This is a genomic window from Thermaurantimonas sp., assembly GCF_046299575.1.
Taxonomy (GTDB): Bacteria; Bacteroidota; Bacteroidia; order Flavobacteriales; family Schleiferiaceae; genus Thermaurantimonas.
The window spans coordinates 519,045-576,715 of record NZ_JBKBHX010000001.1; the positions used below are offsets into that span (position 1 = coordinate 519,045).

Consider the following 57,671-nt stretch of genomic DNA (forward strand, 5'->3'; position numbering starts at 1 on the left):
TTTACGGGCGATTTTGTCGATCTCATCTATGAAGACAATGCCATTCTGAGCAGCCTCTACGTTGTAGTCAGCAGCTTGCAGCAGTCGGGAGAGAATACTTTCAACGTCTTCGCCTACGTAACCAGCCTCAGTTAGCACAGTGGCATCTACCATCGCAAAGGGCACATCAAGCAGCTTGGCTACTGTGCGGGCAAGCAGTGTTTTACCTGTTCCGGTTTCACCTACCAGTATAATATTTGATTTTTCGAGCTCTACATCATCATCTTGAGCAGAGATGTCTTGAAAGATGCGCTTGTAATGATTGTAAACTGCAACAGAAATCACTTTTTTAGCTTGATCCTGACCGATCACGTATTGATCGAGATAAGCTTTAATTTCAGCTGGTTTGTAAATTTTGCGCTGATTGGCTGCTTTTGCACCTTTTTTCTTTCGATTGGCATAATCGTGACCCAACTCTGCCCCTACTAATTCATAGGCTTGCATCACGCAATAGTCGCAAATATGCCCGCTTACGCCAGCAATGAGCATATTCACTTCCTTTTTTTCGCGACCACAGAACGAACACGATTGATAGTCGGGTCTTTTCATTTTGGATTAACCTCTATTTTTCTTTGAAATTAAAACTTCGTCGATCATGCCGTATTCTTTGGCTTCTTCGCTGCGCATCCAGTAGTCGCGGTCACTATCAGCAGCGATTTTCTCAAAGGTTTGACCAGTATGCTTTGAAAGGATGTTGTACAGTTCGTCGCGCACACGAAGTGTCTCTTTTAAGGCAATTTCCATATCAGCTACCTGGCCTTGGGTTCCACTCATGGGCTGGTGAATCATAATGCGGCTATGCTTTAGAGCGGTGCGCTTACCTGCTGTACCGGCACAAAGGAGTACAGCAGCCATTGAGGCTGCAATACCAGTACAAATAGTTGCCACATCAGGAGCTACCATTTGCATGGTATCATAAATTCCAAGACCTGCATACACCGATCCACCTGGCGAATTGATGTAAATCTGAATGTCCTTTTTAGCATCTGTACTTTCCAAAAAGAGCAATTGTGCCTGCACGATGTTTGCCACCTGGTCGTTGATAGCTGTGCCCATGAAGATGATTCGGTCCATCATCAAGCGGCTGAATACATCCATTTGAGCCACATTTAGTTGGCGTTCTTCAATGATGTAAGGTGTCAGTGAATTTTTAATATACGACTCGAGAGTAAGTGATGAAATGGACTGATGTTTAACAGCGTATTTTTTAAATTCTTTGCCGAAATCCATAAAGTTATTAATTAGTGTTTGACAAAATTTCTCTGAACTGAGTTAACGTAACGGTATATGGATTTGTTTTATGGCTTACTAATGCATTTTTAAGCATATATTCGTACGTGCGTTCAAACATTTGTTCAGCTCTTTTTTTGTCTTTTAACATACTTTCTACGTAATTTTTCATCAGGGGTTTCATCGTTTCGAGCTTATCTTCTGGTAGAGATTTTGTGTATTGTTCTGTATAAAAATCTATTACGTTATCCCATGAAACTTGAAGTTGAAGCAAGCGAGCTAACGTTTTATTTGTCAAAGAATTAGTTAATTCCCAAACCAAACTGCTTGCAATGGTTTCGAAGGGAGAATTATTTTTGTTTTTTTCATTAGAATTCCACCATTTCGCCAAAAAATTCATCGGGAGATTTGTGATTTTAGAACGCACAAAATCAAAGGCTTTTCTCAAAAAGATATCCTTGGCTAATTCGTTGAATTGCTCTTCAAAGTCTTTTTTCAAAAACTGCTTAAATTCTTCCGGGTTTTCAAAAGTTTTAGAAGGCAATAATTTTTTTGCTAAAGTGAGTTCATCGATCTCTTCAAATTTCACCATTCTGCCTAAATGGATGTGATGTGATGAACGGAGATTATCGAATTTTTTATCTTCAGGATTTTGAATATAATCTAATACATTTAAATGCTCTTCTTTTTGTTGAAATTTTTCGAAAAACACCTGAAGTTTATCGACCAAAATATCGCTTTTTGCAATAAAAGTTATTGAATGTTCTGGTTCATGATTTCCATCATGGGAATGGGCATGGGTGATGATTTCAAAAGCCTCAGTTTCATCAATGCCATTTACCTCTACTACATTTTTATTCTCACTCTTAAGGCGGGCAATTTCTTCATCAACCTCTTGTTCGGTAAGTTGCACAGCATACAGGGGTTCAGATGTAATTTCTGAGATTTCAATCTTAACTTCGGGTTCAGTTCCGAATTCAAAATTTACTATCACATTTTCGCCAGTAGAAAAGTTGGCTTCTGGCGAAAACTCTGCCACCGGATCTAAAAGCAGCTTGAATTGATTTTTTGTAACTTCTTCTTCAAAAGCTTTATATGCTTTCTCATACGTTTCATTTATTCCGAAGCTATCTCCGTACATTTTTACGATGAGTGGCTCAGGAGCCGTCCCTGGTCTGAATCCTGGAACGACGGCAGTTTTTTGATATTTTTTTAAAGCTTTCTTTCGCTCCGAAAGGAACTCTTCCTTTGAAACAGTAACTGTAATTTTTTTGTGATTTTCAGCAAGTTCAGTGAGTATTATTTCCATTCGTGTCCATTAAAATTTATCGGACAAAGCTACGATGACTCTTTTAATCGATTTTAGTTTATTAAAATAAATATGTGCTTCAGACAATTAAAAAGACATTTTTAACAAATTTATTAAGTAAAAACAAAAAAAAATATACATTTACCGCTTGAAAAAAATAAAAAATGAAAAATATGTTACGATTCGTAACTCTGCTCCTATCTACACTTACATCTATCACAAATCTGGGAGCTCAGGGACATTTTGTTGTAAATGCATCTCTGGGCGTTATGAAAAACATTTCACCTCTTAATTCATGGTCATTTCAGCGCTATAAAATAAATGCCAGCATGACTCCAGATATAGGATATCAGTTTAATGATAAAATTTTCGCTGGTGCTTTCTTGTCTGTAGGAATTTTGAACGGCGCTAGCCCTAATCTTTATTACGAAACCACTTACTTCTCCCCAGGATTGTTAGGCAGATTAAACATCATGCCTTTCCTAAATACCAATTCTAAAATCAGAATTGAGGCTGAAGGAGGTTTAGAAGTTTTTTCATTTTATGGCACACGATATAATAGAAATACAAATATTTCAATTGTTCAGGTGCCTTCTAACAGAAATTCACTGAGTTTCGGCCCGGGAGGGTTTGCAGGAGCAAGATTAACAATACCGATGAATAATTATTTAGGAATAAGTGGAGGTTACAGGTTTCACATTTTAAACAATCCCTGGACAGATGTATACAAAAAGACTCCAGATGAATTTCTCTCTCTGATACATGATTTCAATATCGGATTAAGATTGTCCCTTGAAAACATGCTGAAGAAAAATGAAGTTCGGGTAGACCGCAAAAAGTACCAGAACTTGAATGCCCAGCTTAACGACCTTCAGCAAAATCAGCAAAGAATAATTGCGTCTAATGAAGCCAAACTGAAAGAGAAAGACAATAGAATATTATCACTGACCAGAGAGAACGACAGTTTGAGAGCTTATATCGCAAGTCTTTCTTTAGAAGATGATGAAGATTCAAGAACTGTTCAGACAGTTACTACTACCAGTGACAGGGTAAGAGGTGGAAAGAAGCAAATTGATCCAATGGAAGCCGTTAAAAATAAAGCTTTCCGTATTATAGTGGGTAGTTTCCCAACACAACTGATGGCACAAACATATATGGAAAAATCGCCACTTAACAACCCAGACATGTTTGTGGTGTTTGTAGAAGACCTTAAAACATACAGAGTGGTCTACAAATCATATCAAACACGCGATGCGGCCATGAAAGATCTCGGCAAAGTGCGTGAAAGCGTTAAATCAGCTTGGATTATTTATTTCTAATACCTTACTAATTTTTTCTACAAACAGGTTGCCTATCATTGGCAACCTGTTTTTATTTGTAGCGACATGAATTTGTTATTGAAGAAAATAATGACAATACGACAGATCCATTGGCTTCTTGCGTTTATTTTCGTTTGGCTCCCGGGTACATCTCAGATTCAACAACCAGTAGGGGGAATTTCAGAAACTGATGAGTTAACAATTGTTTACATCAATGCTCTCGTTACCACAGAGCCGGGAGCTACTCCTCAGAAGCTCAACATCGCAGTGCGAAAGGGAAAAATCATCCGAGTATCAGCTCAACCTCCACAGCCCGGTGAAGTCGTAGTCGATTGTAATGGAATGTACATCTATCCCGGATTCATTGATTTAGTAAGTCAATACGGCATTGAAGCTGAAACAGCTTCAACAGATCCTTCCCGGAGAAGAACATCATCTCAGCCCATTCAATACGACAGACAGCGCACAGGAGCTCGACATTGGAATGATGCTATTCGCTCTGAATATCACTCGTATGAAGATTTTGAATACAACAAAAAGGAAGCTGAAGAATGGCAGAAAGCTGGTTTTACCGCAGTACTGACTCACAGAAACGACGGCATTGCCCGCGGTACAGGGTCTCTGGTGTTAACTGGTAATGGTAGAGAAAATTTATTGATGCTGCGTGAGCGGGCAAGCATGCATTATTCTTTTTCAAAGGGAAGCAGTAAACAACCCTACCCTACCTCACTGATGGGCGCTATTGCCCTGTTGCGACAGCTATACAGTGATGCCGATTGGTATCGTAAAGGTGGTCGAGACGGCGAAATCAATATGGCTATTGCTGCAGAAGCGGCCGCTTTAGGACTTCCAATGCTCTTCGAAACGCACGAACTGTACGACCTATGGCGCGCTTCAGAACTGGGTAAACCTTTTGGCAGAAGTTTTATCCTATACGGTACAGGTAAGGAATACCAACGCGCCAAAGAAATCAAGCAAATGAACGCAAAACTGATTTTGCCTATGACTTTGCCAAAAGTGCCCGATGTTTCATCGCCATTCGATCACCGACACCTCACCTGGGAAAAGTTAGCACACTGGGAGATGGCTCCATATAATCCTTTTGTTTTGAGAAAAGAGGGAGTTGAATTTGCTTTTACCACTAAGGGGCTTAAAAGCAAAACAGATCTATGGAGGGCACTTGCGGAGTTTCTCAAAGCTGGGCTCGACACATCCTATGCTTTAGCAGCTATGACGACCATTCCAGCGAATATGATAAATGCGGGCGATGTAGTAGGTAAAATTAAACCTGGTTATGCTGCGGCATTCATCGGTTTAGAGAAGCCCTTTGGAGATGCCAACAACAAAATATTGTTACACGTGAGCTATTCCACAAACATCTACGAGCCCATTATCAAACCATCAGCTGGTGTATATGAAGTAAAAATAGCTGATTCTACCGCAAAACTGCTCATATATTCTACACCGACCAAACCAAAAATCAAATGGGCAACAAAGGATACTACCGACGTAGAATACACCTTATCGCTATACAGTATCTCATTGCGGATTCCAATTAATAAAAAAGAAAAAAAATACAGGGTTCTCGAAGGGACTTTTACACCTAACACCATTACGGGTCAATACTTAGACGAAGGAGCGCGTTTACAAAATTGGTCAGCGATCCGAGTCAACGACTTACCTGATACTACCCAAAAGAAAAATGACTCCATTCAACCTCTGCCCGGCTACATGAAATATCCATTTACGGCATGGGGATTAGACAAACCTGCTGAACAAGAATTTTTGCACATAAAGGGAGCCACACTATGGACTGCTGAAAGAGAAGGAAAGCTGGAAAGTGCTGACATCATTATCCGAAATGGAAAAATTCAAGCTATTGGAACAAACCTCCGCACACCAGCTGGTGCTGCTGTATGGGAAGCTAAAGGCCTGCATGTGACGCCAGGTATCATAGATGAACACTCCCACATAGCCATCAGTCGAGGTGTGAATGAAGGATCACACTCAATTACCTCTGAAGTGCGCATTGGCGATGTGCTTAATCCTGACGATATCAACATCTATCGTCAATTAGCCGGTGGAGTTACAGCTGCTCAGTTGCTGCATGGTTCGGCAAACGCAATTGGTGGACAAAATGCGCTTATAAAATTGAGATGGGGTGCAATGCCCGATGAAATGAAAATTGCAGGTGCACCTGGCTTCATAAAATTTGCACTTGGAGAAAATGTAAAACAGAGCAATTGGGGCGATCAGGCAGTGACGCGATTCCCTCAGACGCGTATGGGTGTAGAGCAGATATTTGCCGATGCTTTTAACCGGGCAAAAGAATACGAAGCTCGAAAAAAAGCTGCAGCTAAAGCAAAAATTCCCTTCAGAACCGACTACCAACTGGAAGCTCTGGTCGAAATCTTAAATGGCACCAGGCACATTACCTGCCACTCCTACGTACAAAGTGAGATCAATATGCTGATGAAGCTGGCCGACTCGCTCGGATTTAAAGTCAATACCTTTACGCACATACTCGAAGGGTACAAAGTAGCCGATAAAATGAAAGCCCACGGTGCAAATGCCTCAAGTTTCAGCGACTGGTGGGCATACAAGTGGGAGGTAAAGGAGGCCATCCCCTACAATGCAGCCATACTTCACCGCGTAGGTGTGAATACAGCGATCAATTCTGACGATGCTGAAATGGGCCGCCGACTCAATCAAGAAGCTGCTAAAGTAGTAAAATACGGAGGACTCTCAGAAACCGAAGCTCTCGCAATGGTGACCATCAATCCCGCCCGTATGCTGCACATTGACCACTTAACCGGCAGCCTCAAAGTCGGAAAAGACGCTGACTTGGTCGTGTGGAACGGTCACCCATTGCTCAGCAGCTCTTATCCACTGGCTACCTTTGTTGATGGTAAACGACTTTATGACTACAGTGCCCAGAAAGCAAAAGAAGAAGCAATCCGGTTGGAGAAAAACCGATTGATTCAAAAAGCATTAGCTGCCATTGCATCAGGTAAAGAAAAAGAAACCATAAAGCCAGATGCAAACTTTATGTATCACTGTGAAACCATTGTCCAGTACGATGCCCATGAAATCGAATAAATTTCTCCTTCTTGCATTAGTCATTTTTCATCAATCTGTTTTAGCGCAAAAGGCACTTCACTGCCTGACCAATGCCCGCATTTATGCTGAAAGTGGAGTAATAGAAAACGGATTTATTACCTTCCAAAATGGAGTAATCCAGCGTATTGGTTCGATGGCAGAATGGAAGAACCCTGGAGGTGATGCAGTAGTGATCGATGTGAATGGCCAGAATGTATATCCAGGATTTATTGCCCTCGACTCCCGAGTGGGCCTTACAGAAATAGATGCTGTACGTGCCACGCGCGACTTCAACGAAGTTGGCCAATTCAATCCACATGTGCGCACGCTAATTGCGTACAATACGGATTCAAAAATCATTGAAACCATACGCACCAATGGCGTACTTATTGTGCAGCCGGCGCCCACAGGAGGTAGAATCTGCGGACAGTCAAGTGTATTTAAGCTCACCGGTTGGAATTGGGAAGATGCCGTAATCACTCCTGACGACGGCTATTACATCAAATGGCCAGCAGCTACCGAAACTACTGGTTGGTGGGCCGAGCCCGGCGAAGACCGCTCGAATGAACAATATCTTAACCAGATACGCGAACTAGAAGAATACCTTTCGAAAGCTAAAGCTTATTCACAAGCAAGTAATCCGCCGTACGACGTTCGGCTTTCTGGTTTAAAGTCCCTTTTCGCACAAAAAAAGCGCCTTTATATACGCGCTTACAGAGCGCGGGAAATACGCGACGCTATCCTGATGTGCAAGCGATTGGGGATTGAAAATCCTGTGATTTCAGGTGGATGGGAAGCCGATGTAGTAGCCAATTTTCTAAAAGAAAACAATGTGCCAGTAATACTCGATCGCCTTACGCGCTTACCCGACAGCCGTGATGCACATGTTCACAGCCCCTTTTCCCTTCCGGCTGTTCTTGATTCACTAGGTGTATTGTTTGCCTTTTCGTATGCTGGCGACATGGAAGCAATGGGAACGCGCAACTTGGCCTTTACTGCAGGTATGGCACGCGGATATGGATTGAAAGAAGTTTCCGCCCTTGCCGCAATAAGCTTGAATGCAGCTAAAATAGCCGGCATCGACTCCTTAGTAGGTTCACTTAAACCGGGAAAGCGCGCCTATCTATTTGTAAACAAAGGAGATGCACTTGAAATAATTTCCAACAATCCTACGCGCATATACATCGATGGCGAAGAAGTACCCACCACAAATTTTCAAACAGAGCTATATCAACTTTATCTGAAAAAATACAATCTCAATAACCCCTAAATCATTAAAAGGCCATGCCATTCTTTTCGGTAGTAATACCGGTGTACAATGCCTCTGAGCACATCACTGAATGCTTGCACTCCGTCATTGGTCAGACGTACAAAGACTTTGAAATCATCCTGGTAAATGATGGCTCAACGGATGACTCGATGAAAAAGGTCACCGAGTTTTTTGAAGCATTTCCCGAGTACGAACCCAAAATTGTGCACCACAATTACAACCGCGGTTTGGGCGCTGCGCGAAATTCAGGGGTATTTCGCGCTAATGGAAAATTCATTGCCTTTTTAGATGCCGACGATTATTGGGCTGTAACCAAGCTGGAAAAAATTGCTTCTTATCTTGAAATTTTTCCCATTTGGGACTTATTGTATCACCCCGTCATTGAGTTTTATAACGGACGACATCGAAAACGTTCGACGTACTTTGCAGGCGGATTAGACGACTTTATTTTAAAAGGCAATCCATTGGTACCCTCAGCCGTGGTGCTGAGCCGCAAAGTTGCCCTGGAACATCCTTTTAGTACTGACCGCAGTTTGCTCGGCGTTGAAGACCTCGACTTGTGGTTTCGTTTAATGCAAGCCAAGGTGCAAATGGCTATGATTCCGGAGGCACTAACTTTTTATCGTATCACCTCTGGCCTTACATCGCACATCATGCAGCACTTGAGCCGCTGTGAAAAGGTTTTTAAAACCTATTTGAAAGAAGAATTCATCACCACTGCCATGCAGCGCAAGTATTACGAAGCTGCCCGACACATGCAGAAAACCGGACGACACAAGAAAGCGGAAATTTTCTACCGATGGTCAAAAAACAAAGACCTTAAAACCCGGCTTTTACGACTGGCCAATCGACTGCACTTCGCTATATGAATCATTTCCTTACTACTTCCTTAACCTATCATTGCAAATAAAAACAGCCCGCACCGATGAAAGAATCTTTTAAAAAACTGCTCGACCTTAAAGACGAAGCATTAAAAGGCGGAGGTGAAGACCGCATCAAAGCACAACACGAAAAGGGCAAACTCACCGCCCGCGAGCGCATAGATCTTTTGCTCGATCCGGGCTCATTTCAGGAGATGGGTATGCTCGTAAAGCATCGGAGCAAAAACTTTGGCCTTGACAAGCAAGTGTTTCTTGGCGATGGAGTGGTAACCGGCTACGGTACTATCAATGGCCGACTGGTTTACGTTTTTGCACAGGATTTTACGGTGCTGGGAGGCTCACTGGCAGAGGCACATGCAGAGAAAATTTGCAAAATCATGGACCTTGCTATGAAAAATGGTGCTCCGGTAATCGGTCTTAACGACAGCGGTGGGGCCCGCATTCAAGAGGGGGTGGTATCGCTGGGCGGATATGCCGACATCTTTTACCGAAACACTTTGGCCAGCGGTGTAATCCCCCAAATATCGGTGATTATGGGTCCTTGTGCGGGTGGGGCTGTGTATTCTCCGGCGCTTACTGACTTTGTAATTATGGTAGAAGGCACATCGTATATGTTTGTTACCGGTCCAAATGTGGTTAAAACAGTGACGCATGAGGAAGTAACCTCTGAAGACCTCGGCGGAGCAAGCGTGCACAGTACCAAGAGCGGTGTAGCTCACCTCACCTACCCAAATGAAATTGCCTGTATCGAGGGAATCAAAAAATTAATGTCCTACATTCCGCAAAACTGTGAAGAGCCTGCGCAATCGCTACCATACCAGACTGGCGATGAATTAAGACCTGCCCTTGATGACATCGTGCCCGAGAATCCGAACTTGCCTTACGACATGAAAGAAGTGATCCACCAAGTGGTGGACGAAGGTACGTTTTTTGAAATCCACCGAGATTTTGCGGAAAATATCATTGTGGGCTTTGCTCGGTTGGCAGGCCGTTCGATTGGTATTGTGGCGAATAATCCTGCTAATTTGGCAGGAGTACTCGACATTAAAGCCTCGCAGAAGGGTGCTCGTTTCGTTCGCTTTTGTGATTCGTTTAATATTCCTCTTCTGGTTTTCGAAGATGTCCCCGGATTTTTACCGGGTACTGATCAGGAATGGAACGGCATCATAACCAATGGGGCAAAGCTGCTCTACGCTTTTTGCGAGGCTACAGTTCCACGTATTACAGTTATTACGCGCAAAGCTTACGGGGGTGCATACGATGTGATGAATTCGAAACACATCGGGGCTGATCTTAACTTCGCCTGGCCTTTTGCCGAAATCGCTGTAATGGGCGCTAAAGGGGCTGCTGAAATCATCTTCAAAAAAGAAATCGCTGCCGCAGAAGACAAGGCTGCCAAATTGCTGGAGATGGAGCAAGAATACGCCCGGCTATTTGCCAATCCATATCGCGCAGCCGCCCGAGGATATGTGGACGATGTAATTTTGCCAAGCCAGACCCGTGAAGTGCTGATTCGCGGCTTTGAAATGCTGAAAAATAAAGCTGTATCACTTCCTCGTAAAAAGCACGGAAATATTCCGTTATAGAAATAGTAGAACAAAATATTTGAATAGTATCTCGCTCTGTAAGGAGCTTTTTCAGTATGTTTTGGCTAATTTTTCTAAGGCTGCGTTTCAGCTTTTTTTCATTAAAAAGTCATGAACTATAAGCTCTTTAATCGCTAAAGACGTAGATTATTTGTGCCGTTTGATTCCAAATTTAGATAATCGAGTCATCAAAGGATTTTCAGAAAAATTCATAACACTTGTAAGGAAAGAGAAGTACAATACTTTTCTAATTTAATTTCAACTGAGAAGTAAAAGCTCTGACATGAGCTGCTGCGAGTGGTTTTTATGCGGTAGAAGAGCGAAGCTGGCTTTTTCAGAAGAAGTCTGCTCAAGCTGCTTTGAGCTGGCATAAAATAACGACTGAATGCAGCGCAAAGTAAGGCCCCCAAAAAAAAAGCCGGACAATTGTAAAGATGCCCGGCTGTGAAGAGTTGTAAATATATGGCTTACAAGGTGCCTCTAAGTGCCTGCTCGCGCTCGATGGCTTCGAAGAGGGCTTTGAAATTACCCTTGCCGAATGATTTGGCCCCCTTGCGCTGAATGATTTCGAAGAACATGGTGGGGCGATCGAGCACAGGTTTAGTAAAGAGCTGTAGGAGATAGCCTTCGTCGTCGCGGTCAATGAGAATTCCGAGCTTGCGAAGTTCAGCCAGGTCTTCATCGATACGTCCGACCCGATCGAGTACGGAATCGTAATAGGTGGGCGGTACATAGAGAAAGTCAACTCCTCGTTTTTTCAGCTCTGTGACTGTATGGACAATATCGTTGGTGGCTACGGCGATGTGTTGTACGCCGGCGCCATTGTAAAACTCGATGTATTCTTCGATTTGCGACTTTTTGCGGCCTACGGCGGGCTCGTTGATGGGGAATTTGATGCGTCCATTGCCATTGGTCATTACCTTCGACATGAGGGCAGTGTACTCAGTAGAGATGTCCTTATCGTCAAAGGATACGAGTTGTGTAAAGCCCATGACGCGCGCATAGAAGTCCACCCATTTGTTCATTTCACCCCAGCCCACATTGCCGACCATGTGATCGACATAGAGTAAGCCTACCTCTGAAGGACGATAGTCCGGATTCCAAGGGCGGAAGCCGGGCATAAAAGCTCCATGATAATTTTTGCGCTCGACGAAGTAGTGGAGGGTTTCGCCGTAAGTTTTAATGCCAGATAGTACTACCTGGCCTTGTTCGTCGCTAAGGGTAGTAGGCTCAAGGCAGCTTTCGGCACCGCGTTGGGTAGTAACCTCCCAGCTATAGGTAGCATCATCAACCCAGAGAGCAATGACTTTCACGCCGTCACCATGGCGGTTAATGTGTTCATTGATAGGGCCACCTGCTTGAAGCGGTGAGGTGAGCACTAGCGTGATCTTGCCCTGACGGAGCACGTAGCTCACGCGGTCGCGGCTTCCGGTTTCAAGTCCGCGATATGCCACAGGCTGAAATCCCCATGCTGACTGGTAGTAATGTGCTGCTTGCTTGGCATTGCCTACGTATAGCTCTACATAGTCAGTGCCGTTGATGGGCAGGAAATCTTCAGCCTCAGGGAATATTTTGGGGATGTCTTGTGCTTGTGTTTGCATATTTTTAGAATTTTATCGGATTACTAAAATAAAAAAATTATTCGAGCCAACTGCGGTAATAGTCTTCGTTTTCGATCTGCAAGGCGGTTTCAGTGAGCTTTAGTGGCTTGAAAGTGTCAATCATCACAGCCAGTTCGCGGGTTTCTTTTTGACCGATAGAGCGCTCTATGGCTCCAGGATGTGGCCCATGAGGAATGCCGGCAGGGTGAAGACTTATGTAACCCTTTTCCACGTGATTGCGGCTCATGAAGTCTCCATCTACGTAGTATAGTACCTCATCAGAGTCAATATTGCTGTGGTTGTATGGCGCCGGAATCGAGTCAGGGTGGTAATCATATAGACGAGGAGCAAAAGTGCAGACGACAAAATTGTGGCCTTCGAAGGTCTGGTGTACGGGAGGTGGCTGGTGAATTCGACCGGTGATGGGCTCAAAATCATGAGCTGAAAAGGCATAGGGATAGAAGTAGCCGTCCCAACCTACCACATCGAAGGGATGTGAAGCATATACGACCTGGTGCAGATGGTTTTGCTTTTTGATTTTTATCAGGAAATCGCCTTTTTCGTCGTAGGTCTCCAGTATGCCTGGCCGGCGTATGTCGCGCTCGCAGAAGGGCGAATGCTCAAGCAGTTGACCGAACTGATTTCGATAGCGTTTTGGTGTAACAATAGGACTGAAAGACTCGACGATGAGGAGGCGGTTTTCAGTGGTTTCGAACTGAATTTGGTAGATCGTACCCCGAGGTATGACGAGGTAATCGCCGTAGCCAAAAGAGATGTTACCAAGAAATGTTCGCAACACGCCGGAGCCCTGATGTACAAAGATGAGCTCATCGCTGTCGGCATTTTTGTAAAAATAGTCAATCATCGACTGTCGGGGTGCGGCTAAGGCGATGTTCAGATCGTTATTAAAGAGCACAATAGTGCGGCTGTCGAGAAAGTCGTCTTCAGGCGATACGTCCCAGCCGCGCAGCATGCGTGCTGTTATGTTGTGCGAAACGGCAGCTTTAGGCGTCAGGTCAATGGCTCGGTGAATCTCCTTGACCATCGTTGGGCGGTAGATGTGATAGAGCAAAGAGCTAACTCCTGAAAAGCCTTCGGTGCCAAAGAGCTGCTCGTAATAGAGCGAACCGTCTGGTTTGCGAAAAACTGTGTGACGCTTACGCGGTATTTTTCCAAGGGTATGGTAAAAGGGCATATGGGCTTCAGTTTTCTATTGGTGGGCTGCAATTTAGGACTTCAGAACGGGACAATTTATGAAAATTGTTAGGTAGTTAAATTTTACTTTTTTTGACTCAAACAAATATCTGCGTGGAGCGAGTTATGCAAAACATGAATTTAAAAGTTAATTCTGAAAATCAATTAGAAGAAGTAGTCAGGATGTAAAATTTTCTTACCTTGCTTTAGTGTTTAATGATAACCTACATCAATGAGATACCGTGGTATTTTGCTGCTAATCTGCTTGATTTCGTACACATTATCAGGTCAGTCATACGATGTTTATCACACTGGCGACACAGCTGATGCCACAGTTGTTCCTTCGAGAGGCATTGTGCTAATGGGTGGTGCGGGTGAGCACGACGCGGCAATGCGGTGGTTTCTGCAGCGGGCAAACGGAGGCGACGTGGTAGTGCTTCGCACATCCGGTGGTTCGGGATATCAAAATTACCTATATGCTCAGCTGGGTGTACCGGTTAATTCCGTGCGCACGTTTGTGCTTAAATCTCGTCAGCATAGCTACGATCCTCAGGTGATCAAGTATCTAAGTCGGGCTGAAGCCATATGGATCGCCGGAGGCAATCAGGCCACTTATGTAAATTACTGGAAGGATACACCAGTAGATAGCCTGATCAATCATCTCTACAACATCAAAGGCGGAGTAGTAGGTGGCATCAGTGCTGGTATGGCCATTTTGACGGGTTTTTATTATCCGGCCCTAACCACCAGTGCTGAATCGAATACTGTATTGAATAATCCCTTTCATAGCAGTGTAACGCTAGGAATGAACGACTTTATCCAAATACCCATCTTACAACGAGTAATTGGCGACACACACTTCAACAATCCCGACCGACGTGGACGGCTGATTACCTTCATGGCTCGATTGCTGGCACAAAAGGGCTCACCAGTTCTAGGCATAGGTGCTCACGAGTTCTGCGCAGTTACTATTAATGACAGTGGCATAGCCAGAGTTTATGGCGAGTTCCCAAAGTATCCATCGGATCGGGTAGTCTTTTTTCGTCTCAGCTGCGACACACCACAAACGCCTGAAGTACTTGCCTCCAACACCCCTCTTACATGGAACAGAGGTGGAAAAGCTCTAAAAGTATTTATAGCACCAGCCGATACCAACGGCAGTGTTTCCATTGATTTAAACGACTGGAAAACAACTACCGGCAATGGATACTGGGAGGACTGGTACGTCGTAAACGGTACGCTTTATACCACACCCAATGCCATCGCCCCTACTTGCAGTGCATTTAGTGGATTAAATACATCGGAATCTTATCAATATCACTTAAGCGGAGTTTTTCCCAATCCGGCTCCTGATAAGATCTGGATAAATTCATTTGAGCCGATACATTACAAACTCCTCGACGCAATGGGCAAGATTTTAAGTGAGGGAATGTATTATCCAAATGAAGCTATTGACGTTCAATGGCTACCTGCAGGCATCTATCTGCTTCAGACAAAACATGCTTCATACAAATTTTTGAAAAGCAAATGATTGGTAATTATAAATTTTAAATTTTTTGATATTCACAGTTTTTTATCTGTAATTTTAGGACAATTCGCGCATCCTGATTTGTTTTTTGTAAAAAAGAACTTTTTGATGAGATATGCCACAGCGAGGAGCAGAGCGAAGTATGACAAAAACTCTTGCATTTTTTTACTTCAACAGTTGATAAGTAATTAATGAGACAATATACGCAAGTGTGCCCATACTTGCAAGTTGAATCAAAGGCCACTTCCATGAGTTGGTCTCGCGCTTTACTATAGCAAGCGTACTCATACACTGCATCGCGAAGGCGTAAAAAAGCAATAAGGAAATACCGGTTGCAAAGTTGAAGACTGGTGTTCCATCAGGGCGCAGCTCCATGCGCATGCGATTTCTCACTGTTTCGGTTTGTTCATCTGCATCCCCTACGCTGTAAATGGTAGCAAGTGTGCCTACAAATACCTCTCGAGCGGCAAAAGAGCTAAGAATAGCTATTCCTATTTTCCAATCATAGCCGAGAGGTGCAATGACAGGCTCGATGGCTTTTCCGAGCCTTCCTAAATAGGAATTTTCAAGTTTTATGGCAGCTTCTATCTCCTCAGTATCAGTCATCTGGTCATTTTGCACCATTTCAGCCACTGAGGCTTCAGCTTTAAGCTCAGTGCCATGATAATTTCTTGAGCCCGTTGATGCCATAAACCAAAGAATAACCGATATCGACAGAATTATTTTACCGGCCTCAAGTACAAAAGATTTGGTTTTATCCCACACGGAATAAAAAATGTTTTTCGGCAAAGGAAGCTGATACTCTGGCAACTCGGCTACAAAAAAGTTGAGTGCTTCGCGTTTAACCAGTCGATTTAAAACTGAAGCCGCCATAAATGCGGAAGCAAAGCCAATCATGTATAGGGCCATGAGCACAAGGCCTTGCAAGTTGATCAACCCAAAATAAGATTTTTTAGGAATGATTAGCGAAATCAAAATGGTGTAAACGGGCAATCTGGCCGAGCATGTAGTAAAGGGTATTACAAAAATGGTAATCAAGCGCTCACGCCAATTTTCAATGTTTCGAGTGGACAATACCGCTGGTATAGCGCATGCGGTACCTGATACAAGTGGCAGAACGCTTTTACCGCTCATGCCATACCGGCGCATGATCTTATCCATCAAAAAGACAACCCGGCTCATATAGCCTGTCTCTTCGAGTATCGAAATGAAGAAGATGAGCACTGCAATTTGAGGAACAAATATGACTATGCCTCCAATGCCAGGAATAATTCCATCTGTTACCAAATCGGTAAAGCGGCCTGGTGGCAGTTTATACTTCAGCAGCTCTGCGAGCATGGCAAATCGACTGTCGATCCAATCCATAGGTGCACTCGTCCAGGCGAAGACGGATTGGAAGATGAGTATCAATACAGCGGCAAAGATTACATAACCGAAAACCTTGTGTATAAAAATGCGGTCAAGTATCGCGCGCAAGTCGCTACCTTTAAGTCGATCTATTTTGTACGTTTTCTGAAGGATTTCATTGATTTTTTGGTATCTGAGAATGGCTTCTCGTTGGTGATATCTTTCTAAATCGCTTATCTCGCTACGAATGGCTTCTATTTCTGTAATTTTCTCTTTTGATAAAAATCCTGGCTTAGCATAGGTAGTCAGCAGCCACGATTTGTAATAACTGTATTGGGGAAAAAGTCCGCGTATTTTTTCGCAGGGCAGGTTTTTAAAACTCTGCGAAAGCACGACCATTGGTTCTGTTGCAGTACAGGAGTGGTTAATAATGGCTGTTTTAAGATCGTCGATTCCATTTTTTTTTCTGGTGCTTATTGGTATTACCGGTACACTGAGCAAAGCCGACAGTTGGGAGAAGTCTATTTCAATTCCCTTCTTTTTAGCCTTGTCGATCATATTTATCACCAAAATCAGTGGCAAGCCGAGGTCGCGAAGTTGGGAGAATAGAAAAAGATTGCGCTTGAGGTTTTCAGCTTCAGCTACATAAACCACTAAGTCTGGGTGATCTTGATTTTTTTCATTTACAAGTACATCGAAAACGATTTGCTCATCTGCCGATGTTGGATGAATCGAGTAAGTACCGGGTAAATCAAGAATTACAGCTTGCTTACTGGGAGACAAAAAGGCTATGCCCTCTTTTTTCTCAACGGTTATACCTGGATAATTGCCAACCTTGTGGCGCAGGCCAGTGAGAATGTTGAAAAGCGAAGTTTTTCCGGTATTTGGATTGCCGGCGAGCGCAATTTTCAGCACGTATGCTTTTGATTAAATAAGTCTAAACAATGATACATTTTGTGGTCTTTTACTTTTTGGTGTTCACTTTGATCTGAACAGCTGTTTCTTCGCGAATCACCAGATAGCTTCCGTTTACTTGGACACAAATAGGGTCGCTAAGAGGTGCTCTACGTATCATCTTTACTTCTATCCCAGGTAAAAAACCCATTTCCAGCAATTTAAGCGGAATGTTTTCGAATCCGTTCTCACAGATTACGGCTGTTTGCCCCGGTTCCATACTTGCAAGTGTGTTCATTTATTTAGACTTATTTTAAATTGCAAATATAGACTCATTCAAAATAAGAAAATATGATAAAGATTGTATTTCGACTCCAGTTAGGAATTTTTTTGCATTGCATAAAGCATTTAGTTCAAGTGCGATTTTTTAGAGGTTTTCAGTAAATGAAAAAGAAGATTTTGTTTAAATCTAAAATACTTTGAGTAACAAGAGCAGTGTACACGTTTGTTGTGATCCCGTCAAAGGATGTCCAAACCGGTCTGATCACGCCCTTCCATGCATCGATGTGATTATAATCGCCAAAAAATTTTTCGTCTGTTACTTTTACTGGTTTTTGATTGATTTTCTGGCGACTCCAGGAGTTACCTCCGTCTTTGCTCCAGTGTAATACTACATTGTATTCCTCCACATTTGCTTTCGCTTGCTCATAATAGAGTATGTAGATATTCCCGTTTGACTGATCAACGCAGCCGGTCACAGCGAAACGGGCTAAGGTAGAAGATCCCCTGCTCAAAGCCCTGGGAGTAGTCCAAGTGCCATTTTTATTCAAACTTTTTGAAAACATTACAAAATAATCACCGGTGAGCGGATCCCAATCGATCCAGGTGAGGTAAAGGCTATTTCTGAATCGGCTTTTTGAAGCGTCTGCCATTAAATAGGGCATACCATTGGCCCTATTGAGGCCCGTTACACGCATGCTCCAACCACCGCGATGGGGAAAAAGAAATTTTTCTTGAGCAAGCCAGGTGTTCCCTTCATCAAGTGAAAAGTTAATCCAAAGGCTGTCGTTGCGACTCCAAACAACGAAAACTGAGCTATCAGCGAGTACAGCAGGTACTGCACCTTCGGCAGTAGCGCTGCTATCTAAGCAGTCACCTGGTTTGGTGGAAATTTTAATTGCCGGAGTCCAATGATTGCCCCCATCGGTAGAGCGAGCATACATGATATAGCTCTTATGCGCAGTATCGCGGCTGTAGTATTTGTCAAACTGTGTCCAGGTTAGGTGTAATGAATTAAAGGTTGGATGCGCCACAGCCCAGGGTTTATCTTGTTTCTTTGGCGGATTGAACCCGGCAAAGGAACCGACAGTCCAGTTTATACCTCCGTCTGACGATGATTGTACAACGATTCGATCGAGTATTTCATCGCTTTTCCAGTTCATGCCTGTCGGATCTGAAAGGTGAAAATAGTGAAAATCACCTCGATAGTCGGCCACAAGAACGGGATCTCCCCACACTCCGTAGAGCGATTTTAGCTGTTTCCCTTTCCAGGTACGACCACCATCGTGCGAATAATACACACCGTCGAGCACTGTTCCAATTACCATCTTATTTGGATCCTTTCGACTAATCGCTACAGAAGGCTCACAAGTGCCAAGCTTACTTTGATAGTCAGTATTTATAAGAACATTCCGAGGTTGAGCTATGGAATAAATGGCCGATAAAGCCAATATTTGGACATAAAACTTTTTCATTCAGTCTATTATTCTTCCATTCCAAAGAAAGACATATCCCAAGATTTTGAAGGATTAAAGATCAATTTCCCCTTTCTGACTTCAAGTGGAGACTCAATGTTGTTTTCATACAATCCTCCGGTACCTAGTCCTTGAGGCATACGAGGTATCTGGGTCACTACCCATTGACTGATGGCATTAAGCCCCACATTGCTTTCGAGGGCGCTGGTTACCCACCAATCGATGCCGTTTTCTTTGGCCAGTTTAATCCATTCTTCAGAGGCTTTGAAGCCACCGAGCAGCGTAGGTTTAATGATCAAATAATCGGGGCTAATGGTTTTGATGAGTTCTTTTTTCTGCTTCAAATCATTAATACCGATGAGCTCTTCGTCGAGGGCAATAGGAATAGGGCTTTCGGCGCAGATGCGTGCCATCTGCTCCCATAGGCCGGGTTTTATGGGTTGCTCGATGGAGTGAATTTCGTATTCACTGAGATTATTAAGTTTATCAAGGGCTTCTTCAGGTTGCCAGGCTCCATTGGCATCGAGTCTGAGCTGGACTTCGGTATTGTCGAACTTTTTCCTAAGTTCCCTGATGATTTTAAGTTCCTCTTTCCAGTCGAGGGCACCGACTTTCATCTTTAGCACAGTGAAACCTTGTTCGAGTAAGGAATCTATTTGGGCTTGCATGTGTGCCGCGTCATTCATCCATATTAGTCCATTGATCGGAATGCCGGCTCTACCGGTAGTAAAAACAGAGGGATATAGCATCATAGGATGGTCACAATCGAGGCTATGCATAGCCATTTCATACCCAAAGTAGAGGGCAGGGAAATTTTTAAGCGATGTTTTGATTTTTTTCGGATCGTCATTAATGTGTTCTTCCAGCCATCGAAGCTTGGTATCCCATTGTTGCATATCGTCTGTACTCAAGCCCGGAATAGGTGCTGCCTCGCCTATACCGTAAAAGCCCTCCTCTTCAAGCATGATGTACCACACCTGTCGCTGCGTCATCGAACCACGGCTGGTACGAGCTTCAAATTTAAATTTTAAGGTATGCGGAAGGATCCGAAGTGTTTTCATAAAGTACTTTTTACAAATTAATACCAAACCCTAAAAGCAATACATAAAGCAGCGTCATAAGGGCTACTTTCTTTAGCTCAGGGTCATAGGCTTCGCACGACTTAATTTGAAAAACTTTTAAAATATGTCCTAACAGTGCAGGGACAATCAAAAGATATAAATAAGAGTAAGGACTGTAACCACCTGATTCGATAAATGGAATGGGCAAAACGATTGGTATAAGCAAAAGCATCAAGTGATACCATTTAGAATTTGTAAAGCCCAGATAATTGGCAATTGTGTACTTACCATTCGACAAGTCAGTCTCCATGTCGCGCATATTGTTCAGATTGAGCACAGCCGATGCTAAGAGTCCGACAGAGAAGCCTGGCAGTAGAACAAGTGAATTCCAAAATTTTGTCTGTAAAAAATAACTTCCGCCTACGGCAACTAAACCAAAAAAAATTATTACGAATACTTCACCAAGCCTTCTGTAGCCATACGAGAAAGAACCATAAGTATAATTAATTGCTGACCAGATACTTATTATTGCTAAAACCAAAAAGAGTCCAAAAATCCAAACAGGCAAGTTGCGCAAAGCGATGTGAAGTAAAAAAACACCTGAAAGTGCAGAAAGCCCTGCAAAGACATAAATAGCCTTTTTCATCGAGAGAGGAGAGATCAGTCCAGAAGCAACCATGCGGATTTCGCCCTTTCGCTGTGCATCGGCACCCGAAAGCGCATCGCCCAGATCATTTGCAAAGTTGCTAAGTACCTGGAAGAAAACTGCTGTTAGTAGAGCCAAAGAAAATATCGCTGCGTCGATTTGCACTTCAGCACGGGCGATAAGGGTACCCAATACAATTCCGCTGAGCGAGAGAGGTAAAGTGCGCAACCTGGCAGCTGCAATCCAATGCGACAACATCAAAAAATCCTAAACAATGCAGCAAAGAAAGGGAAAAAGAAACTTTGATATGCTGTTGCCAATATCTTTTAAATCAAATTGGCCTCAATTGTTTGGCGCACCGCTGTTGACCCAGGCTCTAATGGTTTTAAGTTTACATTCATCGAGTTTTATGCCTGAAGGCGGCATGGGATAAAAGCCCGGCTGATGAAAAATTGAGCCAAGCAACTTGCCGTTGTTAGCTACAGTTTTTACACCGTTATATGTATTGAGCACCACTCCTCCGCTAGGTGAACCTGCCGTGTGACACGACACACAATAGTTATTTAATATTGGCTGGACATCGCGTGCAAACGATACCGCGCTTGTGTCGCAAGCCGCATTGGAGGCACAACCTGCCACATTTCCGGCTCCTTTGTCGATCCATTTGATTACTAAGTCAATAAAATCCTGGCTCATTGGGGCAGCAGGCGGAGGAGGCATACGGTCTTCTCCGTCCTCGAGCATCACTTTAACCAGTTTTGAATCCCTACCTTTTCCTGGTTTAACAGCCCGAAGTGTGGATTGGTAATTTGTAAAAATATAACCATCGGCTGCAGTGCTAGCATCATGGCATCCGGCTGTACCACAATTAGCCTGAAGGACTGGAAGGATTTCTGACTCAAAGCAAACAGATTTAAGATCCTCCTCGTTACGGCGGGTGCATTCCCATTGAAGTACTGCTGTTAAAAAAATTAAAGCTAGGTAGTGCCTTTTCATTGTTTCAAAGTTCTGGTGATTTAATTGTAAAAACCCTTGAAATATTAAATCCAAAGTAAATGTCACCATCGAGCCAATTTCCGGTAGTTTGTGTAAGCCATACCGGATCGCTTAAACCGCGGCTGTTCGTAATATGTAGTTGAAACACATGTCCACCGGTTTCAATGTCAAGGCCCACACTCAGCGCATTGTTAAACGGAGTAGTTTGAGTCCCATCCCAGCCAGTGTTTCGGTTAATCATTGGCGAATACTCGGCATTGAGGGCTATTCGATTGGTGAGTTTGTATCGCCCACCGATGGTAATGGCTGCTACAGCATTGGGTTGTTGAGATGACTGTCGGAGATTGTAATGGACATAGGTGGGTGCTACAAGGATTGAAAATTTTTCGCTGGCTTTGTGGGAAAACAGGATTTGCTGCACGTAAATCAATCGATCGCTCATCAATCGCTGCAAACCGTCATTGGGCCAGCGCGTCCCTATCATATTTGCGCTGCCATATAAGGTTATTCCTATCGGCCACCCTCCCTTTTTCTGTTTGAGTATGGGTGCCTTGTACCAACCATCGTACATTTTAAACAGGCTAGACCTACCAACCCCTACGTTTAACCAAGAAAGTAGTGAATAGTCAAGACTTATGCGTACCTGAGCGTTGTCTAGACCAAAAAAGTTGTACAAAAAGTCGTTGTTAAAACTCCCAAAGCGATGCAAGATCATAAATTGCAAAACTCCTTTGGCGGGAATTTCATTGCTTTGATTGTTGATGATTTTAGTGCCTTTGAAGGTGGCTGTAACAAACTCTTTTTTTGGTTTTTCGGTCTTTTCAGCTTCTTCGAGGAGGTCAAGTAGATCGTTTTGAGCATACGCTAAAGTTTGGACTACCATTGCCAAACTCAAAAAAGTTTTTTTCATTTATTTACCGGCCCTCTTTGAGTTCTACTTTAAAATCGACATCGATCACTTTTGCGATTTTATCTTCTACCAACTTTGGAATTTTAATGTCGTGGTCGGCACAAGCTACCCCAAAGGCTGAAGTGATTATGATCGTTCCATCGCGAACTTCCAGCTCAGCTTCGTCTTCCCGATTTTTTGGTATGTCTCGAATGGTAAGGGTACCGGCGAGTTTCACCTTGTACTTGCCATTTTTGGAAAAATCGATTTTCTGGTGATCGACGATTTTTCCCTTATAGGTTGCTTTAGGATACTTGTCGCTTTCCATATAATTTTCATTGAAATGCTCTTGCATCAGTGCCTTACGGAAAGTAAAGTTTTTAATCAGCACGTTAAAAGCGATCTCCCCGGTTTGAGCATCCAAAGCGCACGCCATTGAACGATTTACAGCCTCCACATCGTCGTCAACTAATGCGTTGCTTTTAAAATGTACATATCCGTTGCGAGTCATGTACTTTTGAGCAACAGAGGGTGTTACTCCTGAAACAAGTGCGAAAGCCAAAAGGAAGCCTTTTAGGTTTGAAAGAACTGTTTTCATATGCTTGGTTGTATTACAATTGATTGTTTAAAATAAATGATTAGAGCATTTGGGTCAATCAGATCTTCTTCAAGCCCGGTGAATTCCCCTCGGATGGTATATACTTCACCCGATTGAATGTTTAAGTTCTTTACTCTAAAATCTAATTGAGCGTTAATAAGCAGTTTGGTATCAGGAATTTCTATTAAAAGATAACCTCCACCATTTTCATCTAGTGAAATCTCTAAAATTCTACCGGTCCATTCAAAAATTTTCCCATAGTAAAAGGCCTGATTTTGCAGAAGTGCCTGCGCTATTTCCTCTGCTTCCGCAGCTGTTGCAATAGCATAATCAGCTTTTTCTTTTGTCAGATTCTTAACTGGTTTAAAATACAAATACAATCCAACAGACAAACCTGTAAAGGCAAGAATCGCAAGAATAATCGCCATCTTTTTCATCGAAGTAGTAAACGTTTTCGGATAAATTACTTGTATAAACGTAAAACATTTTTTTGAAGTGCAAAGTAAGTTACATTAAAAAAATTGATTGTTCTCTCATTTTCGCGATTAGTAATTTAATGTTGCTACATATATTTTTTAAATTTTTGATTTATAACTTTTTAAGTTCAAATACATAGTGCTTTAGAAGTTTAGAATTCAGTTATTTCAACTAATATTTGTACCAACATATATTATTAAAAAAGCAAGGCCAAACGCTGGAGTTTGGCCTTTAAATGTTTGTTAAGAAGATTTTACATCAGTCGCAATCAAATTTTATGTCTATTTCGTAATTGCTGCGATCTAGACCCGTTAAGAATCTTTGCTTAACGATCACGATTTTCATCGACCGAATCACTGCATTAGGTGGAAAATTTGCCGGTTTGTTTTGTTCGATAAATTCATTGGGAATGATTAATTTTCGGAACATGCCTTTGCCTCTGTAATTAAGCTTCATATTCGGATTGTTACCGGCGTTAAAGGCAGTAGACAAATTGTATACAGTGCCTCCTGTGTCTACTACTGATACCGCCATATATACAGAATCCGGATCGAGGTTTTTCATAGAAGGCTTGTCTTCGCGTGCGTTGTCGTAGTTTATGGCGATCACATCGTCTTTTTGTGGTTTTGAAGGAAAGAAGAAAGCTGGTGGGATCACTGTTGCAGGTGGGTCTACTTTTAGAATCAAGTCAGGCGACTTACGGTCAGGTTCGCCATATCCACCACCGTCTTTTGGTTTTACCAAGAAGTGTATATCCTCTTTGTAGCAAGTAGCAGCATCTACTTCGTACCAATCCTTAAGAGAAGGAGTGAACGTGAAGCTATACACCAGGTTGGATTCCTTGGTCATTTTTAATGCCTCGTTTGAATTTTTCCAAGGTTGACTGCCCGTTCCGTTTACATAAGGGTGACCGGGTGGATGCTCTCTGGGCTTCCAGGTCCAAATGTACAAGTCTTTGCCATCGTTTGCGTCCTGAATCAAATTTTGTACATATTCAAGGTTTTGATCAAGGAGAGCGAGATTCACAATGAGCTTAACGGGTTTATTCGGATCGATTTCGAGTGGTTCGGATGTAACCACTTGGCTAAAAGTGACGGAAATCGTCAATAGTAAAAAGAAGTTTGCCAGAAATATCTTTTTCATGTTCTACTGTCTTATTAAAGTGAGATTATAGCCTACATACAGTTCATTATCACAATTTTCCCTGCGTATTTGAATCTTCCAAACAGGGTCGTAGTCTCTGGCCATTGAGCGCAAATAAATGGTGTCGGTCTGACCATTGTTGTTCACAATTCCCATTTTAGAGGGGAATTCCGGGTTGTTAAATGCCCAAGTGCCTGAGGAACCAAACATAGTTGGTACTTTTCCGGGGTTATTGACTTGATATGTGTTGTCACGATTAAAGGTGATCTCGAGCGGATCGCCGAGAGTAGAAAAATCTTCGCTCACATTGAGTTCATCACCAAGTGGAGTTTTAAAATCGGTGATTGATAATTCTGCTGCTCTCCAGCGGCCAACAATGCCATAGGCAAGATCAGGATCGGGACCGAGTTCACCTTTTCGTTCGGGTCGACAAGCTATTACGGCCCCTATTATCGTAAGACTAATCAGAATTTTTTTCATCGTTAACAGATTTTAAATTAATTACAACCACCTTCTGGATTTCCAATAAACGTCTGATTGATGTCGCTGGCAGGAAACTGCAGCACCATTCCCGGACAATTCCATGGTGCACCGCGAATGATGATATTTTCTCCTTTTGCGCCCCTGCGCTTGAGGTCTTGTACGCGATCGCCCTCGCCAAACATTTCGATACGACGCTCAAGACGTGCAGCATCTCTAATTTCCAGAGCTGTAGCAGTTGCGGGCAAATTTTCGCTGGAGTCGCCAAAAGCTCTTTCGCGAACTTGATTTACCAAACTAATTGCCTCTGGTAAATTTTGGCTCAGCTCAGCAAGTGATTCTGCCCGAATAAGCATCATATCTGTAAGGTGCAGAACTGGTATGCTGAAGACGTCTTTGTTGAACTTCTTAACTGCAACAAATTCTGTAGGCAGCCCTTCGTCTCTCACCTCATAAAAGGATAGGCGGGAGTCGTTTGGCCTTGATTTTACCAGATTGTAAAAATCTTTAGAAGCTCGCAGTGTGGGATTTGGATTATTATCGGAGCGATAGTTACCTGTAAACGCTCCGCTGCGGCCATCAATAAAGGAGGCAGTTTGAGTAGAAACCGTTTTGAAAATCGCTTCTGTATTTGGACCCATTTTAAAGCGGTCAATTCCCTCAAGAGTAAATTGTCCGGAAGATATTACCTGACCGGCATAGTAAGCTGCACTGTCGAATTTGTTCATTTGAAAGTACACCTTGGCCAAGGCAGCCATTGCAGAATACTTCGTGGCATAGTTGCCATTAGTGGTTGGCAAGTTGTCTTTGGCAAACCAAAGGTCGGCCAAGATGGCATCATAACCTTCTTTTACAGTGCTGCGCACTTGGAGCTGCGTGCCAGTATTGCGGGTTTGAATTCGAATACCAAGATGTGTGTTATTAGGAGTATATCCGTAAGGTTGAGCCCAAAGTCTGATGATCTCGAAGTGACCCATTGCGCGCAAAAAGCGCCCTTCGGCTTCGAAAGTAATACGACGCGAAGCAGGCATCTCGACCATGTCGAAATTTTCGAGCATAAAATTGATGCGGAAAATGGACCTATAGGGCTCGCGGTACACGCTATTGGTCGTTCCGTTGAAGAAATTGACCCTGCGCAGATATACTTCGTTCAGGTCGTTGTTGTTTATCGGTGCTGACAAGTTGTCGCTGAGCACTTCGTTGAGCATTTGAATGCGGCCATTGTAATAGTTAGCAGCCACATCATAGCAAGAGTTGAGCACTTTTTCGAAGTCTTCAGGTGTTTTCAGTGCGTCGTCAATGAGTAAAACGCCCTCTGGCTTTACATCGAAAATTTTGGAGCATGAGGTGGTGATAAGTACGCCAGCTGCTACTATGGAGAGTATTCTAATTTTTTTCATTTTTCTATAGTGTTAAAAGCTGATGTCGATACCAAGGTTAAAAGTTTTCTCTTGAGGAGGTGTCAAGTAAGTGATGTTGGGGCTCATGTTTCTGTCGGTTACGTTTTCGAAGTCGCGGGCAATCTCCGGATCGAGGCCGATGAAACGTGTGAAGGTCAACAGGTTAGTACCTGTAAAAAAGATACGGGCTGAGCGCACCTTTAGGCGTCTGGCAGCTTCTGGAGTCAGATTATACCCAATGGTTAAATTGCGCAATCGGGCGAAAGAGGCATCGTGAAGCCACAGGGTGGTATTGATCCACGGGGTACCTGTTCCATATGTCTCAGGTGTAGTAGTCAGGCGTGGATAGGTGGCCACGTCACCCGGTTTACGCCAGCGGTCAAACTGATCGGTGCGGTGATTCCATCCGTCGGAGTCAAAGGTACCAAGCTGGCGTTTTGAAGAGGAATCATAGATATTGCCACCTATGGTGAATACAAACAGGAAGCTGAGGTCATAATTTTTATATCTGAAAATGTTTGTGACACCGCCGATTGCGTCAGGAAGTACACGTCCGGCGGGCACACGATTAGCCGGATTCCATTCAAAGGTTGGTTCACCATTAATATCCAGGTAAACAGGTCGGCCGGTTGCGGGATCTACATGCGAAAAGCGGACTAAGAAGTTGGTACCGACAGGATAACCGAGTACAACCCTTGTATCATTTGTTCCGCCTGATACAGCTTCTTCATTGAACCCACTGATATCGGTGATTTTATTCCAGTTTCTGGCTACATTAAATTCTGTGGTCCAGCTAAAATTTTGTTTTACAATGTTTTTTGACTTTATTACCCACTCTACACCCTGATTGTAGATTGTAGCCAGATTGTCGAAGAAATTGTCAAAGCCCGCATAGCCGGGAAGGGATACGTTAAGGAATACATCTGTAGAATACTTGTAATAATAGCTCAGTTCTGTAGTTACGCGATCTTCCCATAGGCCCAACTCTATACCCATATCAAAAATCTGAGATGTTTCCCATTTTAATGTTGGGTTTTCAAGGATTAGTGGAAAGAGTATGGGTTGACCATTGTAACCGCGCACGGAGTCGATTCCAAAGGAAGAACGCCAGAGATCGCGATTTCCGGGAGGGGCTACACCGGCAATTCCGTAGGAGGCCTTAAGCTTCATGAAGTTAATTACGGGATTGTATCTCATAAAAGATTCTTCAGATACAATCCATCCTCCACTCACAGAGGGGAAGAAACCTACGCGGTTGTCGGGTCCGAATTTAGAAGAAGCATCGGCACGAATTACACCTTGTAATATGTATTTGTTTTTATTGGTAAAGTTAATCCGGCTGAACACTGAACCGAAACGAGACTTTTCGGGTGTGAAGTCCTGGCGGTTGTCGAGTTTGTCTTTGGCCTTCCAGAAGGGAGCTCCGGCAATGGTCGAGAAGTAACTTCTGCCACCGCGGGCCTGTTCTTGAAACTCGATACCGGCCATTATGTTCAGTTTGTTGTTTTCATTGATCTTCCAATCGTATGTGGCTGTGAGGAAGGTGTTCCAGTTGTTGATAATGTTTTGGAATCGGCGGGAGTCGCCTACGCGATCGGTTACCAGTAAAAGCTCGGCTGGCTCGTAGATGTCTTCCACCAGATTCATATAGTCGTAATTGGTGTTGAGATTAATGTAGAGATTTTGAATAGGATTATATGAAATAGTGATACCTGAAATTGATCGAATTTCTTGAGTTCTCCATTGTTTCAGCTCTCTAAGACGCACGGGATTTGTTCCTCCGATGAAGTATGACCCGTCCGGATTGCGAATCGGATAGATCGGCAAAGCTGTGGACATTGCTGCTCCTAAGCCTCCAGCCCAACCTTCGTCCACGCGATTATTAATACCTTCTACCAACGAAAGATTTGCTGAGATTTTGAGTTTGTCGGTCAGATTATACCCTCCGTTTATGCGTATGCTTGCCCGATCGTAACTATTACCGGTCAGATAGCTCTGATTGCCATCGAAAGATGCCCCTGCAAAGAAGTCGTATTTTTTAGTTTGACGTCCGGCAGAGAGATCATAGCGCTGTTTTATACCTACGCGTATTACCTCATCTACCCAATTGGTATTAGTGTTCAGGGCATCTTCCCAGCGCACCCCGCCTGGCAGAACAGGTACACCTACTTTGCCATCGTTGATCCAAGCTTCTTTGTACATCTGTAAGAATTGCGGCCCGTCGAGCATATTTGGTCGAGCCACAGGAGACGAAGTACCTACACGAGTGGAGAAGTTAAAAGTCCAGTCGGGGGTTTTGCCTCTTTTTGTGGTAATGAGAATTACACCATTAGCCCCTCTAGAACCATATATACCGGTGGCCGAAGCATCTTTTAATACTTCAATTGACTCAATATCTCCAGGATTAAGTGTAGCCAGTGGATTATTGTTCATTGCTCCCGAGTTACCTTTGATAAAGTAATCTTGTGTAATGGGAATACCATCGACTACGTAAAGTGGGTCTCCTGAACCAGAAATAGAAGCAATACCCCGAATGCGTACTACCGAACCGGATCCGGCAAGTCCGCTACCAGTAATAATTTGTACTCCGGCCGCTTTTCCTTGTATTGCAGTTTCAAAACTTGGTGTCGGCATATCGGTGACTTCCTTTGCACCCAGTTTTACAACTGATCCTGTGAGGTCCCTTTTGCGCTGTACACCGTATCCCACAACCACTACTTCATCTAGGCGGCTTACCTCTTCGGTCATCGATACGTTGATCTCCAGCGTTTGACCCTGTTTGAGATTGACCACCCTTCTTTCTGTATTATAACCAATGAAGGAAAAAATGACTGTGAGATTGACATTAGCCGGCAATCCACGTACTTCATAGCTCCCATCCAGATCGGTCACGTTTCCCTTGCCGGTACCTTCCACCAGCACATTAACGCCCGGCAACGGGCCTGATTTGTCGGTCACTTTGCCTCGAATAGCCTGGGCGAACAGCTCTGTGCTAAAGCCCGCCAGAAGCAGCAAAATGAACATTCGGGTAAATTTTCCACTCATGGTTTATGTGTGTTAATAAATCTTTAAGCGCCAAATATACACAGCATTTTTACTTAGTGTATTTAATACACATTTTAATTCCAAAAGTCATTTACATATACAAAGAACTACGATGTAAAGCTACCTTTAACTGACTTTTATCAGATAATTCATAATTGTACCATCTACACAGTTCGGATTTTTTTATAAATGTTTGTCAACGACAAATAATAAAAAAGCCTCCTGTTCCCAGAAGGCTTTATGTCTTTTGATAACTGTCGAACGTCAGCGTGCTTATTGAAGTACAATTCTTTTTGAGATTGTACCAATTGATGAAACTACCTGAAGCATGTAGATACCTTTTGGCAGATGTTTAAGATCAAATACGTAGTTGAACTTACCGCTTGAAGATTCTAATGTTTTAATCAAAATGGGTTTACCGGCAATATCAGTAATCAAAACGGGTAATTTGCTCTGATCATCCATAAACCGGAATTCAAATCTTCCGTCATTGGGGTTTGGGAAGATTTTCAGCTGTTCAAGTAAGGCAATTTCTTCTTGTCCGATACTGAATTTAAGAGTATCACAATGTATAGTACTGCCACAGCTATTAAATGCCTTCAGACATACAGGATAAACTCCATTACCCGGAAATGTAAATGACGGATTGAGCTGTGAACTCGTACCGGCATTTCCAAATGTCCAGTAAACTGAATCTGTATTGGTCAGTGTCGAAGCGAAGTTTACAACATAATTAGTAGCTGAATACGTAAAGGAGGCTGAAGGCAGAGGTTTGATTCCTACAGTTACAGGTGTACGTATGTTCGAGCAGGGATTTGAGGTGTAGTACACTGTTATTTTCCAGGTATTGTTTGGTATGAAATTATAGGTAGTATTACAACCAGAGCCTCCCCATGTGCGGCCTACATGAAGCTGAAACACAATCGGACCCGTCACTACTCCATTGGCAATCGTTAGACCAGAGCGGGCATAGTTCATCGTGCCGCTCATCATGCCAACACCTGTATAAAGCTGAGACTCCGACTGACCTGTAGTGATACATCTCAGCTGCGACCTCTGCTCGCTCATCCATGCACCAGAGACAGCTACAAAACTGTATTCAACACTTATTGAATCAATATGCACTCCGATAGGAAGGTTAACTATCATCACTCCCGGGCATGAAGATGATGCAGTCAATGTCTGAAAACCAAAATCTGAAGGAATATTGCCCGCAGTATAGGTAAATGTTTGTGAAAATTGACCTTGACTATAACCTAGGTAGTATGTGTTTTGAGCTGAAACTGAAGGTACGAAGAAAGTCGGACCTGTGGCGATCGGAGTATTGGCCGTGGGTGAATTATACCAACGATACGACACTCCGGTAAATGATTTTGCCTTGAGTGTGACGGTATCTACACCGGTACAGACAAAGGCCGAGTCAGCTTTAGGAGCCAATGGTACGTTAACCGACACCAATGAGATAGTGTCGTTACTTTTCACCTGATCAGTTGCAAGATTTGTATAAATAGTAAGATTTAACTGAGCTCCGTTTGAAGTGTTAATGGTGCCCAGTAATAAAGTGTCAGACTGACCATTTTGCAATGTACCAGAAAATGTTCCTGTTAACACCTGAGTGATATCTCCTGTGATATTCGCCACAACAGGAATATTCGATATCGGGTCAAATCCATTGTTTCGCACTACTACACGCACTGGGGTATTAGCACTGCCGCATGCTTGTACGGCCGGACTGATCACACTTTGGACAGATACATCAAACTGAACCGGCAGACAAACATTTACTGGACCGACAAATGCACTTGAATCATTAACTGAAGTACATTTCGCACGAATGTAAAAATCAAGGCACGTAAATGACGGAAGGCCTGTTATAGTTGCAGGATTAGTGGTGACATTTATCAGCGTTCCTACATTCGAACCAGGTGTAAAACCAACAGGTCCCCATTCGATTTCCCAACTTCCCACATTCTGACCTGCCTGTGTCCAGCTAAATGTAGCAGAAGTAGCTGTATTTGCTGTTTTTACAAAGTTTTGTGGAGCCGGGCATTGTGGTATATTTTCAACTATAATCTGATCTATAAAGAGATCCGGACCAAAACCACTGCGAGCAACAAATTCGAACCGCTGTTTTTTACCTAAGTAAGATTGCGGCAAATTCACAATCTGTTCGATGAAATTTTGGGCCGGTGTAGTACTACCTGCTCCCGGAGTGTTGAAAGCTGGCCCTGCAAGAACCAGTAAGGTATCGACAATTCCGGTACTGTCATTTCTTGATACGACTATCAATGAGTCATTTGGATATGCAGCCATATACTGATGCGACCAGTAAAACCGCAATCTTGCAGGCTGGCTAATCTGAATATAAGGCGTATTCATTGAAGCCTTGATCCCAGAAATCCAATTCCAGAAATTGGCTCTTGCCAGGGTAACTCCACCCGTTGTAAAGTGCGACCAGTTTTGGCTTGCGTTGCCATTTGTACTGAAAGTGAAACAGGTAGGCGGCCAGGTGGTAAAAGTCTCACTAAAAGGCATTGTAAAAGGCAGGCACTGAGTAGTAAATGAGATCGGTCCTATCCAGTTGCTCTGCTGTGTTGCACCACAGCTGTCTCTCAGATAAAGGTGATACTGTGTATTCTGAAACAGACCAGTAATGTTTATTACATTGGTTGCAACTGTACCTGAGTACAGGAAGGTGCCGGAACCCGGTGTAAATCCTACTACACCGACTTCCCAGCGTGTCGAACTGGAGGTATTATTTTTCGTAAAGTTTACAGTTGCAGACGTTGCTGAGATGTTTGTCACGGAAATATTTGTGGGTGGCAGGCAGCTGGGAATGTTTTCAATTTCAATAAAGTTAATAAACACATCTGGACCTAGTCCTGAGCGGGCGACAAAACGCACATCTACTTGGTTACCAAGCAATGAAGTTGGGATAATTAACTGCTCCTGCTGAAACTGACCGGGTGTAGTAATACCACTACCTGGTGTATGGAAAGAAGGTCCGCCGAGCGATTGAATGCGAATCCATGTGTTTGAAGTAGCAGCCTTTACTTCTACAAATAATGAGTCACCCATGTATGATGGGATGTGCTGATGCGACCATGAATACTTTATCCATGCAGCTTGTGTGTAATTAAATCTCGGAAGCTGCATTCTGGCTGTAACTCCGGGTGCCCATATCCAGAAATTAGCTCTTGCCATTGATGCTCCAGAAACATTGTAGTGCATCCAGTTCTGTGTTGACAGGCCTGTAGTTGAAAATGTGAAACACGGTGGTGGCCATCCTATAAAGTCTTCGAAAATCGGAAGTGGAACTGTATCGCATAGTGTGGTGAAAGACACCGGTCCAAACCACGAGCTAAAAGAATTGGCGCCACAACTGTCCCGAACATAAAGATGATATGTAGTATTGCCGGTTAAACCGGTAATCGATATTGTAGTTCCTGTTACTGAGCCGGCTTGCTGCTGAAATCCAGATCCGGGCGCAAATCCTACCGGACCGATCTGCCACTGAGTGGTGCTGTTCTGATTGTTCTTCGTGAATGTGGCTGTAGCTGAATTAGCAGTTACATTGGAGACGGTCAGATTCGAAGGACTTAAACAACTGGGAATCTGCTCAACCTCTACGAAATCTATAAATAGATCGGTTCCCGCTCCTGATCTAGCCACAAAGCGAATTTGTATGGTCTGACCAATCAGCGAAGAGGGAATGACAACCTGTTCTAACTGAAACTGTCCGGGAGTTTGAGACCCACTATTTGGAGTATTAAATGCTGAACCCGCAAGTGTTTGCAGTCGGGTCCAGGTGGCAGCAGTATCGGATTTTACTTCCAGAAATAAAGAATCTGTATTTCCGCTTACAAACTGATGAGACCAGGTGTACCGAATCCACGAAGGCTGACTTATATTGACCCTGGGCAAATTCATTACGGCTGTTACTCCCGATGGCCAACTGAAAAAATTAGCCCTTGCCAAAGTAACTCCTCCTGTCGTAAAATGCGACCAGGTCTGCGTGGAAGTACCAGTAGTACTGAATATGAAACAGGAGGGCGGCTAGGTGGTAAAAGTCTCTGCAAACGGAGTTGGAATAGGAGAACACAAGGTAGATGCAGATAACACCCCCGACCATGCAGAAACGGTAGTAGCATTACAGCGAATTCTCAGATAAATGTGATAATTCGTTCCAGGTGTAAGTCCCGTAATTGTATGCTGGGATCCGGTAAGACCTGTAATCAATGTTCCGGTACCCGGTGTAAAACCAGTTGGACCGTATTCTATTTCGAAGGTGGCATTGGTATTTGGAGTCCATCCTATTGTGATCTGGTTTGTATCGTTTGAAAGGAGGGATGGTGCAGATGGCGCGTTGCAGTTAGGTGTCACTGTAAAAGGCCCTAACCATCCGCTTGTATCTCCCGGCGCACAGATGTTTCTTACAAAAAATGCCATTTGAACGCCTGCTGCCAGATTTGTTAAGTTATGAGAATTATTAGTGGTAGTTATTGTAGTGCCACTGCCAAGTGTGAGAGGTGCAGGGCCATATTGTAACTGATATCCTATTGATGGTGTAACAGTCTGCCAGTTGGCTGTAACTGCATTGGATGTAACATTTGAAAAGGTAACAGAAAGAGGACCGAAACAGGTAGCAGGCGACCAGGAATATGTAAGCCCAGGTGTAGGGAGATTGGTGCTTACAAAAGGCATTGAAGCCGTATTAACTGTACCGGGAACAGCATTTGCCCAGGTAGATGACGTAGTCACATTTCTGAAATCGAATGAGTGAAAGCCTCTCAGGCCGACCTGGGCCGTAACTCCGGTCGATGTATTAGGAGTCGAAAATGTGCCATATACAATGCTTATTTGATTGGTCGTTTCATGCAGGCGTATTTGAAAATTAATGGTATCAGCCGGATTTGATCCCGACCGTCTGTAATTTGTCCACTGTATTACACAGATCCTGTTAGGTGCAGTACCGATAGTCTGAAGTCGTATGGAAGCTGCTGCCCCATTGGCCTGAAGATTCATATTAAAACCGGCTACTGTTCCCCGTTTATTTGTTGGCGCGGAGGAGGTGTTACTAATTGAAGTGTAGCCGGTACCCTGCATATTCACAGCCTGAGCTCCGTCAGCTGAAATTCCAAACCGGATAACACCATCTGCCCTGATTCCGATACGGTCATAGATTACCCCGCTGTACATAAAATTAAAACCTATCGGAAATCCCGGACCAGTCTCTGTAGTACCTCCGAGTAAGTTGGCTGGATCTACAAACCTCTGGTCATCGGTTGAAGCATTACCAAGTACCGTTCCCCCGGTTATCGGCACATAGGTTCCCGCCGGATTTACTGAAAATGTATAATTGCCTATTTGTGCTCTAAGTATTCCATTGAATAAAAAAATAATGATCAAGTGAAGTAAACCCTTCTTCATAAAACATGTGATTTTAGTTACAAAAATATAATAACTTAATTGTAAGTTAAATAAAGAAAACTGTAACTAAAATTAACGTTTTCTTAATATTAGAATGCAAGTATTAAATTTATTACGATGTTTTCTATGTTAAAGTATATTGAAAATCTCAAACTGATTTTACTTAAAAAGATCATTTTCGTCTGTATCTACTTCCACAGCGCTTTCAATATTTTTAGGATTAGTCTGGTCTTCGCCTGCAGGAAGGACCTCTACATCCCGAAGCTTTCTCTGTATTGCTCTGGTGCGTGTGCCAGCTACGTCCTCGATTTGATTTAGTCCCTTTTGAATGTTGTTTTTAGCCTTATCGAGCAGCCCGCCAAACTTTTCAAATTCAGTTTTCACCTCCCGAAGTACATTCCAAACCTCACTGCTGCGTTTTTGCAATGCAAGGGTCCTAAATCCCATTTGAAGGCTGTTGAGGATGGCCGCAAGTGTCGTAGGTCCTGCCACAGTAATCTGATATTCTGCACGGAGCTGATCTACCAGGGCAGTGCGACGAATTACCTCAGCATATATGCCTTCGAAAGGAAGAAACATAATGGCAAAGTCCGTAGTCTGTGGCGGATGTATGTATTTATCACGAATGTCTTTTGCGTTTTTACGGATAGCGTTTTCAAGATTTTTTACAGCTGAATCTATCTGGTCAGGCTGACCGCTTTCGTACGCTGCGATTAGCTGTTCGTATACATCTTTTGGAAACTTGGCATCGATCGGTAGGTAAACTACTTCTGTTTCATTTTCAGATCTTCCGGGCATTTTCACGGCAAATTCCACGGTTTCGCGACTTCCGGGCTTTGTCGCTACGTTAGCTTCGTACTGAGAGGGCGCAAGCATCTGCTCGAGAAGCATACCCAGCTGTACTTCTCCCATGCTGCCACGTAGTTTTACATTGGAGAGCACCTTCTTCAACCCGCCCACTTCTGAGGCAATTGTCTGCATCTCTCCGAGACCGCGCTGCACTTCATTGAGTTGCTTGCTTACGGTTTCGAAGCTTTGACCCAGGCGTTCCCCCAGGGTTTTTTCCAGCTTTTCTTCTACAGTAGCCCGGATGTTATCCAGTTGCTTATTCGTGTAGTCGATGAGTTCCTTTTGACTTTTCTCTACCTGGGCAAGTTTTTCTTTTTGAGTTTCGCTTAGTGCATTTACACTTCTTTCGAACCGCAGCTCAAAGTCCTTAAACGAATTTCCGATGGCCTCCCTCATCTGACTGTTATCCGATTTGGCCTGCGTATTGAGCTCCTGCAACCTGGTTTCGACTTTACTTTCGATTTTTTCAAGCTGATTCTTAAGCGTAGTGATCAGCTCATCGAGCTTTGTTTTTTGTTCAATGCCAAAGCCATTCAGCGTATCTTTTATTTCAGTTCGGTTGTCGCGATGTGCATTGTCCATATTCTGGCGAAGGTTTTCCAGTTTATCAGCCAGGGTCTGATTAATTGTATTAAAACTCGATGAAGAGAGATCTCCTATGTATTTTATGGCAGTCTGCAGTTCTGTTTTAAAGTCCCGGATGCTGTCCGATAATTCACGGCGGTTTTCAGCCAGCGATTGGTTAAGCTCCTGTCGCTGTATGGCTAAATCACTTTTTACAGATTTTTCGAGGTTAGCAATATTGCTTTCTAACAAAAGCAGTTTCTGAAAAATCTCTCTCAGCTCAGCCTTCGATCCGGTTTTGCGTAAGAGCATTGATAAGCTGGCAATTGCCACCACTACCAGCAAGATAATTTGTATAGTTTCAGGATTCATACAAAGTGAAGGTTTGTCAATTTTTACAAGGTTTTTTGCTAAAAGCAAATTGTCATTCACAAAGTTAATCTCCGTTATGTGAAATATTTTTTTACTGAATTAGCCTTAACCACCTGCACAACTATACATTTAAATCCACAGGTGTGAAATAATACTTCCAACAAATCATCGCGAAACGCATAAATCGCCTGTTGCAAATGGTCTGAAGGATTTTAACCTACTAATCCTAAATCAACGTAATATTTTTTTACTATCAGCCCGCGCAATCACATTAAGCTGTGTTTTCTGAACAAATCACTCTTTGAGACAATTGAAACACCAGCTAAAGTCATTCAACTGAACTCCCATTCAGGCAGAATCATCCATCCTGACGAAAACTATGAAAAAACATCGCTTGCAACTGAAATTTATCTACAAGGCCAAAACCGAATTTGATAATAGCGGATGCAGAAGCGTTAGTTATCCGCACCAGCGACAATAAACTTCTAAAGCCGGAAGCCTAAAGTCCAGTCTGATTGACTAATAAAGCATGATTCAACACATAGGCCAAATCAGACCACTCTGAGCACCTGTATTTCAAAAATTAAGGCAGCATCAGGCGGTATGATGTCCTGAACACCAGCCTTTCCGTATGCAAGGGCCGAAGGCAGATACGCCAGTACATGATCGCCCTGAGCACATAGCAGCAGCAACTCGTCCCAGCCACTGATGACCTGACCTACACCAGCTTTAAGCGTAAAGGGCTGCCGGTTGATCGATGCGTCGAAGACCCGTCCGTCTGTCAGCATACCGACGTAGTGCACAGTAACAGTGTCACCGGCGTGTATCTGTTTGCCACCTCCACGCTGCAGAAATTTAAATCCAAGTCCTGAGGGCGTTTTTTCCATATCAGCAATCAGGGCATTGATTTCTTCCTGAGCCTTCCGGTCTTCTTCTTCTCTGCGGGCGATGAGTGCTTTCAGTTCGCGTTCATATACCTCTTCTGGCGCATATTCTTTCAGTTCATCCCCTACGCGCTCTATAGTGATACGTTCTATCACATCACCTTGCCTGATTGCATCCACCACTTCCTGACCGCTAACGACCCGGCCAAATACCGTATGCTTGTCATCGAGCCACGGTGTTTCTTTGTGAGTGATAAAAAACTGCGACCCATTGGTATCCGGACCCGCATTAGCCATTGAAAGTACTCCCGGGCCATCATGACGCAGATCAGGATGAAATTCATCCGGAAAATGGTAACCCGGACCTCCACGCCCATTTCCAAGAGGGTCGCCACCCTGTATCATAAAGTCCGCAATCACCCTGTGAAAGGTGAGCCCATCGTAATATGGTTTGCCCAATGCCCGAGCCTTGTTTGGTATTCGCCCTTCGGCCAGTCCCACAAAGTTGGCTACCGTCACAGGCGCCTTTTCGTACTCCAGGTTTACAGTTATCGTACCCTTATTGGTCACAATGTGTGCTAAAAGTTGATTGTTCATTGTCAGAAATTAAAGAAATTCTTAGGTTTAAGTCGAGTTTTTCGTTAAAGTTTAATTTTTAGTTTTATTAGGGCGCCTGTCCGTCGTACCCTTAGCGGGTCCTCCGGCCACCGGTCTTCGGCTGCTACGCGCCTTGCGGTCAGGCGTGTAGCTACGGCCGTCCGGGTCTGCAGAGCCAGCCCCGTACAGCTCTTGCTCCACATGCCTGCCAGCTGCGGCTTGTAATCCGCCTACGCCCTGGCGCATAAAGGCCGGTGGGGTGAGCCTCCAAGTCGGCCCACCCCACCGGCCACACTTCGGTGCATGCTCGCAATCAGCGTGAGCCAATTATTCTACAGACAGCACCTCCACATCGAAAATCAAGTCGGCATTCGGCGGAATTACACCACCAGCACCTCGCTCGCCATAGCCCAGATGAGGCGGTATCAACAAGCGCACTTTGGTGCCTGGGCCAAACATCTGAAGCGCCTCGTCCCAGCCTTTAATCACCTGACCCATGCCCACCTGAAAACGGAACGGCTGACCTCTGTCAAGCGAAGAGTCGATCTTGCGGCCATCAGCAAGTGTGAGGGTATAATGACATGTCACAAACTGCCCCTGCTTGGCCGGCTTGCCGGTGCCCTCCTGGGTAATGATGTAGGCCAATCCACTTGGCGTGCTTTGCGCTGCGCGCTTCAGGCTTTCGAAAGCCTCCCTTGCTTTACGGGCTTCCATCTCCAGCTTCTCCTTCAGGGCCTTGCGTGCAGTTTCGAAGGTCTTGGCCGGATCGTAGTTTTTCAATTCCTTTCCGACGCGCAAAATCTTTACTTCGATCATTTCATCGCCCTGCTGAATGGCGTTTACCACCTCCTGCCCTTCCACTACGCGGCCAAATACGGTATGACGACCGTCGAGCCAGGGAGTTTCCTTATGGGTGATAAAAAATTGAGAACCATTTGTGTTCGGACCAGCATTGGCCATCGAGAGTACGCCCGGCCCATCGTGTTTCAATTCAGCCACAATCTCATCTTCAAACTGGTAACCAGGCCCTCCGGAACCATTGCCGCTGGGGTCACCCCCTTGAATCATAAAATCGGCAATCACGCGGTGAAACTTCAAACCGTTGTAAAAAGGTGTGCCTTTCGGCTTTGCGGTGTTCTCGATTTTGCCTTCGGCCAGGCCTGCAAAGTTGGCCACAGTCATAGGTGTCTTGTCGTGATATAGCCTTAGCAGAATGTCGCCCTTGGTTGTTTTGATGATGGCGTAGAGTCCATCTTCGAGCTTTGGCGTCTTGCCATTCACTTTCGGCTGACTGTTGCACGAAATGCCCAGCATCAGCAGGGCAAAGAGTACAGCTGTTTTTCTCATCGGGATTTATTGTTGGGTTTGGATTTTTTCGATCTTTATAGAATACACTATCGGTTGACGCATCCCCACTTCGTCGAGATCGCCTGCCAAACCGAAGGCCAAATACGAAGGCAGTACCATCTGTACGCTATCACCAGGGCTAAAGAGTTTCAGCATCTCATGTAATCCAATTTCAGCATCTTCGCGGTCAATGCGCAGTGTGCGCCGGGTAGGAGCCTCTTCATAAAGGCGCTTGCCGTTAAGCAGTTCCATTACCGAGCGAAACACCACCACATCGCCCTCTTTAGGCTTTATCGATTGACCGCCTTTTTTCAGCACGCGATAGTACACACCGTTGGAATGCACGGTGTACTCCCACTTGCGGTCTTTCACGTAGGCCTCAATGGCTTGATTTTCCGCCTTTAGGTATTTGCGGTTCATTTCGATCAACTGTTCGCGATCGATGTTTTGATGGGGATCGTCCAAAGCGTTTTGGGCTTCTTTGTTGCGCTGGCCGCACGAAAAGGCAAGCATCACTGCTGCCATAAGAGCAAGGTGTTTCATTACCATATTACTCGGCAAAGATAATGGCCTACTCCTCAATGAGATTGTATGCTTTCCTTTGCAGCTTGTTAATATCAAACTGGCCAAATGCCCAAAAAGAAGCTAAAAAAATTTGCTGAAAACCGAACATACCCCCACTACACCGAAGTGTGGCGCCATACAACCGACCTGGACGACTACCCCCTACGTGGACGCTGGGCTACCGACTTCTTTCACAACGATAAGCCCCTCGTTCTCGAACTCGGTTGCGGCAAAGGCCATTACACCATCGGTCTGGCTCGACGATTTCCCGACAAAAACTTTCTCGGCATTGATGTAAAGGGTGCCCGCATTAACAGCGGCTGCCGAATCGTAGCCAGCGAAGGCATCACCAATGCCGGCTTCCTACGCGCCGAAATCGAACTCATTGATCAAATCTTTGCCCCTTGCGAGGTATCCGAAATTTGGATCACCTTTCCCGATCCTCAGATCAAACACCGCAGAGCAAAGCATCGCCTTACCCACCCCGACTTCCTGAAGCTCTACAAACACATACTCAGGCCAGATGGCGAAGTGCATCTGAAGACCGATAGCGAATTCCTCCACGGCTATACCTGCGGTATTTTACAAATGACCGGTGCCACCATTCTCGATGCCTTTTATGACATTGACCTTCAAGCCTCTAAAACCCATCCCTTACTCTTTGAAATCCAAACAGAATACGAACAACTATTTCGCTCTCAGGGAAAAAAGATTACATATCTTAGATGGCGATTCTAAAAAACTAAACTGCCGGAGGCTAATCCTCATCTCCGTATCAGATTAGCTTAATTCATAAGGCTGAAATACACTTAAAATTAGGTTGAATGAAAACGCCATTCTAATTATTCTACCGAAGGATAATGCCGTCCAGAAGCCATCCAACGCAACTTCACTACTTTTGCACACCCAACAAAAGCCACTAATGCCTGCCAAAAAGGCCTCAAAATCAAAATCTAAAGACACAACCTCATCGACGAGCACCACAGTGAAGCTGCTCAGTGGCCCTGTGTACAAACTGGTGTTTGGCTTTGCCATACTCTTTGCAGCTCTTTTCCTGACCGGTTCTCTTATCAGCTATTTCATTTTTTGGAAAAGCGATATGAGCGCCTTTGACCAGAGCTTTTGGCAGCTCATCGCCAACAAAGACTTTCAAGTGCGTAATCTGTGGGGAAAGTTTGGAGCAGCCCTGGCTCATTCAATGGTTTACAGGTCAGTGGGTATAGCTGCCTTTGCCTGGGTGTATTTGCTCTTTCATATCGGTGCGAGGTTGGCCCTCAATGTCTCTTTCAAAGGTTTTTACAGCATCGCTGTCAATTTTTTGTTTACCATAATCTGGCTACCCACTTTCTTAGGACTGATTTTACCCGATTCGCTCGCACTACTGGCTGGTGCCAACGGATTTTTCTTTAGTGAATGGCTTGTGAGCCTTACAGGCTCAGTAGGTGCCTACACGGTCGTGCTCTTTGTCCTCATTGTCTTTTTGGCTGCGCGCCAGCAGTGGACACCCGAAAAGTTAGAAGCCTGGATTAACCGAATTAAAAGTCAACCCAGAAACACACCGACAACTGCCTCGCCAGAGTCGTCTACACCACTCGAGAGTTTCGACTATGCCACCGAAGTTTCAAACATCAAGGAACAAACAACACCGGTACCCAAATCTGGCAGCGAGCTCATAATCGAACAACCAGGCCCTGCCTTCAATGATGGCACGGACGAAGGCTTTGACGACTTCACCGTAGAAATCAGACAAGACACCGAGGCAGAGGTGCCTTCCAAATCACCTGACACGTCGGCCTCAGTACCTTCGGTTGTAGAAATAAAAGAAGACCGAACCCTCGATGAAGACACTGCCAACCGCCTTATCAAAGAATACGGCGAATACGACCCCAAGCTCGAACTGGCCTCGTTCAAAAGTCCGACCCTCGACCTACTGGTTGACTACGGCAGCCGTCAAATCACCGTAGAGCGCGCCGAACTCGAAGCCAACAAAGACAAAATCGTTGAAACACTCCAGCAGTACAGCATCGAAATATCAAAAATTAAAGCCACAGTGGGCCCAACTGTCACTCTGTACGAGATAGTGCCAGCACCGGGTATCCGAATATCCAAAATCAAAAACCTTGAAGACGACATTGCCCTCAGCCTTGCCGCTATGGGCATACGCATCATAGCGCCCATTCCGGGCAAAGGCACCATCGGCATTGAGGTGCCCAATGCACACCCTCAGATTGTGCCCATGCGTACCTTGCTCGCCAGCGAGAAGTTTCAGAATACTGACATGGAACTGCCCCTCGTGCTAGGCAAAACCATCAGCAACGAAACCTTCGTAGCTGACCTTACAAAAATGCCCCACCTGCTCATGGCCGGCGCAACGGGTCAAGGTAAATCGGTGGGTATCAACACCATCATTACGTCAATCCTCTACAAAAAACACCCCTCGCAAGTAAAATTTGTCCTTGTTGACCCCAAAAAAGTAGAGCTTAACCTCTATAACAAAATCGAGCGCCACTACTTGGCCAAGCTACCTAACAGCGAAGAGAGCATAATTACCGACACCAAAAAGGTGATCTACACGCTCAACTCGCTCACCATCGAAATGGACAACCGCTACGAATTGCTAAAAGCGGCCAACGTGCGCAACCTAAAAGAATACAATGCCAAGTTCATACAGCGCCGACTCAATCCGGAAGAAGGACATCGATATCTGCCCTACATCGTGCTGGTGATCGATGAATTTGCTGACTTAATTATGACTGCCGGCAAGGAAATCGAGACTCCAATAGCCCGACTGGCACAGCTCGCCCGCGCCGTCGGCATACACCTCATCATTGCCACACAGCGCCCATCTGTAAACGTAATCACCGGTGTAATCAAGGCAAACTTCCCGGCGCGCATCGCCTTCCGGGTATCGAGCAAGATTGACAGCCGCACCATTCTCGATACCGGCGGTGCCGAGCAGCTCATCGGTCGTGGCGATATGCTTCTCTCTACCGGCAACGATCTGATACGCCTTCAATGCGCTTTCATAGACACACCTGAGGTCGAAAACATTGTGGAATTCATCGGCTCGCAGCGCGGTTATCCCTCCGCATATTTGCTGCCCGAATACGTAGGCGACGACGATGAGCCCGACATCACCGATGTGGACCTCAGCAAGCGCGATAGCAAGTTTGACGAAGCTGCCCGTATTGTAGTTGCTACCCGGCAGGGCAGTGCCAGCCTCATTCAGCGCAAGCTCGGTATCGGATTTGCTCGTGCCGGGCGCATCATCGACCAGCTGGAAGCCGCCGGCATCATCGGACCCTTCGAAGGCAGCAAGGCCCGTCAAGTACTGGTTAACGATGAGGCTGAATTGGAACATATTTTGAAAAATTTAAAAGAGAAATACGCCAAGTGATGCATCGAATTTTTGTTTTCTTATTGATTATCAGCTCTCTACCTATCTTTTCAAACGCCCAAACAACCCATAAAGAAGCCAAAGCGTTGATTAACAAAGCTGCCGAAAAACTGCAAAACGGCAGACATTATCTGATCGATTTTGAATATATATTTGAAAATCAAAAGGTTAATCCGCCCGTTCAGCAATCAGAAAAAGGCCAGATCGTGCTCAAAGGCAATAACTACAAACTCACCTTCATGGGCATGGAGCAAATTTTTGACGGCAAAAATCTATACAACATCCTTTTAGACGACAAAGAAATTCAAGTGATGCAACCTGAAGAAAACGATATCGTAAGTCCATCGGCCATTCTCAACCAATACCGCGAAGGCCACACCTACTACTTAGGCGGCAAGAAAAAAATCAACAACATCACCCACGAAGTCGTTGTCATCAAGCCCAGAGCTACTGCCGATGTCGATTATATAGAAGTTACGATTAATCCTAAAAATCACCAGATTCACAGCTTGATGCAGCGGAGCCGCGACGGCGCAACCACCACATTTAAAATTCTCAAGATAGCTGAAAATGCAGCTGGGGTCGATATCTCCTTTCAGAAAGATCGCTACAAAGGCTACAAAATCATTCAATAAAAGCGCTTGAACATCATCGATCGCTACATACTCAAGCTCTATCTGCGGCCTTTCATCATCGTCTTTGTCGTGATGGTGCTCTTCCTGCTCATGCAGTGGGTTTGGAAGTACATCGACGACCTGGTAGGTAAAGGTGTAGAGTGGTATTACATCGCAGAGTTGCTCGTGTATTTTGCTGCACAAATGGTGCCCCAGGCCATTCCTTTAAGCGTGCTGTTGGCGTCACTTATGGTTTTTGGAGACATGGGTGAACATATGGAGCTTGCTGCTATGAAGTCAGCCGGGGTATCGCTGTACCGCATGATGCGCCCCCTGTTTTTCACTGTACTCCTCACGGCTGGTGTTTCGTTTTTATTTAACAATTACGTTATACCCGTTACCAACCTCAAAGGCGAAACGCTGCTTCGGAATATCGCAAGCAAAAAACCAGCTCTTAACATCAAGCCAGGAGTTTTTTACGGCGGAATTGAAGGATTTAACATCAAAGTGGGAGAAAAGTACGGTGAAGACAAAAACAAACTTCGCAACATTCTTATCTACGACCACACCGACCGACTGGGCAACATCAAAGTGACCACCGCCCGCGAAGGCGAAATGCGTGTAACGCCTGATAAGCAGTACTTAGAAATCACACTTTACAACGGCAGTACCTATGAAGAAATTCAGGCACGCAAGCGCAGCGATATCGAGAAGCGCCCCTTCGCCCGCAGTACATTCGAGAAATCGGTAATGAGGCTGGATCTCTCTTCCTTTGAATCAGGCGACCTTCGAAAGCAATCGGGCAAAGATTTTACCATGCTGAATGTAGCTCAGCTCGACGTCGCTGCTGATTCTATTAAAACCGTGTTCGAAAGGCGAATTGAAGAGCTCAATGCCTCGATGATGGAGCGCTTTGAGCTGCACAATGAAAATGCAGTATTGAGCGCTCAACTTGCCCTTAATGACTCTTATGAAAACAGCGAGGCCGACAGCTCACAAAATGCACAAGACAGCATACCCACCGACATGCTTGCCGGCCTAACGACCGAACAGCGCAGCATGGTGATCGAAAACGCCCTTCGCCTGGCACGAAGCCATAAGTCATATTATGACCAGGCAAAGCTCGAATTCTACTGGTGGCGTAAGGTTATTGCCCGATATTACATCGAAAAGCACAAGAAATTTGCTTTGTCTTATTTGGCACTCATCATGTTTTTTATCGGTGCAGCTCTTGGCGCCATCATCCGAAAGGGCGGATTGGGCATGCCCGTAGTGGTGAGTGTACTTACTTTCATTGTGTATCACGTTACGAGTTTTACGATTGAAAAGCTCGGCCGGGAAATTGTGCTGCAGCCCTGGTTTTCAATCTGGCTGCCATCGATGATTTTTACCCCGATTGCGCTATTTTTGGTGTACAAATCGGCCACTGACTCAGCACTGATGCAGTGGGAAGCCTGGCAGAAAGTTCTGTCTCTGTTTAATGTAATCAAGTTTAATAAGGCAAAAAGCACTCAATGAGATTACTGCTTCTCACCAATAAATATCCCTATCCAGGCAGAGACGGCAGCAGCATAGCTATACTGAATATGATTCAGGGCCTGCTGTCCCAAGACATTGAGGTGCATCTCTTTGCGCTGAATGCCACGCGCGTATATGTACATCCTACCCAATTCAGCTTCGATGAGCCCGGGCAACTCTACATCAAGTCAATGCGCGTGAATACTGACTTTACGCTTTGGAGTTTGGTGCGCAACTTCTTCAGCGGGCAGCCATATCACGTCGAGCGTTTTTACAACCGAAAGTTTGAAGAAAAGCTCATCGATATACTCACCAGTCGCACCTTCGACGTGGTACAATTCGAAGGTCTGTCAATGACTGTATATCTGCCTGTGGTGCGCAGGTATGCTCCTAAAAGCATCGTAAGCTTGCGCGCGCACAATGTGGAATACAAAATCTGGGAGCGCTGGCTGACTCACAACCGCAGCATCGTGTCTTTTTTTGTGAAAATGCAGGTAAAGCGACTTAAAAAGTACGAAATATCCATTGCACAGCAGGTTGATTGCATCTTGCCTATTTCAGATGTTGACAGAAAGGAGTTTGTGGCCATGACAAAAAATCCTGCAAAAGTACAGACCGTGCATTTTGGACTGAAAGCCAGCACCATGCGACGATTTTCGAATTTTCAATTCGGCAGGAAAAAGATCGTGCATTTGGCTTCTTTTGACTGGCTGCCTAATCGGCAGGGAATTGAATGGTTTATGGCAGAAGTATGGCCTAAGCTCATGAAAATATGCCCGGAAGTCGAGTTTCACGTAGCAGGTAGAAACATGCCCGACAAATGGTTCAAAGACAGTATTTCCAAAGTCTATTTTCACGGTGAAATCAGTTCGCCGATTGAATTTTTATTAAGTGGTAAAATTTTAGTAGTACCCCTGCTGAGTGGCAGTGGTGTGCGCATTAAACTATTAGAAGCGCTTGCTCTTGGCATGCCAGTAGTTTCGACAGAGGTGGGGGCCGAGGGTATCGAAGTAATTAACGGAGAGCATATTTTACTGGCCAATGATTCATTGGAGTTTGCCCATGCTGTGTGTTTGCTGCTCGACGACGAAGCAATGCGCCGACAACTGAGCTACAATGCCCGAAAATTGATAGAAGAACGCTACGACTTAACTTCCATAGCCTGTTCTTTGCACCAGTACTACAAAGAATTTTCAGACAACAGAATTTCATACTGATTTGAGAAATTGGCTTGAAAATGCTTTAACGGGCATAAGTTTGTTCTTTTTTGCCTTAACGATTGTTGAATCTTCAGCACAAATTGCAGGAAGTCCTTCAGCCTTGCCAGTTTCATTTCAGTATAAAACCCTTTTTGATGGATATAAAGCTGTCGATACAGTTTTTACACCGGAATTGTACGGAGGCTTTAGCTTCGACGAAAACCGAACGAGACTGCAATTAGAGCTGGGAAATCTTGGCGCACCGATATATGACCTGCTGTACAATCCTGTGTATCACAATTACCTGGTATGGGGGAATGCTCCCTTCTACCACCAGCGCTACCGACACGAGCAGGTGCGGTTTTACAAAGTAAATTCTCCCCTTACTGAAGCGCGCTATACTCAGGGCTATAACCGCGGACAGCTGTTTCGGATTTTTCACACGCAAAACATCCATCGCCGATGGAACTATCACCTACACTGGCAAAGACTGAATTCCGAAGGCTTTTACACCCACATGAACACAGAGCGTTCAAACTTTACCCTTTCGACTGATTACATTTCTGGGGATAGCCGCTACACTTTTCAGGGGTATTACAGTTGGCAACGGCAACTTTCCAATGAAAATGGCGGCTTGCGATTTGATACCGTTTTTACCCAAAATACTCGTCGCGACAGACCATTGGTACCGGTAAAGTTTAGAGAAGGCAAGAGCACCTCAGCAGTACAAACCGCTTATTTTCAGCATAGATACGACCTCTTACAGATAAAGAGTACAGATGGAGAGGAGGAGAATAAAAAGCTCTTTTCTTTTGGTATCGGCCATCGCTTCAGATACGAGCGCGAGCGGTACGAATACTTTAAAAATCATCGTACGGATGACACCTTGTATTTCAAACAATTCAATTACTCAACAGAGCAAACGCAAGACAGTACCATATTCGAATACCTTCGAAATGAGGCTTTTGCCTCTTTGGGTATAGGAGAGCGGTTAGAGGTGAGAGGAGGGATAGGATTTCAGCACAGTTTGCACGGGGGCAGGTATCACAGGCACTACTTTTCGCAGTATCGCACCTTTGGGGAGCTTGATTGGAGGCTCAATAGACTACATCTGGAGGCTGGTGTGAGCTTTCATCCGGCCGGAGAGGCTACAGGAACAAGCGCGTTCTTTGGACGAATCCAATATTTATGGCATAAAAACTTTCGACTTTCGGCCTGGATTGAAAATTCGGTGGAGGCCCCTCACGCGTTTTACAGACTTCACTTATCAAATTTAACCGGCTGGAATACAACCTTTAAATACATCCGATACCGCGAGACGGGCGTAGCAATTGACTTGCCTTACTTCGGTACCTTAACGTTGCGCAGTTGGCTTAACGAAGGACTTATCTTTTTAGATTCGACGTTGAAACCCTTTCAGTACGACGGCCAGATCGGCATTTTGCAGGCCAGATGGACCATGGAGCAGCCACTGCTTACATGGCTTACCTATCGCCACACAGCTTCCGTGCAACAGATCAGCAACCGCCATCTGATTCGCTTACCAGAATCGACAGTTGAGGCCGAGATATACAGTCGTTTTTATCTGTTCAGAAGAAATCTGGGCGTAATTGTCGGTCTGGGCGGAGTTTGGTTCAGTAGGTTTGAAGCGATGGGATATTCGCCAGTATTGGGCAGTTTCTATCTGGCATCGCCGGCAGAGATCGGAAACACCTTACTGGCCGACGCGTTTTTGCACTTTCAGATCAAAAGTGCAGTAATAACCTTAAGGTACGAAAATGCAACCGCCGGCTGGCTTACGCCATTTAACTACTTCGCTGCAAAGAGCTACCCTATGGCTGACCCTGTACTGCGAATCGGAATACTCTGGCGTTTTTTCAACTAACCTGAGTCATTACAGACTTTAGTGAGCAGCTGGAATTGTTACCTGTGTCTGTGAATTGGGGCATCAACAAAGAGCATGCGTTGGCCCTACACCCGCGCCAGGGATGGGAGGGGCGCACCGATAGGTGCGGTGCCTGCCGAAGGCAGGTACGGAACCCCCGGACAGCCCGGCCCCCGGCGATGCGCGGAAAGCGCTCACGCCGGGGGAGGCGCCCAAATAAAAAAGAAAAAAAATCATTCGGGAATGTTGGCGCTTCCTTAATAATATACTCCGGATGAATGGCCGGATGGGGGTATGGCTGTGGCAAATAACTTTGCGGCCCTGACTTTACTTAGACTGAACCGGATGGAGATTTCTGCCAAATACACACCCTCGGATATAGAGAAAAAATGGCTGGAGTACTGGAATGAGAATGAGTGCTTTGCTTCGGTGCCCGATGGACGGCCACCTTACACGATCGTGATTCCTCCGCCAAATGTGACCGGGGTGCTTCACATGGGCCATATGCTTAACAATACGATTCAGGATGTGCTCATCCGCCGGGCGCGCATGCTGGGCTACAATGCCTGCTGGGTGCCAGGTACTGACCATGCCTCTATAGCCACGGAGGCCAAGGTGGTGGCCATGCTTCGCGAGAAGGGCATCTCAAAACACCAGCTTACGCGGGAGGAGTTTCTGAAATATGCCTTTGAGTGGAAAGAGAAATATGGAGGCATCATCTTGCACCAATTGCGCAGGCTGGGGGCTTCATGCGACTGGAAGCGCACCACCTTTACGATGGATGAGGCCTACTACAGGGCGGTGATCCGGGTGTTTGTGGACTTGTACAACAAGGGCTACATCTACCGCGGCCTTCGGATGATCAATTGGGACTGCGAGGCCCGCACTGCGCTTAGCAACGAGGAGGTGATTTACAGCGATGAGGGGGAAAAGGTAACGTTTTACTACGTCAGGTACTTTATAAAAGGCTCAAACGACTACCTGACGGTGGCCACGGTACGGCCTGAGACCATCATGGGCGATGTGGCTGTGGCTGTAAATCCGACCGATGAGCGCTATGCCCATCTGGTCGGCAAGACGGCCATCGTGCCCATCATCGGGCGCGAGGTGCCCATCATAGCCGATGAGTATGTGGACAAGGAGTTTGGCACAGGATGTCTGAAGGTGACACCTGCTCACGACCCTAACGATTACGAAATCGGCCTGCGGCACAATCTGCCGGTGATCGATACGCTCAACGACGACGGAACGCTCAACGAACGGTGTGAGGTGCCTGAATTTGTGGGGCTTGATCGCTTCAAAGTGCGCAAGCTGATGCGCCAGAAGCTGGAAGAAGCCGGTGTGCTGGTGAAAACAGAAGACGCTATCACGCGCGTAGGCCGATCAGAGCGCACTAATTCAGTGGTTGAGCCACGGCTGTCGCTGCAGTGGTTTATTCGGATGAAGGAGATTTCAGCTAAAGCCCTTGAAGTGGTGGAAAAGGGCGACATACAGCTGCACCCGGCTAAGTTTATCAACACCTACCGCCACTGGATGGAGAATGTGAAGGACTGGTGCATCTCACGCCAGCTCTGGTGGGGCCACAGGATACCGGCCTACTACTACGGCGAAGGGACTGATGACTACGTAGTGGCCGAAACGCTCGAAGAGGCTGTGGAACTGGCGCGCCAAAAGTCGGGCAACGCTGCCCTCACAGCTGCCGACCTGCGTCAAGACCCCGATGTGCTCGATACCTGGGCATCTTCGTGGCTGTGGCCGCTACAGGTTTTTGGAGGATTCAACGACGAATGCTTTGACCGCAAGCGCGGTAAAATCGACTTTTCAAAAAATGCTGAGCTAAGCTATTATTACCCCACCGAAGTATTGGTAACGGCTCCGGAGATTCTCTTCTTCTGGGTGGCGCGGATGATCATAGCCGGCATGGAGTACGCAGAGAAAATTCCTTTTAAGCACGTATATCTCACAGGAATAGTCCGCGACAAATTGGGCCGCAAGATGTCGAAATCGCTGGGCAACAGTCCTGACCCCGAACAACTGATGGCCACTTACGGCACTGATGCTGTGCGGGTAGGTATGCTTTTCAGCTCGCCAGCGGGCAATGACCTGCTCTTCGACGAAAAACTATGCGAGCAAGGGCGAAACTTTGCCAACAAAATCTGGAATGCCTATCGACTGATACAGGGCTGGACTTCGGAAGCCCGTGAAATGAATCCCTCGGAGGCTTCGGCGGTTGAATGGTTTGGCCATCAGCTCTCTGCGGCCGTTCGGGAGATCGACGATCTCTTTTCGAAATATCGCATCTCTGAAGCCCTGATGGTCGTGTATGACCTGATATGGGACAAGTTCTGCTCGTGGTATCTGGAATGGATGAAACCGGCCTATGGCGGGCACATAGCAGAGCGGGCACTCGTAGCCTCGAAGGACTATTTTGCCGATCTGATGAAGCTGCTTCATCCCTTTATGCCTTTTATCACGGAAGAATTGTACAGCTACCTGGAAGGTGGCAAAGGATTGCTGATGAATGCCCGTTGGCCGGAAGCCGGGGAAATAGCTGAAGCAGTATTACATGACTTTGCGAAAAGCTGCGAGATCGTAACGGCTATCCGCAACTTCAGAGCACAAAACCAAATTTCGCCCAGGGAGCGCATCACCCTGTACGTAAAACCTGAACATAAAGCAATACTGACCCACAGAAATATTTCGATGATCCTAAAACTCGGTGGTCTTGCGAACATTGATGTTTTGGACGATGTAACAAGCAATGCAAAGACTTTCCTGGCCGGCGGTGTAGAATTTATCTACCCGATCAGCGAAGATGCGCTCGATGTAGATGCTGAACTGGCCAAGGTGCAGTCAGAGCTCGACTACACCAGGGGATTTCTGGACTCCGTGATGAAAAAGCTCAGCAATGAGCGCTTCATGCAGAATGCCCCTGAACAGGTGAAACAAAACGAACTAAAGAAAAAACAAGACGCTGAGACCAAAATCGAAGCCTTAACCATGCGATTAGAACAACTGAATAAATTAAAAATCAAACAATAAGACATGGCAACCATTACATTTAAAGGAAATCCGGTACACACCGTGGGCAATCTCCCCTCCATAGGCAGCAAGCTGCCCAACTTTACGCTCATAGATACTTCGCTCAAAGAAGTAAAAAACACCGACTTTGAAGGTAAATATTTGGTGCTCAACATCTTTCCTTCGGTTGACACAGGTGTATGTGCAGCCAGCGTGCGACAGTTTAACGAAAGAGCAGCTTCGCGTGACAATGTGCGAGTGATTTGCATTTCGAAAGACTTGCCTTTTGCTCACAAGCGCTTCTGCGGATCTGAAGGCATTGAAAATGTAGTGAGCGCCAGTGACTTCCGAAGCCCGGAGTTCGGTACGAATTACGGGGTTACAATGGTGGATGGGCCATTGGCCGGACTGCTGAGCCGTGCCGTCATCGTGGCCGATCCGAGCGGCACCGTCATCTACACCGAACAAGTGCCCGAAATTGCTCAGGAGCCCAATTACGAAGCAGCACTTGCAGCCATTCCTGCACAATAGATTTGAGAGATGAACGAAACTTTTGAACGCATTAAAATTCAAATAACTACCCTACTCGACGGTGATGAACCGGTACATCAACGGCTATTAGAAGTCTGCAAAGCTATCAACTCTAATCTGCCGCACATGGATTGGGTGGGGTTTTACTTTATGAACGACGAAAAGCAAGTACTCGAGTTGGGGCCTTTTGTGGGCGAGCCCACAGACCACACAGTCATTCCGTACGGAAGGGGCATCTGCGGACAAGTGGCCGTGAGCGGCACCACACTGAATGTGGCTGACGTTACGCAGTCAGACAATTACTTGGCCTGCAGCCTGGCGACGAAGAGCGAAATTGTGATTCCCTTGTACGATGGCAACGGCAAACTCATAGGCCAACTCGACATCGACTCACATGTGCTCAACCGCTTCGACGCTGATACAGCCGCTTTTCTCGAAGAAATCTGTCAGCTGATCAGCCAAAAGGTGTACACTTCGCAACGCGTATGACCTTCGAAGAACTCAACCTGAAGCCCGAACTGCTGGAGGCCATTGGATACATGGGCTACAGCCGGTTGACGGAAATTCAGGAAAAAACCTATCAACCCATACTCGAAGGCAGAGACGTGCTAGGTCTTGCATCTACTGGCTCGGGGAAGACACTTGCCTTCTGCCTGCCGCTTAGTCAGCGACTTCTGGAAACAAACATAAACCACGGCGTACTAATACTCAGCCCTACACGCGAACTGAGCATCCAGACGGCCAATCAGTTGCACGGACTTCTGTACTTTACACCACTACATGCCGAAACCATTTATGGCGGAAATGATGCAGGAGCCTTTGATCGTGAAAAACGCGCCTTAGAGGCCAAAGTCCAATTTATCGTTGCTACTCCTGGCCGACTTCTGGCACACATGCGAAATGCGTACGCCGATATGTCGTATTTGCGCTATTTGGTGCTCGACGAAGCAGATAAAATGCTCGACATGGGTTTTTACGACGATATAAAGCAAATCATCGAAAGACTGCCTGCCGATCGGCAAAATCTGCTCTTCAGCGCCACCATGTCGCCACGCATCCGCAAATTGGCTGTCGAAATCCTTCGAAATCCGGTGGAGGTATCCATTGCCGTCGCAAAGCCGGCCACCGGCATTCAGCAGCAAGTAGTACTCGTGCAAGATGAAGGAAAGGGTAGATATCTGGCTCACTTCCTCAAAAAGCTGAAACCCGAAGAGCAAGCTATCGTCTTTTGTAGCAAGAAAAAATTATTACAATCGCTCGTCAATCGACTGAACAACAAAGGCATTCGAGCTGCGTACATTTCATCAGAGCTGGAGCAGGCCGATCGCGAAGCTGTGCTTACAGCTTTTAAGTCAAAGCAGTACAAAGCCTTGGTAGCAACCGACGTTTTGGCACGCGGTATTGATATTGCTGACCTCGCTGCCGTTGTCAATTACGATGTTCCCCCTTCGCCTGACGACTATGTGCACCGCATCGGACGCACTGCAAGGCATAATAAGACCGGAGTGGCCATCACCCTCTTATCACCTTTGGAAATGGCTAAATTTGCTTTGATCGAAAAAAAGTTAGGCATAAAGGTGCCAAAAGTGACAGCCGGAACTGAATTCGGTGAAACTTTTGAGTGGAATCCAAACTTTGGCAAAAAACAAAAGAAGAGACCCCTTAAAAAAACTTCTATTTCACCTGAATCTCCATTAAAGGCCAAGAAAAAACCACCGAAAAGAGGTTCATCAGCCCCGAAACAAGCTGATTAAGTACATGGCTGAAAATCCAAACAAATACAGCAAACCTATTATAGTAAGCATCGACCGAACATTCCAGAGCGATTGTTTAAAGAATCCTATTCGGTAAAGCAACATCGCATTAAAGACAGCCAATATCGGAGCAGTAACGAAGCTCAACACCGTAGCAAAAGTGACCAGCGCCTTCATGTTACTCTGAAAGAAGACAATCACCGATAGACCACCCAAAGCTGTAACCCAAAGAAACAACGTTCGCCATCGCGCCTTGTTGGTTTGCGGGCGTAAGGTGTGTATGCTTTCAGCGATCACTCTCGGATAGGCATCGAGCACCGTGAGTACGGTGCTGAACATACAGGCAAGGGCTGCCACCTTTACCACCCATGCCAGGGCCGATCCCAGTGCCGATTCATACATCTGTACAAACATGCCGGCAAAGGCAGTCGCATTATCAGGCATGGCATCTACCCGGCCATACAGCGAAAAGTAGCCAAGCAGCAAAAAGACAACCGCCAGTAGGGTAGTGCCCCAGAAACCGGTGTTGAAATCAAACATATACCCCTCCCGGGCCTGAGGCTGAATTCTGAATTTTTCCACCGACCAAAGCGATTGCCAGATACTCAGGTCTATGGGCGCAGGCATCCAGCCCATTAATGCAATTAAAAAGGTAAAATGAACACTCTCATGCCAATGCACCTCAGGCCAGTACGGTGGTTCAGGACTTCGCCAGGCAAATAAAATCGCAAGTAACGTACTGGCACTGAGCAGTATAACGATCCATTTGACTGTGCGGTCGAGCCAGGCATAGCGCCCGCGCAACAAAAGTGCCAGGCACATAGCTAAAATGACAGCTGAGCTCCCTTTAACCGACAGTGAGGGCATAACCAACACGTTAAAAATCCCGGCAGTAACCAGCGTAACTGCTCCGAGAATGCCCGGAACTGTTCCTAGGCAGATGATCAGATTGATGTAAAAGGGCATTTTGCCCAATTGGTAATATCCATGCACTAATGATTGGCCAGTATGTGCAGCATAATAAGGTCCTGCCACAAAAAACGGCCATTTTAAAACATTAGCCAGTACCACCACCGGTATGAGCAGCAGGCCATATTCCGCGCCTGCACGAGTGCTCTGCACAAGGTGCGAAACTCCTACAGCAGCGCCGGCATATAGAAGGCCTGGACCGAGCTTCTGAAACCAATTAAACGACATGCATCCGGATTTATGCAAAGATGTGTGAATGTTTTAAAAAATGATTAACACTGGTCGTTGAGTTCAAAAAATCAATGAATTTGAAATACAAAAACTCGTAAGCTTCCATAAAGTGGCCATGAAAAAAAATTGGCAAAGCTCCAATAAAAGGTCAAGGCAACGTTAAGGATGAGTTTCAAGCTCCCTGGCCGGCTCGGGTACATTCGATGGTTCTTGAGTGACCGTTTACCTTTGTCATCCGAACCCAGACATATTATTTAAAAGAATGCCAAGATATCTTACAGGAGTTCAGAGTTCAGGACAACCCCATCTGGGAAACGTATTAGGTGCCATCGCCCCGGCCATTGAATTCTCAAAACAACCCGATGCCGAAAGTTTCTTTTTTATTGCTGATTTTCATTCTCTTACAACTATTAAGGACGCTGAATTACGCCGAAAGCACACCCGCAGTGTGGCCGCTGCCTGGCTGGCCTGCGGGTTTGATGCACAGAAAAATGTCTTCTACCGCCAGAGCGACTTGCCTGAAGTAACCGAGCTAGCCTGGTATCTTAGCTGTTTTACACCCTACCCAATGCTGGCTAATGCGCACAGCTTTAAAGAGAAAAGCGATCGGCTCAGCGATGTAAATGCAGGACTGTTCAACTATCCGGTGTTGATGGCAGCTGACATCTTACTCTACGATGCCGATTTCGTACCAGTGGGCAAAGACCAAAAGCAGCATCTCGAAATCACCCGTGACATCGCCTCTGCTGTAAATCACGCTCTGGGACAGGAAATTTTAAAACTTCCAGACGCTCTCATTCGCGAAGATGTAATGACTATACCCGGCACCGATGGTCGCAAGATGAGTAAATCATACAAAAACACCATCGACATCTTCGCTCCCGAAAACGAACTTAAAAAGCAAGTAATGAGCATTGTGACTGACAGCACGCCTCTGGAGCAACCAAAAAATCCGGACAGGTGCAACGTCTTTGCCCTCTTTAAACTCCTGGCTACACCTGAACAAATTGCTGAAATGCGGAGAAAATATGAAGCAGGTGGATATGGATACGGACATGCCAAGAAGGAACTGCTCGCCCTGATACTCGACAAATATAGAAGTGCCCGCGAAGAATACAACCGATTAATGAGCGATGAGGCAGAACTCGAAAAGCTACTTAAGGCCGGTGCAGAAAAAGCACGTGCAGTAGGCACTAAAGTACTTCAAAGAGTTAGGAAGGCGATAGGTTTTTAATTTTTTTTTCTTTTTATGAACAAGCCCCTTCGCAAAATTTATCCTTACCTGTTTCGCTACAAAGGTTTAATTGGCCTGAGCGTTCTTTTCAATGTGCTGAGCATAGCTTTTTCACTGGTTTCTGTAGGTCTTGTTATTCCGGTGCTTCAACTGATTTTTGGGGTAAATGGTCCGATTTCAGACTCGATAACCGGGACTTCGCTTTTTGATGATATTAAAAGGGAATTTTATCGACAAATCGAGTACAGACTGGCCAGTACTTCTGTGTCCGAGGCCCTTCTATATGTAGTAATATGGGTAATTGTAGCATTTTTCTTTAAAAATCTTTTTCACTACCTGGGATTGTACGTGATTGCTCCCGTACGAAACGGAATCTCCTTTCAGCTGCGCAAAGAATTGCACGCCAAACTGCTACAGCTACCTATGGCCTTCTACGCACGCCGGCAGAAAGGGGATATCATTTCGCGTATTACGGTGGATCTGCGTGAAATTGAAGCAGCAATGATCGTACTGCTTGAAATGATTTTCCGCGATCCACTAATGATCATTGGTTCTCTTGCTGTTTTGCTTTGGATGAATTACAAGCTCACCATATTCGTATTACTTACGCTGCCTGTTGTTTCCTATGTAATTAGTCGGATAGGTCGATCTCTGAAAAGGCAATCCACCACCGCCCAATCCCAGCTTGGCAGTCTGATGAGCCATATTGATGAGACGATTACCGGACTGCGAATTCTGAAAGCCTTCAATGCTGAAAAGGTTAAACAAGCGCGTTTCGAACAGATTAACTCGCATTTTTACAAAACTTCGAACCGCGTGATGCGTCGGTACGACCTGGCCTCGCCCGTAAGTGAAATGCTCGGTGCAGTCATCATGGCTGCCGTAATCTGGTTTGGAGGGCGGATAGTTATAGCATCCGATCAAT

45 protein-coding genes (2 of these 45 cut by a window edge) are annotated in these 57,671 nt (G+C 45.1%); 19 read left to right on the forward strand and 26 right to left on the reverse strand.

The annotated features are described in order from the left end of the window. The 3 genes in view from clpX to ACK4EX_RS02120 are tightly spaced (at most 7 nt apart) and all read right to left on the reverse strand, a layout consistent with a single transcriptional unit that may run on beyond the window. Nucleotides 1-588, reverse strand: the start of a protein-coding gene (gene clpX, locus ACK4EX_RS02110; RefSeq protein WP_409769285.1) for an ATP-dependent Clp protease ATP-binding subunit ClpX. 678 nt of this gene lie to the left of the window's left edge; 588 of the gene's 1,266 nt are visible here — the first part of the coding sequence; its start codon is at nt 586-588; its stop codon lies beyond the left edge, outside the window. Nucleotides 589-594: 6 nt separating this feature from the next. Continuing rightward, the gene (locus ACK4EX_RS02115; RefSeq protein WP_409769287.1) at nt 595-1,269 is read right to left on the reverse strand and encodes an ATP-dependent Clp protease proteolytic subunit; all 675 of its coding nucleotides are present in this window, start codon (nt 1,267-1,269) and stop codon (nt 595-597) included. Nucleotides 1,270-1,276: 7 nt separating this feature from the next. Then, complete coding sequence (locus ACK4EX_RS02120) at nt 1,277-2,578, reverse strand: trigger factor family protein (RefSeq protein ID WP_409769289.1); 1,302 nt, start codon at nt 2,576-2,578, stop codon at nt 1,277-1,279. A 164-nt stretch (nt 2,579-2,742) separates the two neighbouring features. Here ACK4EX_RS02120 and ACK4EX_RS02125 point away from each other — a divergent pair, with 164 nt between their 5' ends. From ACK4EX_RS02125 to ACK4EX_RS02145, 5 genes are all read left to right on the forward strand, one after another. Beyond that, the gene (locus ACK4EX_RS02125) at nt 2,743-3,897 is read left to right on the forward strand and encodes an SPOR domain-containing protein (RefSeq protein ID WP_409769291.1); all 1,155 of its coding nucleotides are present in this window, start codon (nt 2,743-2,745) and stop codon (nt 3,895-3,897) included. A 90-nt stretch (nt 3,898-3,987) separates the two neighbouring features. Continuing rightward, the gene (locus tag ACK4EX_RS02130) at nt 3,988-6,996 is read left to right on the forward strand and encodes an amidohydrolase family protein (protein ID WP_409769293.1); all 3,009 of its coding nucleotides are present in this window, start codon (nt 3,988-3,990) and stop codon (nt 6,994-6,996) included. After that, nucleotides 6,983-8,266 (forward strand): amidohydrolase family protein, encoded by a 1,284-nt coding sequence (locus ACK4EX_RS02135; protein WP_409769295.1) that lies wholly within the window; start codon nt 6,983-6,985, stop codon nt 8,264-8,266. Before ACK4EX_RS02130 ends, ACK4EX_RS02135 begins: the two co-directional genes overlap by 14 nt. 14 nt (nt 8,267-8,280) lie before the next feature. Further along, nucleotides 8,281-9,135 carry a glycosyltransferase family 2 protein gene (locus ACK4EX_RS02140; protein ID WP_409769297.1) on the forward strand — a complete coding sequence of 285 codons (855 nt, stop codon included), beginning with the start codon at nt 8,281-8,283 and terminating at the stop codon, nt 9,133-9,135. 56 nt (nt 9,136-9,191) lie between these two features. Next, nucleotides 9,192-10,733 (forward strand): acyl-CoA carboxylase subunit beta, encoded by a 1,542-nt coding sequence (locus tag ACK4EX_RS02145; RefSeq protein ID WP_409769299.1) that lies wholly within the window; start codon nt 9,192-9,194, stop codon nt 10,731-10,733. A 467-nt stretch (nt 10,734-11,200) separates the two neighbouring features. Here ACK4EX_RS02145 and hppD read toward each other — a convergent pair whose 3' ends face one another. Then, a complete protein-coding gene (gene hppD, locus ACK4EX_RS02150) occupies nt 11,201-12,334 on the reverse strand; it encodes a 4-hydroxyphenylpyruvate dioxygenase (protein WP_409769301.1) in 1,134 nt (377 codons plus the stop codon). Between the two features lie 37 nt (nt 12,335-12,371). Continuing rightward, a complete protein-coding gene (locus ACK4EX_RS02155; RefSeq protein ID WP_409769303.1) occupies nt 12,372-13,529 on the reverse strand; it encodes a homogentisate 1,2-dioxygenase in 1,158 nt (385 codons plus the stop codon). 231 nt (nt 13,530-13,760) lie between these two features. Here ACK4EX_RS02155 and ACK4EX_RS02160 point away from each other — a divergent pair, with 231 nt between their 5' ends. After that, entirely contained in the window at nt 13,761-15,059 is a 1,299-nt protein-coding gene (locus tag ACK4EX_RS02160; RefSeq protein WP_409769305.1) for a Type 1 glutamine amidotransferase-like domain-containing protein, read from the forward strand. 162 nt (nt 15,060-15,221) lie between these two features. Here ACK4EX_RS02160 and feoB read toward each other — a convergent pair whose 3' ends face one another. The 14 genes from feoB to ACK4EX_RS02230 form a co-directional block, all read right to left on the reverse strand. Next, on the reverse strand, nt 15,222-17,318 hold the full coding sequence (gene feoB, locus ACK4EX_RS02165; RefSeq protein WP_409769307.1) for a ferrous iron transport protein B: 2,097 nt from the start codon (nt 17,316-17,318) through the stop codon (nt 15,222-15,224). A gap of 49 nt (nt 17,319-17,367) precedes the next feature. Further along, complete coding sequence (locus ACK4EX_RS02170; RefSeq protein WP_409769309.1) at nt 17,368-17,595, reverse strand: ferrous iron transport protein A; 228 nt, start codon at nt 17,593-17,595, stop codon at nt 17,368-17,370. A 139-nt stretch (nt 17,596-17,734) separates the two neighbouring features. Further along, nucleotides 17,735-19,051 (reverse strand): sialidase family protein, encoded by a 1,317-nt coding sequence (locus tag ACK4EX_RS02175; RefSeq protein WP_409769311.1) that lies wholly within the window; start codon nt 19,049-19,051, stop codon nt 17,735-17,737. Nucleotides 19,052-19,059: 8 nt separating this feature from the next. Beyond that, on the reverse strand, nt 19,060-20,112 hold the full coding sequence (gene menC / locus ACK4EX_RS02180) for an o-succinylbenzoate synthase (protein ID WP_409769313.1): 1,053 nt from the start codon (nt 20,110-20,112) through the stop codon (nt 19,060-19,062). Nucleotides 20,113-20,122: 10 nt separating this feature from the next. Next, nucleotides 20,123-21,016: a 1,4-dihydroxy-2-naphthoate octaprenyltransferase gene (gene menA, locus ACK4EX_RS02185; protein WP_409769315.1), complete on the reverse strand. Its 894-nt coding sequence runs from the start codon at nt 21,014-21,016 to the stop codon at nt 20,123-20,125. Between the two features lie 84 nt (nt 21,017-21,100). Continuing rightward, nucleotides 21,101-21,754 (reverse strand): hypothetical protein, encoded by a 654-nt coding sequence (locus tag ACK4EX_RS02190; RefSeq protein WP_409769316.1) that lies wholly within the window; start codon nt 21,752-21,754, stop codon nt 21,101-21,103. Between the two features lie 4 nt (nt 21,755-21,758). After that, nucleotides 21,759-22,664: a DUF5777 family beta-barrel protein gene (locus ACK4EX_RS02195; protein ID WP_409769318.1), complete on the reverse strand. Its 906-nt coding sequence runs from the start codon at nt 22,662-22,664 to the stop codon at nt 21,759-21,761. A gap of 4 nt (nt 22,665-22,668) precedes the next feature. Continuing rightward, entirely contained in the window at nt 22,669-23,241 is a 573-nt protein-coding gene (locus tag ACK4EX_RS02200; protein ID WP_409769320.1) for a YceI family protein, read from the reverse strand. Next, entirely contained in the window at nt 23,238-23,678 is a 441-nt protein-coding gene (locus ACK4EX_RS02205) for a hypothetical protein (protein WP_409769322.1), read from the reverse strand. The genes ACK4EX_RS02200 and ACK4EX_RS02205 overlap by 4 nt, the downstream gene beginning before the upstream one ends. Before the next feature lie 298 nt (nt 23,679-23,976). Continuing rightward, nucleotides 23,977-24,861 (reverse strand): hypothetical protein, encoded by an 885-nt coding sequence (locus ACK4EX_RS02210; protein WP_409769324.1) that lies wholly within the window; start codon nt 24,859-24,861, stop codon nt 23,977-23,979. Nucleotides 24,862-24,864: 3 nt separating this feature from the next. Beyond that, the gene (locus ACK4EX_RS02215) at nt 24,865-25,341 is read right to left on the reverse strand and encodes a DUF5004 domain-containing protein (protein ID WP_409769326.1); all 477 of its coding nucleotides are present in this window, start codon (nt 25,339-25,341) and stop codon (nt 24,865-24,867) included. A gap of 17 nt (nt 25,342-25,358) precedes the next feature. Beyond that, nucleotides 25,359-26,741 (reverse strand): RagB/SusD family nutrient uptake outer membrane protein, encoded by a 1,383-nt coding sequence (locus tag ACK4EX_RS02220; protein ID WP_409769328.1) that lies wholly within the window; start codon nt 26,739-26,741, stop codon nt 25,359-25,361. Between the two features lie 12 nt (nt 26,742-26,753). Beyond that, nucleotides 26,754-29,786, reverse strand: coding sequence for a SusC/RagA family TonB-linked outer membrane protein (locus tag ACK4EX_RS02225; RefSeq protein ID WP_409769329.1), 3,033 nt, complete (start codon nt 29,784-29,786; stop codon nt 26,754-26,756). A gap of 273 nt (nt 29,787-30,059) precedes the next feature. Continuing rightward, complete coding sequence (locus tag ACK4EX_RS02230; protein WP_409769331.1) at nt 30,060-33,716, reverse strand: T9SS type A sorting domain-containing protein; 3,657 nt, start codon at nt 33,714-33,716, stop codon at nt 30,060-30,062. On the opposite strand from ACK4EX_RS02230, the gene ACK4EX_RS02235 reads away from it, so the two are divergent. After that, on the forward strand, nt 33,697-33,846 hold the full coding sequence (locus ACK4EX_RS02235) for a hypothetical protein (protein WP_409769333.1): 150 nt from the start codon (nt 33,697-33,699) through the stop codon (nt 33,844-33,846). The two genes, ACK4EX_RS02230 and ACK4EX_RS02235, sit on opposite strands and share 20 nt — an antisense overlap. On the opposite strand, the gene ACK4EX_RS02240 is transcribed toward ACK4EX_RS02235, so the two are convergent. The 6 genes from ACK4EX_RS02240 to ACK4EX_RS02265 form a co-directional block, all read right to left on the reverse strand. Further along, entirely contained in the window at nt 33,843-35,216 is a 1,374-nt protein-coding gene (locus ACK4EX_RS02240) for a fibronectin type III domain-containing protein (RefSeq protein ID WP_409769334.1), read from the reverse strand. The genes ACK4EX_RS02235 and ACK4EX_RS02240 overlap by 4 nt on opposite strands. 159 nt (nt 35,217-35,375) lie before the next feature. Further along, on the reverse strand, nt 35,376-37,001 hold the full coding sequence (gene rmuC / locus ACK4EX_RS02245; protein ID WP_409769336.1) for a DNA recombination protein RmuC: 1,626 nt from the start codon (nt 36,999-37,001) through the stop codon (nt 35,376-35,378). Between the two features lie 551 nt (nt 37,002-37,552). Beyond that, on the reverse strand, nt 37,553-38,482 hold the full coding sequence (locus tag ACK4EX_RS02250) for a peptidylprolyl isomerase (protein WP_409769338.1): 930 nt from the start codon (nt 38,480-38,482) through the stop codon (nt 37,553-37,555). A gap of 51 nt (nt 38,483-38,533) precedes the next feature. Then, a complete protein-coding gene (locus ACK4EX_RS02255) occupies nt 38,534-38,809 on the reverse strand; it encodes a hypothetical protein (RefSeq protein WP_409769340.1) in 276 nt (91 codons plus the stop codon). Then, complete coding sequence (locus tag ACK4EX_RS02260; protein WP_409769342.1) at nt 38,810-39,829, reverse strand: peptidylprolyl isomerase; 1,020 nt, start codon at nt 39,827-39,829, stop codon at nt 38,810-38,812. It lies immediately after the preceding gene. Between the two features lie 6 nt (nt 39,830-39,835). Further along, nucleotides 39,836-40,372, reverse strand: coding sequence for a hypothetical protein (locus tag ACK4EX_RS02265; RefSeq protein WP_409769343.1), 537 nt, complete (start codon nt 40,370-40,372; stop codon nt 39,836-39,838). An 87-nt stretch (nt 40,373-40,459) separates the two neighbouring features. Here ACK4EX_RS02265 and trmB point away from each other — a divergent pair, with 87 nt between their 5' ends. The 10 genes from trmB to ACK4EX_RS02315 all read left to right on the forward strand — a co-directional run bounded on the left by trmB (nt 40,460) and on the right by ACK4EX_RS02315 (nt 54,312). Next, complete coding sequence (trmB, locus tag ACK4EX_RS02270) at nt 40,460-41,131, forward strand: tRNA (guanosine(46)-N7)-methyltransferase TrmB (protein WP_409769345.1); 672 nt, start codon at nt 40,460-40,462, stop codon at nt 41,129-41,131. 184 nt (nt 41,132-41,315) lie between these two features. Then, nucleotides 41,316-43,790 carry a DNA translocase FtsK 4TM domain-containing protein gene (locus tag ACK4EX_RS02275; RefSeq protein WP_409769347.1) on the forward strand — a complete coding sequence of 825 codons (2,475 nt, stop codon included), beginning with the start codon at nt 41,316-41,318 and terminating at the stop codon, nt 43,788-43,790. Further along, a complete protein-coding gene (locus tag ACK4EX_RS02280; protein ID WP_409769349.1) occupies nt 43,790-44,425 on the forward strand; it encodes a LolA family protein in 636 nt (211 codons plus the stop codon). Before ACK4EX_RS02275 ends, ACK4EX_RS02280 begins: the two co-directional genes overlap by 1 nt. Before the next feature lie 6 nt (nt 44,426-44,431). Then, on the forward strand, nt 44,432-45,922 hold the full coding sequence (locus tag ACK4EX_RS02285) for an LptF/LptG family permease (protein WP_409769351.1): 1,491 nt from the start codon (nt 44,432-44,434) through the stop codon (nt 45,920-45,922). Continuing rightward, nucleotides 45,919-47,139 (forward strand): glycosyltransferase family 4 protein, encoded by a 1,221-nt coding sequence (locus tag ACK4EX_RS02290; protein WP_409769352.1) that lies wholly within the window; start codon nt 45,919-45,921, stop codon nt 47,137-47,139. Before ACK4EX_RS02285 ends, ACK4EX_RS02290 begins: the two co-directional genes overlap by 4 nt. A 1-nt stretch (nt 47,140) precedes the next feature. Then, nucleotides 47,141-49,006 (forward strand): putative porin, encoded by a 1,866-nt coding sequence (locus tag ACK4EX_RS02295; RefSeq protein ID WP_409769354.1) that lies wholly within the window; start codon nt 47,141-47,143, stop codon nt 49,004-49,006. Nucleotides 49,007-49,351: 345 nt separating this feature from the next. Continuing rightward, nucleotides 49,352-52,048 carry a valine--tRNA ligase gene (locus ACK4EX_RS02300; RefSeq protein ID WP_409769356.1) on the forward strand — a complete coding sequence of 899 codons (2,697 nt, stop codon included), beginning with the start codon at nt 49,352-49,354 and terminating at the stop codon, nt 52,046-52,048. A gap of 3 nt (nt 52,049-52,051) precedes the next feature. Continuing rightward, the gene (gene tpx / locus ACK4EX_RS02305; RefSeq protein ID WP_409769357.1) at nt 52,052-52,558 is read left to right on the forward strand and encodes a thiol peroxidase; all 507 of its coding nucleotides are present in this window, start codon (nt 52,052-52,054) and stop codon (nt 52,556-52,558) included. A 9-nt stretch (nt 52,559-52,567) separates the two neighbouring features. Beyond that, nucleotides 52,568-53,047: a GAF domain-containing protein gene (locus ACK4EX_RS02310; RefSeq protein ID WP_409769359.1), complete on the forward strand. Its 480-nt coding sequence runs from the start codon at nt 52,568-52,570 to the stop codon at nt 53,045-53,047. Beyond that, nucleotides 53,044-54,312, forward strand: coding sequence for a DEAD/DEAH box helicase (locus ACK4EX_RS02315; protein ID WP_409769361.1), 1,269 nt, complete (start codon nt 53,044-53,046; stop codon nt 54,310-54,312). The genes ACK4EX_RS02310 and ACK4EX_RS02315 overlap by 4 nt, the downstream gene beginning before the upstream one ends. On the opposite strand, the gene ACK4EX_RS02320 is transcribed toward ACK4EX_RS02315, so the two are convergent. Then, nucleotides 54,289-55,509: an NRAMP family divalent metal transporter gene (locus ACK4EX_RS02320; RefSeq protein WP_409769362.1), complete on the reverse strand. Its 1,221-nt coding sequence runs from the start codon at nt 55,507-55,509 to the stop codon at nt 54,289-54,291. The genes ACK4EX_RS02315 and ACK4EX_RS02320 overlap by 24 nt on opposite strands. Nucleotides 55,510-55,774: 265 nt before the next feature. Here ACK4EX_RS02320 and trpS point away from each other — a divergent pair, with 265 nt between their 5' ends. Together trpS and ACK4EX_RS02330 are read left to right on the forward strand one after the other, a co-directional pair. Continuing rightward, a complete protein-coding gene (gene trpS, locus ACK4EX_RS02325) occupies nt 55,775-56,746 on the forward strand; it encodes a tryptophan--tRNA ligase (protein WP_409769364.1) in 972 nt (323 codons plus the stop codon). Between the two features lie 15 nt (nt 56,747-56,761). Beyond that, nucleotides 56,762-57,671, forward strand: partial view of an ABC transporter ATP-binding protein gene (locus ACK4EX_RS02330; protein ID WP_409769366.1) — the 5' portion only. 908 nt of this gene lie beyond the right edge of the window; the window shows 910 of its 1,818 coding nt (coding positions 1-910); the start codon lies at nt 56,762-56,764; the stop codon falls past the right edge of the window.

Bases quoted from the DNA above. Each gene is read 5' to 3' on its own strand.
- menA (WP_409769315.1), bottom strand. From the start codon at position 21,016: ATGTTGTCGCATTGGATTGCAGCTGCCAGGTTGCGCACTTTACCTCTC.
- ACK4EX_RS02115 (WP_409769287.1), bottom strand. From the start codon at position 1,269: ATGGATTTCGGCAAAGAATTTAAAAAATACGCTGTTAAACATCAGTCC.
- ACK4EX_RS02240 (WP_409769334.1), bottom strand. From the start codon at position 35,216: ATGAAGAAGGGTTTACTTCACTTGATCATTATTTTTTTATTCAATGGA.
- ACK4EX_RS02125 (WP_409769291.1), top strand. From the start codon at position 2,743: ATGAAAAATATGTTACGATTCGTAACTCTGCTCCTATCTACACTTACA.
- ACK4EX_RS02280 (WP_409769349.1), top strand. From the start codon at position 43,790: ATGCATCGAATTTTTGTTTTCTTATTGATTATCAGCTCTCTACCTATC.
- ACK4EX_RS02215 (WP_409769326.1), bottom strand. From the start codon at position 25,341: ATGAAAAAAATTCTGATTAGTCTTACGATAATAGGGGCCGTAATAGCT.
- ACK4EX_RS02225 (WP_409769329.1), bottom strand. From the start codon at position 29,786: ATGAGTGGAAAATTTACCCGAATGTTCATTTTGCTGCTTCTGGCGGGC.
- ACK4EX_RS02230 (WP_409769331.1), bottom strand. From the start codon at position 33,716: ATGAATTTGCCCAGGGTCAATATAAGTCAGCCTTCGTGGATTCGGTAC.
- menC (WP_409769313.1), bottom strand. From the start codon at position 20,112: ATGAAAACACTTCGGATCCTTCCGCATACCTTAAAATTTAAATTTGAA.
- ACK4EX_RS02260 (WP_409769342.1), bottom strand. From the start codon at position 39,829: ATGAGAAAAACAGCTGTACTCTTTGCCCTGCTGATGCTGGGCATTTCG.
- ACK4EX_RS02160 (WP_409769305.1), top strand. From the start codon at position 13,761: ATGAGATACCGTGGTATTTTGCTGCTAATCTGCTTGATTTCGTACACA.
- ACK4EX_RS02140 (WP_409769297.1), top strand. From the start codon at position 8,281: ATGCCATTCTTTTCGGTAGTAATACCGGTGTACAATGCCTCTGAGCAC.
- ACK4EX_RS02170 (WP_409769309.1), bottom strand. From the start codon at position 17,595: ATGAACACACTTGCAAGTATGGAACCGGGGCAAACAGCCGTAATCTGT.
- ACK4EX_RS02315 (WP_409769361.1), top strand. From the start codon at position 53,044: ATGACCTTCGAAGAACTCAACCTGAAGCCCGAACTGCTGGAGGCCATT.
- ACK4EX_RS02300 (WP_409769356.1), top strand. From the start codon at position 49,352: ATGGAGATTTCTGCCAAATACACACCCTCGGATATAGAGAAAAAATGG.
- ACK4EX_RS02130 (WP_409769293.1), top strand. From the start codon at position 3,988: ATGACAATACGACAGATCCATTGGCTTCTTGCGTTTATTTTCGTTTGG.
- ACK4EX_RS02210 (WP_409769324.1), bottom strand. From the start codon at position 24,861: ATGAAAAAGATATTTCTGGCAAACTTCTTTTTACTATTGACGATTTCC.
- ACK4EX_RS02310 (WP_409769359.1), top strand. From the start codon at position 52,568: ATGAACGAAACTTTTGAACGCATTAAAATTCAAATAACTACCCTACTC.
- ACK4EX_RS02145 (WP_409769299.1), top strand. From the start codon at position 9,192: ATGAAAGAATCTTTTAAAAAACTGCTCGACCTTAAAGACGAAGCATTA.
- ACK4EX_RS02190 (WP_409769316.1), bottom strand. From the start codon at position 21,754: ATGAAAAGGCACTACCTAGCTTTAATTTTTTTAACAGCAGTACTTCAA.
- trmB (WP_409769345.1), top strand. From the start codon at position 40,460: ATGCCCAAAAAGAAGCTAAAAAAATTTGCTGAAAACCGAACATACCCC.
- trpS (WP_409769364.1), top strand. From the start codon at position 55,775: ATGCCAAGATATCTTACAGGAGTTCAGAGTTCAGGACAACCCCATCTG.
- ACK4EX_RS02290 (WP_409769352.1), top strand. From the start codon at position 45,919: ATGAGATTACTGCTTCTCACCAATAAATATCCCTATCCAGGCAGAGAC.
- ACK4EX_RS02275 (WP_409769347.1), top strand. From the start codon at position 41,316: ATGCCTGCCAAAAAGGCCTCAAAATCAAAATCTAAAGACACAACCTCA.
- ACK4EX_RS02320 (WP_409769362.1), bottom strand. From the start codon at position 55,509: ATGTCGTTTAATTGGTTTCAGAAGCTCGGTCCAGGCCTTCTATATGCC.
- ACK4EX_RS02155 (WP_409769303.1), bottom strand. From the start codon at position 13,529: ATGCCCTTTTACCATACCCTTGGAAAAATACCGCGTAAGCGTCACACA.
- hppD (WP_409769301.1), bottom strand. From the start codon at position 12,334: ATGCAAACACAAGCACAAGACATCCCCAAAATATTCCCTGAGGCTGAA.
- ACK4EX_RS02250 (WP_409769338.1), bottom strand. From the start codon at position 38,482: ATGAACAATCAACTTTTAGCACACATTGTGACCAATAAGGGTACGATA.
- ACK4EX_RS02195 (WP_409769318.1), bottom strand. From the start codon at position 22,664: ATGAAAAAAACTTTTTTGAGTTTGGCAATGGTAGTCCAAACTTTAGCG.
- ACK4EX_RS02265 (WP_409769343.1), bottom strand. From the start codon at position 40,372: ATGAAACACCTTGCTCTTATGGCAGCAGTGATGCTTGCCTTTTCGTGC.
- rmuC (WP_409769336.1), bottom strand. From the start codon at position 37,001: ATGAATCCTGAAACTATACAAATTATCTTGCTGGTAGTGGTGGCAATT.
- ACK4EX_RS02135 (WP_409769295.1), top strand. From the start codon at position 6,983: ATGAAATCGAATAAATTTCTCCTTCTTGCATTAGTCATTTTTCATCAA.
- ACK4EX_RS02120 (WP_409769289.1), bottom strand. From the start codon at position 2,578: ATGGAAATAATACTCACTGAACTTGCTGAAAATCACAAAAAAATTACA.
- tpx (WP_409769357.1), top strand. From the start codon at position 52,052: ATGGCAACCATTACATTTAAAGGAAATCCGGTACACACCGTGGGCAAT.
- ACK4EX_RS02175 (WP_409769311.1), bottom strand. From the start codon at position 19,051: ATGAAAAAGTTTTATGTCCAAATATTGGCTTTATCGGCCATTTATTCC.
- ACK4EX_RS02200 (WP_409769320.1), bottom strand. From the start codon at position 23,241: ATGAAAACAGTTCTTTCAAACCTAAAAGGCTTCCTTTTGGCTTTCGCA.
- ACK4EX_RS02220 (WP_409769328.1), bottom strand. From the start codon at position 26,741: ATGAAAAAAATTAGAATACTCTCCATAGTAGCAGCTGGCGTACTTATC.
- ACK4EX_RS02205 (WP_409769322.1), bottom strand. From the start codon at position 23,678: ATGAAAAAGATGGCGATTATTCTTGCGATTCTTGCCTTTACAGGTTTG.